This window comes from Candidatus Hydrogenedentota bacterium, from assembly GCA_018005585.1.
In the GTDB taxonomy this organism is placed as follows: Bacteria; Hydrogenedentota; Hydrogenedentia; order Hydrogenedentales; family JAGMZX01; genus JAGMZX01.
In genome coordinates, this window is sequence record JAGMZX010000010.1 from 1 (window position 1) to 57,671 (window position 57,671).

Consider the following 57,671-nt stretch of genomic DNA (forward strand, 5'->3'; position numbering starts at 1 on the left):
CGTGGCCATCCTGATGGCGCGAACGGGCATCGACGCGCGGGACGCGGCGCGCCGCCTCGACGCGGCGGGGGGAAACCTGTCGGACGCGCTCAAGGGATGAATGCTGAACGGTCTCCGCAGGCGCTCCGCGCGGTCTCCGGAGCCGTATTCTCCGCGGAAACCACGCGCATATTCCGCAAGTCTATTTTACAATCAGGCCGCAGGCAAGGTAGAGTGTGCGTGCCATGGCACGGCGCACGCGACAGACGCTGGATTCCCCGGAAGCGGCCCGCCTCAATTCCATGTGGACATTCGAGGCGGAAGCGCATGCGAACGGTTTCTTGCGCGTAGCGGGCGTGGACGAGGCCGGGCGCGGGCCGCTCGCCGGGCCGCTCGTGGCGGCAGCAGTCATTCTGGCGGAGCCGGTGCCTGGCGTGGACGATTCGAAGCGCCTGACGCCGCAGCGGCGCGAAACACTTTACGAGACCTTGCGCGCGGGCCCGCACGCAATCGGCGTGGCGATTGTCGCGCCGGAAACGATTGACCGCATCGGCATTCAGCAGGCCAACTACATGGCCATGGCGCAGGCGGCGCAGGCGTTGGAAACGTCCCCGGATTTTCTGCTGGTAGACGGGTTCGCGATTCCGGGCACGATATGGCCGCACAAGCGGATCGTGAAAGGCGACCAGCGTTCGCTCTCTATCGCGGCGGCCAGCATCGTGGCGAAAGTCACGCGAGATCGGATCATGATGGAACTGGATATGCGATATCCGGTCTACGGATTCGCCAGGCACAAAGGTTACGGCACGCGGGAACACCTCGAGGCGCTGGGCGCGTTTGGGCCGTGCCCGGCGCATCGCAGGAGTTTCGCGCCGTTAAACAACGCCGCCGCAACCGCGGCGCTGGCGGGCATGGGCGACGAGGTGCAGCGTAGATGAAATTGATCCTTCCGATTACCCTGCTCCATCTGAGCGTGACGGTCGGCTGTTGTTCGTTGACCGGGCTGCATACGAATGAAACCGCTTTCCAGTCCGCGCCGCTCAAACCGAACGACCAGGCGCGGGCCTACGCGCATTACCTCACCGCGCTGTACGAAGAACGCCGGGGCAACGCAGACGAAGCGCTGGAAGAGATGAGCCAGGCGGCAATGCTCGATCCGGAAGCGCCCGCGCCAACGCTGCGCCTTATCCGCGCGTATCTGCAGCGCCAGGATTACCAGAATGCGCTGAAATTCACGGAACACATGTCGCGGCTGACGCCGGACAACGCCAAGCTGTGGATCCTGCTCGGAGAGATCTATCATCAATTGCACCAGGACAACGACGCCGCGGGCGCGTTCTCGAAGGCCATCGAACTCGACCCGGAGAACGTGCAGAACTACGGTGCCCTCGCCAAGCTTCTCGAAGACATGAATGACCTTGTGGCGACCGTCGAGATTTACGAACGCTTGGTCACACTGGACCCGGATTCGGTGCTATTCCACTTCGAATTAGGCGTCAACCTCGCCCGGATGAACGATTTGCCAGCGGCGCGCGCAGCGCTGGAGCGGGCGGTCGAGGTCAAACCCGATTTTGTCCGTGCGCGGCTCGTGCTGGCCTTGGTCTGCCTCGATGAAAACCGCCTGGACGAAGCGGTCGCGCACCTGCGCCGCTACCTGATCCGCCGCCCGGGAGACCCGGACGCGCTGGAGCAGTTGGCGTACGGCTTGACGAGGCTGGGCAAGTATGAAGAAGCAATTGAAATACTCCGGGGTATTGTTGAGGGCGCCGGCGCGGAGGCGGAGCATCACCTCGCGCTGATGTACGTGTTGCTGCGTTCCGGTCAGCCGCGCGAAGCCGAACGGTACATGCCGGCCGAGGATGCGCCGTTCCTGACGTCGTTTCTGCGCGCGGTCGCCCGGCGCGATCGCGGCGAACCGGTGATTCCGCTGCTGGAAACGCTGGACCAGATCGAAGGCAGCCTCGATGGCGACTGTGATTTGTATCTGGCCGAGTTGCTGCGTCATCTCGGCCGGGAAGAGTGCGCCGCTTATCTCCTGCAGGTCTTGGACGATTTCAGCGCCACGGGTGTGCGCTCGCGCACGCTCCTGGCGCTGCGCGCGCGTATCCTGATGGTCCTGGAACGCTATGCGGAGGCCCAGGACATACTGAGCGGCGTGCTCAATGAATTCGGCGCGGACAAGGACCTGCATTACTCGCTTGCCGTCACCTGCGAAGAACTCGACGACTTTGACGGCACGGAGCGGCATCTCAAGGCTTATCTCGAAAGCGCGCCCAATGATGCCGAGGTCCTTAACTTCCTCGGATACCTGTATGCCGAACATGGGGTGAAGATTAACGAAGCCGAGACCTTGGTCCGGCGCGCTCTCGAACAGGAACCCGAAAGCCCCTATTACCTGGACAGCCTGGGATGGGTTTTCTACCGGCAGGGCAAGGCACAAGAAGCCGTCGAGCATATTCAACGCGCCATCGCCTTCATGGAGGGCGACGACGCCATACTGCGCGACCATCTCGGCGACGCCTATTTGCTCAATGGAGACGTGGACCGCGCGGTTACGGAATGGCGCAAGGCACGGCGGCTGGACCCCGAACTCGCGGGGGTACAGGAGAAGTTGGACCAATACGGGGGCCAGACCCCTCCCGGGAATTGAGGCACTTGCGCGCCGTCCCCGGACCGCACGGGCGGTAGCAGCGCTTCCGGCATGGCCGCGACTGCCGCACATGAATGCGAAGATTACTCGTGTAAAGGAAGGGGCGTATGAAGACGTGGGTGGACCTGCTCTTCTCTTGCGCGGTGGCGGTCTTGTTGTGCGCCTGCGCACGGACAGCGCTTGCCCAGGCGCCGGAAACGCCCGAGCCGCCCGCGGAATTCACCCGCTTCGAGTTCGCCGGACACGAAGAGCAAGCCGAATTATTGAGCCGGTTTCTGTGGTATCACTTCTATCACCGGCTCGGCAATGGTCCCACCCTGTTCAACAAGGAATACCTGCTTGTCGCAGACGCATGGCTGGACGGAGCGATACCGCGGGGCACGGACCAGACGATCCAGGCAACACATCGCGGCCACCTGCTCGCAATCGAGATGGACGCCGACGGCTACGTGGACACGCACCAGCACTTCTCCCATGCGCATGACCGAGGCTGGCCTTTTCCCATGTGGACGTTGAGCGGAAACGGGCCGGAAGGGGTGCGAGGGCTCACGTTCGGCTGGCATTTTCAGCCCCTCGAACGGGTGCCCGGCTGGGTGGGCGACACGCTGCGGCACTGGCAGGACGCGACCTACTGCGGCGACAACGCCGTAAGAGCGTGGGAGCTGCACGAACTCCAGTCCGAGGGCATCGTGGACAACACGTGGCGGCTCGTATCGGCAGGACCCGCCGCTACGCTCACGTCCCCGGCCGGATTCCCCCTCGACGCGTTTAATGCGCCTTTCCTGCAATTGCGCTGGAGCCGTTCGGGCACGCCGCCCTTCCTCGCGACGCCGTACATCGAGTGGTTGCGCGATGGGGACACCTCGTTCGGCGAAGACCGCCGCGTGTATTTCTACCCGGAACGCACGCCCTTGTCCGGCGAAGGGCGTTTCCACTCGATTCTCGCCATGCACGAGCATCCGTTGTGGGACGGGAGGATCTCCCGCGTGCGGATTGCGCCCGCGCCGGGCGAGACCGGCGTCACGCTTGATATCGATTCCTTCTTTACCGCGTATGACACGCGCCACACGATCAACAATCCGATATTTGTCATCGCCAGCGCCTGTTATTTCGGGTGGACGGGCGATCTCGACTTTCTACGGCGCAACGTCGGGCGGATGCGCACCGCGCTCCGGTATCAGCAAACCGTCATGGGCGGCATCGAGCATAGCCTCATCCGCAATCCTTGGCCCGGACACGACGGGCTGCCCGGTTGGACCAAGGACGCGGAGGGCAAGCTCACGCTGCATCCCGGGCACGGCATCGGCAACAACTACTGGGACATCCTCCCCTTCGGCGGCGAAGACTTCTACGCCACATACCAGTATTACGCCGCGACGTTGCGCCTGGCGGAACTTGAGGAGGCCATCCGCAACAATCCGGGCTGGGGCATCCCTGCCGGCGCGGACGCGATGGACCCCGCGTTCCTGCGGCAACACGCCGCCGAAGTGAGAGCGAAGGCAAACGCGGTGTTCTGGAATCCCGGCACGAACCGGTTCGCCGCATGCGTGGATGCCGAGGGGAACCGTTACGACTTCGGGTTCACATTCCTGAACCTCGACGCCATCTGGTATGACCTCGCCACCGAAGAGCACGCCGCCGCGATCATGGACTGGCTCAGCGGACGCCGCGTTGTCCCGGGCGACACCAGCACCGGCGACGACATCTACCACTGGCGCTTTGGCCCCCGCGCCACAACGCGGCGCAATCTCGAATGGTACGGACAAGGCTGGACAGCCCCTGAGTCTATCCCGTGGGGCGGCCAGGTTCAGGACGGCGGCGCCGTACTCGGGTTTACGTTTTACGACCTCTGGGCGCGCCTGCGCGTTCTAGGGCCCGACGACGCTTGGCAGCGCCTCGCCGCGATTCTCGCCTGGGAGAAGGAGGTCCGGGCAGCGGGCGGTTATCGCGCTTTCTACGCGGACGGGAAGCAAGGCGCCACACTCCAAGGCGGCGGCACTGCGGGCGGCATCGGCGTCGATTGCGAGTTCTACGAGAGCAGCCTGCTGCCCGCCATCATCGTCTATGGTTTCGCAGGACTGCGACCCGGACCGGATGCCCTGGAAGTCCGGCCCCGGATGCCGCAGGCCTTGCCTGAATTGACCGTGCGGCGTCTTCGTTATCGAGGCGTGCCGATGGACCTGACCGTGCGTCCCGGAAGCGTGACGATAACGGTCCACGAGCGCCCCGTTGTCCCGCTGCGGATACGCTTCCTTGAATCCTGCCGTTTGGACCGTACCGGCAAGACAGGTACGGCATTTGTGCTTGACGATCCCGGTTTATGGCTGTTTTCATTTATTAACAATTAAATTCATTTATTTACGCCCAATCAGTTGAGGTCCAAGATGTACGGTGTCGCCTTGAAATCTCCCCTGTTCAACAATATTAAGAAACAAATACCGACAATAAAAGGAACAAATGGCATAAAACACGTGCGCCTTGAAGGGCTCGGACTGTTGACCGCTGTCTTGCTGGTGGGCACTGCTGCCGCCACGCCCATCACGGAAGATGTCCAGGTCGAAGGCCATTATCTGCGGCTGGGCATCCCGCCCGCGGGCGGCGTTCTGAAAGACTTTGGCCTGCTGGCGAACCCTGTTAACCATGCGGGGCCAAATGGTCTGCTGCTGGAGGGTTTTGGGGTCGGCAGTTACTACGTGCCGAACCGCCGCCTGAATGAAAAGACGGAATTGCTCACCCAGCCGGACGGCGTCCCCGCGATCCTGTTCGCTTACGACTGTGACGGTCCGAACATCCGGGGCCTGCATGTCGAGCGCCTGATCGAAGCGTTCCCGAACGAGACGTCCTTGCGCATTACATGGACGATTGAAAACCGCGGCGCCGAGCAGCAATGGGTGGCGCCGTGGGTACGCAACGACACGGCCGTCGGAGGAACGGTATCGAAGACGGACCTGCTCATTGCGCCGACGCTGGAGGGCGTTCGGCGCATCGAGCGCGTGGGGTATTTCCCCATGGCGCGGAACTGGGTGTCCGTGACGGACCCCGCGACGAAAGAAACGCTCTACGCGGTTTTCGACGCGGACCACCTGCACTCGGTCCTCGGCGTCTGGGGCCCGGACCAGAACCTGTGCGGTTTCCAGGCCGCGTTTGTGCCGCGTCTGCTCAAGCCGGGCGAGACCTGGACCACCAAGTGCCGGCTGAACTTCGTCCGGGGACTCGACCACGTTGATTTCGCCACGGACGAGTTCGCCGCGCAGGTCGACTACGCTTCGGGCAAGCTGGTGATGCTCTTGGCCGCCGTCAAGACGCTGGACCAGACGGAAATCCACGCGCGGCTCGTGGCCGCGAACGGGCGGGTCTGGAAACCGGCTACGAAGCGGTTCAGTGCCAGCCCCGACCGTGTCATTCGCTGCACCTACTCGTGGACCGCGCCCGCGGATGGCGCCTATGAATTGCTGGCGCAGTTGCGCCGCGGTGACGAGCCTGTGATGCTCGGGCAGGATACAGCATCGCCTCATGGGGGGATTGACACGCAATTCGCAGCAGGGCCTCGCCGTCCCGTTGCGTTCGAGGCGTGGACCGACGCCCCGTACGCGCTGGAGCGGGGCGCGCGCACGCTCGACCGCACGCTTGCCGCAGACGGCGCGGTGGCGGCGTGGTTCGAGCCGTCGCTGGAAAAGGTCTTCCGTGACGATGTGCCGCGGCCGCAAGGCAAGATCGACCCGACCGCGCGGCTGAGCCTCGCGCGCAACGAATACGAATCGTTTCAGATAGTCTTTCGCCCCGCGGAAGGCCGCGACCTGTTCGACGTATCCATTCACTTTCAGGACCTGGTCAAGGAGGACGGCGGCGCAAGAATCCCGGCGGAGTGTCTGACGGCCTCGCTCGTCGGTTATGTACCGGTGCGGGTCCCCTCCAACTTCGAGGGGCCCACTGGCGAATGGCCCGACCCGTTGCCGCGACTACCGGAGCGCTTCCCTGCGCCCGGGGGCCGGTGCACGCCCGTGTGGGTCACCTTGTATGCGTCCCCTGATACGCCGCCGGGCACGTACCGCAGCATGTTTGAAGTGCAGAACGCCGGGCCGGAACCGCTGGAGTTTGGCCTCGAGGTACGCGTGTACGACTTCACGCTGCCGCTTTCGGCGCGGCTCAAGACGGATTTCGGGATCAGCCTGGACAAGCTGGACAGGGGCGGCGGGGATGCGCTCAGACGCGCGTATCTCGAGAACGCATTGGAGCATCGCGTCACGCTGCGCGAGTTGACCCAGTTGCCGGAGCCTTCGCCGAATTTTCCGGCGGGGTTGCAGGCATATCAGACGCGGTTGCAGTCGCTGCGCCAGCACGGCGCCACAACGTTCTGCGTGCCCGCGTCCCTGGCCAACGCGCCGGACCAGCTGGGGCAAGCCAATGCCTTCGTCGCGCGCAACAACCTGCGCGGCGGCGCCTTCGTCCACCTCGCGCAGCAGCCGTCAAACGCGGACTGGCCCGCGCTGCTTCAGTCCATGGAGCGATGGAAGGCAAACGCGCCCGATATCCCGGTCATGGTGACCACGCATGGTATCGACCCGTTCCTGCCGGAAACGCTCGACCGCTGGGCTGTACATCTGCCCGTCATCGACACGGTGAACAGCGGGCTGATCGTGAAACGAATCCTCGACGGCGGCGAAGTCTGGACGTACGTGAACCACGCGCCGCCCCGGCCCTACGGCAATTTCTTCGTCGATTTCGCGGGCATCGAGCATCGCATCCTGTTCTGGCAGTGCGCCGTGCTCGGCATTCGCGGGATGCACTACTGGAACGTCAATTACACCGAGCCCGGTCAGGACCCGTGGAAATCGCTGCTCGACGCCACGCCCGTGAACGGCGACGGATTCCTCGTCTATCCCGGCGCGGATGGACCGGTCAACTCGATACGCTGGGAGATCATCCGCGACGGCATCGAGGACTACGACTACCTGATGTTGTTCCAGGACCTTCGCAAGCGTCTTGAAAAAACGGGCGGGCATGCGGCGCTGCTTCAGCGCGCGGCGCAAGTCTACAACTTCGACGAACTCGTGCCTAGTCTCGTAGGGTTCTCCCGCGATCCGCAGGTGCTCCTGCGGAAACGCGCGCTCGTCGCCGAACTCATTGAAGAAATGCGCAGGGCGCTGCAATAACATTGCTGCAATGGGCAGAAGACACTTGAATCAGATATCTATTATTGTTGCGCGCGCAAGCACGGTTCGCACAAGCACACTCGCTTGCCCGGTCCAGGGAATCACGTGCTCCTTTGTAAATGCGCTGAAGTCGGCATAGTCGCCCTGGTGCCTCCGTTCAAACAAGTCGTTGAATATCGCCGCAACGTCTTTGGAAATGACACCCGGCATCACGAAATGTTGATTGAAAAGAGACCGTACCCCTGTGTGCCTCGGGGAACTGAGTCCTTTGCGTATCAACACCGCGGAAACCGCGTAGAAACAAGCGTAATAGAGCCTGTTCACGCAAGCGCGGAATCCCCCTGCTTCCGCCAAGACGCGAGCATCCCGGATTGCCTCCTCCGCGCAGGCAGCCCGATACGCGATGAGCGCATCCAAGGCTTCCGTCACAGCACCGCGCCTTCCCGTTGCACGCTCTGGTAGAAGGGGGTAACGCGAAAGCGGGGCGCGTTCCAATCCGCTGTGCTCATCACGACCGATGAGAGCACAGAACCTGTCTCCCATTCGATCTCGTAGAGGGCATGCCGGACCAGATCGGTCCTTGAGTCATCCACCGCGCCCTCCAGCAACACGAGAATATCCCAATCGGAGTCTTCCGCCGCCGCCTCGCGGACCCGAGAGCCATAGAGGATCACCTGCGCCGCCGGTTCAAGGGCCAGCACGACTTCCTTAACCCGCCTCAAGAGCTGCGTCTGCGCATCCGTCAAGACTAGATACTCCCGTAGAGTTGCATCTTGCCGCAAAGTCTCGTGTATTCAGTATACCTGTTTCCCTGCGCGGTTTTCGCGCGATTCCGGGGCGACCTGCCATCCCGCCATGCGTTCGTCATGCCAGCAGTTTCGAGATACGGCCCTGCACTTCGTCCGTGAAACGCTGGACGTATTGCTGGAGGAACGCGCCGGGATGCTGGTCCGCATGGGTTGTAATCAAGGGCGTCAGGTCCATGGCGAAGTTCAGGCCCGCCGCCTCGTCAACGCCGTGAGAGGCATAGTACGTGGCGTGGGCCTTGCGCCGGCCCATCGTTGCGAGGTCGTAGCGTTTGCCGCCGCAGATTTGCGAATCGAACACGCCCAGCAACGCCGCTTGCAGGTTTTCGTGCGCGGACACGTCCAGCGGCACCTTGTCCGCATCGCAGAGCCAGTCCAGGTCGCGCCAGACCTCGCAGCCCAAGAGCTTGGACGGCCGATCGGCTGGCGCGAGCGCGCGGATCGCCTCGATGAGACGCAGCGTAACCGCGACATGCGTGTCGTGCTTGTCCGCGAGGTTGTGCGTAAAAACGACGCCGGGGCGCGCATGGCGGATCAGTTCCGTCATGTCTTCGACCGGGCCCTTGTTCGCCGGGTCCTTCAGCGCGCTGCTGGGGTGGTCGAGCAAGACCTGCGCCGCGTACTCCCCGACGACCGCGGCCTTCTTCTGCTCCTGCATGCGCACGGCGCGCATGTCCGCGTCCGTATAGTCCTTGTACAGGTCGTCACGCGGCGAGCCACTGCCGTTGGTAACCACGACGCCTGTGTACCACAAGTCGTTCTGCTGAAAACACTCGAGAATCCCCGAGAAAGACATGATCTCGAGGTCGTCCTGATGTGCGCCAAACGCCATGTGCGTCGTGCGCACCAGCGCCGTGTCCGCGGGCAAACCATCGGGCACGAAAATCTCGGCTGAGTCAAGATGCAGCTTCATCCGCGTCTCCTTCTGTCGTCCAGTACGGCGAAGTTTCTTTATAGCATGCGTGCGCATTGCGTTGAAAGCATTTGGCCGGTCGTGTACCTTGGACCGCAACAGGAGCGAGCGGATGTTCTTCATCGTAGGCGTTGACGACAAGACGGAAAAGAAGGAGCGCGGCCGGTTCCACTGCCCCATTTGCGGCAGCGAGCAGAATTACACACGGCGCGTGGTCCAGCGGGCCTTCACGTTCTTCTTCATCCCCGTGTTCAACCTCGGCAAGAAGGGCGAATTCATCGAGTGCGACCGCTGCAAGTCGCGCCTGAACCCCGGCGCGCTCAAGCCTTGATGCGCCTCGCCCAAGCCGGTGCGCAGGTTGCCGGGCCACGGGACGAAAGGAACCGGAAGAATGGTGGTCACCCTCGAAATTGAGGAAGAAGGCCGAGTTGCGGGTCGTTCTATGGCGTGCTGAGAATCCGAACGAGTGAGGACACACCTATGGCGATGCTCGACAGGCGCGCTTTCCTCGAACTTGCCGCATGGGGTCTCGCCGCAGCGGGATTGCCGCCGGCCGCGCGCGCTGAGACTGCCAAGAAACCCAACATCGTTGTCATCCTCGCCGACGACATGGGCTACGGAGACCTCGGATGTCAGAATCCGGATTCAAAGATCCCGACGCCGAATCTGGACCGCCTGGCGACGGAAGGCGTCCGGTTCACGGACGCCCACGCGCCCGCGTCGGTGTGTTCGCCAACGCGGTACGGCATCCTGACGGGGCGCTACTGCTGGCGCAGCCGCCTCCAGTCGAGCGTGCTCTGGGAATGGGACCCTCCGCTCATCGAGCCGGACCGCCTGACGCTTCCCGCGCTGCTCAAGCAGCACGGTTACGCCACCGCCTGCATTGGCAAATGGCACCTTGGTTGGGACTGGCCCTTCATCGGCGGTATCCCGGAATCGAAAGAGGCGATTGCCTGTGCGTCCCTTGACTGGTCGAAGCCGGTCGCGGGCGGACCGCTCGCCGCCGGGTTCGACTACTATTTCGGCGACGACGTGCCCAATTTCCCGCCGTATGTCTTCATTGAGAACGACCGCGCGCTGAGCATACCCAGCGAAATGAAACCCGAGGGGATGTTCGGACGGCCCGGGCCCATGCAGCCCGGCTGGGAACTGGAAGCCGTCATGCCCGCGATCACGCGTAAGGCCGCCGAATGGATCGACCGCGCGGACAGCGTGCCGGGGCGGCCGTTCTTCCTCTATTTCCCGCTGACGGCCCCGCACACGCCCATCGCGCCCGCTGCCGCGTTCAAGGGCAGAAGCCGGGCCGGCGACTACGGCGACTATGTCGTCGAGGTGGACTGGGCGGTCGGGCAGGTGCTCGACGCGCTCGAACGTAATCTCCGCGCTGAGAACACGCTGGTCGTCTTCACCAGCGATAACGGCCCCGAAAACTCGGCCTATAAGCGCATCCAGGAGTACGGGCATTGCAGCATGGACGGGCTCCGGGGACTCAAACGCGACACCTGGGAAGGCGGGCACCGCGTGCCGTTTCTTGCGCGCTGGCCCGGGCGCATAGTCCCCGGCGCGACGAGCGCCGAGACCATTTGCCTCACCGACATCATGGCCACCATGGCCGCACTGCTCGGCGCGCAACTGCACGACGATGCCGCCGAGGACAGCTATAATGTCCTCCCCGCGCTCCTGGGCGAAACGCGGGACGCACCCATCCGCGAGGCGACGGTCCACCACAGTTGTAGTGGCCGCTTCGCCATCCGAAAGGGCCCCTGGGTACTAATCGACGCGCGCACCGGCGACGACAACAAGGAACCGGACTGGTTCCAGCAGGAGCGGCGCTATCAGCCCCACGACCAGCCCGGCGAACTGTACGACCTTTCAGCCGATCTCGCGGAGCGCCGGAATCTGTATGCGGACCATCCGGAAATTGTGGCGGAACTCAAGAACCTTCTGGAGAAATACAAGCGCGAAGGCCGAAGCGTTCCCCGGAGTAGACGCAACGGAACGGCGCAAGAAAGGTCTATAATATGAAAGCAGGTTTTTGTCTGCAATGGATTTGCGTGGCGTGTCTGCCGGCCGGCGCGATGGCGGAGGAAATTTCGAGTGTGCGCCTTCCCGACGAGGTGCGGGCGCAACAGGTGCGGGACTTGCGGTTCGGCATGTTCATTTGCTGGTCGTTCAGCACTTTCTCAGGCGAGGAGTGGACGCGCGGCGTCACGGACGTCAGCTTCTTCCATCCCACGGGCTGCGACACCGACCCGTGGTGCGCGGCGGCAAAAGCGGCGGAAATGGGGTACATCCTGTTCCTTGCGAAACATCACGACGGCTTCTGCCTCTGGGACACGCAGACTACGGACTGGAAGGTCACGAAGAGTCCGCTGGGCATCGACGTGCTGGCGCAATTGCGCCAATCATGCGACAAGCACGGGCTCAAGCTCGCGCTTTATTTCTCGGAAGGCGACTGGACCTGGCCGGGAAACAAGAACCCCGAGCTGAAGAAGGCGCAACTGCGCGAACTCTGCACGCAATATGGTCCCATCGAGTTTTTCTGGATGGACCACGCCCAGGAAGACGGCGGGCTCGACCACGAGGCCACGGCGGCATGGGTCGAGCAGTTCCAGCCCAATTGCCTCGTCGGTTTCAATCACGGCGCGCCCGCAGGGCGCTTATGCCTGCGCGAGCGGGGCCGGCCCGGCCCTATCGGCGACGCCGCCGCTTCCGAATACAACAAAGAGGCGGAGCAGTCTTACAAAGGCTACCTGCTCGCCGAATTCACCTATCCGATTCTGCCGGAACACGAAGGCGGGGCGCAGTGGTTCTATTCGCTTCCCAGGCACGACCGGCTCTGCCTGCCGCCCGACAAGATCTTCCAGGACTATCTGGGCGCAGTCGAATACGGCAACATCTTCTCGCTCGACGCGGGGCCGGACTATGCGGGGCGCCTGCGCGACATCGACGTGGAAACGCTGACCGCGGTCGGACAGATGATCCGCGACTGGCGCGAGAGACCGTCCAAGCCGGGCGCGGAGAGACCGTGACGGATTCGATGCCGTTTTCTCAGCGGCGGGGTGGGCGCGGCGGCTCGAGTCTCTTATTGAGGCGGTATACGAACGCCAGGACTTCCGCCACCGCCCGGTACAGCGTCTCGGGGATCGGCGCGTCAATGTCCAGTTTGGCGAGCAGCCCAACCAGCGCGGGGTCTTCGTGCACGTGCACGTCGTGCTCGCGCGCAAGCTCGAGAATACGTTCCGCAATGAGGCCCGTGCCCTTCGCGACCACGCGAGGCGCGGCGTCTTGCGCCGCGTCATAGCGCAGGGCCACCGCCTTCCGCCGCCGCTCCGGTTCCTTTTCCCTTGCTTTCATCCGCGCAAGTCCAATCCGCCGAAGCGCCGCATGATCGCGGCGGTTTCACGCAAGCGGTCACCGTCCCACAAAGCAGCGTCGACCGTGACGCGCCGATAACCCGCCGCGCACAGCGCCTCCGCAAGTTCGGGGGCATGCGCTCGGATGGCCTCGACCGCGTCGGGGTCCGTGGCGCGAAAACCGCAGCGGCAGGTGCCGCTGGCGACGCCGAGCGTAACCCAGAGGTCACCCATGCGCTCTGTGGAAACGTCAATGACAATGAAGACGTTGTCCTTGTCGAAGCCACGGCCACGTCCCGCGCCGATGAAATGCACCTGTGCGTGGCGCAGTCCGGCGTCCGGCGGCAGCGGCAGCTCGAGAAAAACGTAGGGATGTTCGAGTCCGCGCAGGTTTTGCAGGGCGGCGCCGTCGAGACGTTCCTGCACGCGTTGCACCGCCGCGTCAAAGGAGCGCAATGCCCCCTGTGACCGAAGGAACCGGCGGAGCGGCTCGTGTCCCGCCAGCCGGGCAAGATACGTGGAGAGCAGTCCATCCAGCCCCTCCGGCCCGGCGTCCCCCGTCGCCGCCGTGAACTGCACAAGCCGCGCCTCCGGACTGCGCGCCCGCGCCAGTTGCTCAAGCGCGGCCGCGAACGCGCGCGCGTCTCCCGAGGCAAGGGCGGCCAGCAACCCCAGCACCCCCTCCGTGCCCGGTGGCGGCGCCGCGCCTGCGGCCGTGGCCTGCGCGATCCAGGATTGAATCCGCGTCAAGTCCGCGCCGGCCGTGCCGCGACCGAAAAACAGCGCCAGCAACTGGCGCAACGCCGGCGCGGACGGCGGAAGCATGCGCGGCGCAATGGCCTCGGCGGCGCCGGCGTGTCTGGTCATGCCCAGCGCGCGCAGCGCTTCCGTCAGGGCGGCGCGCAGCGCGGCGTCCGCCGCGCCCGGCGGCGCCTCCTGCGCGGCGGCGGCATGAGGCGTCACGCGCAGGGCAAGGCCCGCGCCGCTCTCGACAACCTCCACCTCCACGGCCTGCCCGGGCACGATACGCGCTGCGTTTTCGAGCGGGATGCGTGCGCCCGCGAGCAAGAGGACCGGCTCGGCGCTGGTCCCGTGCACGGTTGCGTGGAAGGTCTGACCGGGCCGCAACGCGGAGGCCAGCACGTGCTGTCGCGCGATGGGAACAACCGGCGGGAGGGGGAACATTTCGGCTGCGCGCGTTACACGCGCTTCTGCCGGGCCAGACTCAGCATCAGCCGCACCTCGCCCTTGCCGATACCAAGTTCCCGCGCGATTTGCGCGACGGACATGCCCGCCGCGTCGTACTCGACGACCCGTTGCCGGAGCGGGGCGAGCACGTGCGCCCCGTTGTCGCCTGGCCGCGGCAGCGGCGCATCGCTGCGCACGGCAGGTGCAGCCGCGGGTTCGATGTTCAACAGCGCCTGGAAGGCGCGGCGCGAGGCGTCGCGATCCTCAGGCGACGAGGGCGGCGCTGTTTCCTGTTCCGCCGCTGTTTCGCCCTCCAGGTCGTCGCCAACCCATTTCTCGAAGGAGCGTTGCTCTTTCGCCGCATCGGCATCGGTGGATGCGCGCAATTGCGCAATGACGGCAGACAGAGCAGCGGCGGCGTTCATGGTTTCGGGCTCGTGGGGCGGGACGTCCGCGTGACCAGCACCGAGAGCGCGCTCCGGTTGCGGGGACGGCGCCGGGGCCGCTCCCGTCTGCTGCTTCCGGGCATATTCTTCCACGACGATATCCTGCTGTGGCTGCGGCGGGGCTGAAGCGGCGCGCGAAGCCTGATGGATCTGCGCCAATTGCTGCTGTACGGCGCGCAGCGCCGCCTTCGCTCTCTCGATTTCGTCGGCAAGTGTCTGCGTCGTCTCATAGAGACGCACATTCTTTTCAAGGCTCTGCGCGAGGACCTGCTTGACCCCGGCGATCTTGTTTTCCAGGTCCGTATTGAATTGGCGGGCCAGGTCTTTCTGCTGCCGCACCACGTCGCGCATGGTCTGGAAGAGTATCGTGATTTCGGCCTTGTCGGTTTCGGTCTGGCGGCGGCGCTGCTGTTGGCGGCGTTCGTTCGCCGCATACGCGACAACAAGCACCGCGAAACTGGCGCACCCGATGATGCCAACGCCGAAAGAGGCCCACATCAACAGCGTTTGCAGCATCTCCTCCCGTCCTTCCTCATCGCGCCGGCCGCCCGCGGCGCACTCAAACCGTCACGTCGAGTTGGTGCTCATCCATGTCCGCCGGCGGCTGTTTGTGTTCATTTTTCGGGGCATTCTCGCCCTCCCGCTGCTCCCGCTTGCGCCGCCGCCGGCCCACATAGGGATTCGCCCGGCGCAGTTCGCGGTCCACCTGCTCGCTTTTCTGCTCGGTCTGCTGAACCGTCGTCTCCGCGTTGGCGTGCTGCTGCTGCTGGGCCGCGTGAGCGCGCTGCTGGGCCGCGAGCGACGCCCGGTCCGCGACCTGCTGGATGCGTTCCGCGGCATGCACGCGCGCAATCTCGGTAAAGGGGTCGATCGGCTGGGGCATCACGATTCTCCGCGCATGACCTCGCGCAGCCGTTTCACCGCGGCGCTGTGTATCTGGCACACGCGCGATTCGGTAACTTCCAGCACAACGCCGATTTCCTTCAGCGTCAATTCCCGGTAGTAATACAAGTTTAGCACTTTTTGCTGCTGTTCCGGTAGCTCCAGAATCGCGTCCGCGAGCCGTTGCTGCCGTTCCTTGGCTTCCAGCAACTGGCTCGGCGTCGGCGATGCGGCGTCGCCCGTAACGTGCACCTTGCGGATTTCCTCCGCATCGGCGGCGGGCAGATACTCGTCAAGCGAGAGCACCTGCGCCGTCTGCAACTGGGCCACCGTCTCTTCGACGTGCTGCACCGTCGTTCCCAACGCTTCCGCAAGGTCCTCCGCGGACGGATCCCGCCCCTGCTGGTGCCGGAGCTTCTCGCGGGCCGCCCCGATTTTGCGCGCCATGTTTCGCAGGGAGCGCGGCGCCCAGTCCAGCGAGCGAATCTGGTCAATGATCGCGCCGCGAATGCGAATGGACGCATAGGTGGAAAACTTGATGTCCTGCGTGTGGTCGTAACGCTGGACGGCGTCGATCAGGCCCATTACCCCCCACCCCACCAAGTCGTCCATTTCAACATTCGACGGCACGTGGATCGCCATGCGCCCCGCGATGAACCGGACCACGCGCATATAGTGCATGATGAGCCACTCGCGGGCAGCGTCGTCGCCCTGCTCCTTGTAGCGCACCCATAATTCCCGTTCATCCATATTGGGTAACGTCGTGGTCAACGTAAGCTTTGGATCCTCTCCTTGGGACTGATGATTTCCGTGATGCGCAGGCCGAACTTCTCATCCACGACGACCACGTCGCCCCGGGCAATCAGCCGGTCGTTGATCAACAGCTCGACCGGTTCTTCGATGAGATGGCCGACTTCGACGATCGAGCCCGGGCCAAGCCCAAGGATATCGCCAACGGCCATCTCTATCCGTCCGAGCCGGGCAGTCGCGACAAGCTTGATATCCAACACCATGTCTATATTCGGCGGGGTAACCGGCGCGGCCGCGGCCTGTCCCGGGGGCTGCAGCGCGGCTTCGCCGAATCCGCTGAGGATATCGGACATTTCCTCCGCGCTTAGCGTGGGCTCCGGCTTGGGCGCGGCGGCGCCGGCCAACATCTTCGGAGGCACCGCCTGCTCAAACGTATCACTGAAGAGCAGCACGCCCGAGCCGCTGGTCCCCTCCGCGGAGAACGAAAACGGCGCGGCCGTTACGGCGCGGCCCAAATGGTCGAGCAGCGCGGCCGCGTCCTCGGCCACATGCTCCTCGATGCGGGTCTCCTCCATTCGCTCAATGGTTCGGCCCGCCGCTTCCAGCAGGCAGGTGACCGCGCCCCCCAAGGCGGATTCCGCCACTTCCCTGAGCACGGCGCGTTGCCCATCGTCCAGCGCGCTCATGACAACCGGCGCCTCTCCTTGCACCTGCGCGGCAATCTGCACCGCGTCCGCCACACGAAACAACAGAGCGACGCTTCCGCCGTCCTGGGCGACCCGAGAACTCATGCAGACGCCGAAATCGGCCAGATAGCCCGCTGCGCCCGCTGTATCCAGGGCGTCCGCTCCCATCACGTCGAAGCGGAACGTCTTGGCCAGCAACGCGTCGAGCACGTCGAACGCGCCCTTCAACAGGTGTTCCGCCACCACCTTTGCCACGGCAGACTGCATCACGGGCACCTCACATCCGCACCAAAGACACGAGTTGCACGGCGCTCTGTTCGCCCCGCCGGCCCGGGCGGGCCTGAAAGGCGGGGCAGCCGCCGACTTCCAACACGATAGCCTCCTTGGGCGAAGTGTGCAATTGCACCACGTCGCCCACTTGGAGACGGGCGATATCGCTCAGGCTTAGCTGTGCCTGACCCAATATTGCGTCGACCGGCACCACCGCCCGGCTCAGTATTTGTTCCACAATGGCGCGCGTAGCGGAAGACAGCTCCGGCGACAGGCGGCGCGTGAAGTGGGCCTGCTGCGAAATCTGGTCCAGGACCGGGTTGATGACCATGAGCGGGATGCACATATTCATGGTGCCGACGGCTTCGCCGACGTGCATCTCGTACCCCACGAGCACCACCATCTCGCTGCCGGCGACAATCTGCACGATCAGCGGGTCGCTCTCCGTCTGGAGAATGGAGAGGTCGAATTCGATAAGCTGCTCCCAGGACCGTTTCAGGCAATCGAGCATCATCATGACTATCCGCTGCCCAATCCGGTCCTCGATCTCGGTGAGTTCACGCGGCTCGGCCAGCGTCGCGCCTTTCCCGCCCAGCACCCGGTCGACAATGGGAAAGACCATGGACGGGCTCATCTCGATCACCGCCGTGCCGTCCAGCGGCGCCATGCTGATCACCGTGAGGGATGTGGGCCGGGAAACGGACAGAATGAATTCGTCGTAGGTCAATTGGTCCAGGGAGGTCAGGTCAAGCCGCACGACCGTACGCAGGAACGGAGGAAAGAGGATGTTCACTTCCCGCGCAAAGGCGTCGAAGAGGCTCTGCAGCCCCTTCAATTGCTCCTTGGACACGCGCTCGGGACGCCGGAAATCATAGGCCGTCAACTGCATGTCGGCCGGGACCGGCACAGCGGGCGCCGTCTCGACTTCACTGTCAGAGACAGCGCTCAACAAAAGGTCGACTTCGTCCTGACTCAGTATGTCGGCCATAGAGGCTCCCTGGCGGCGTCTGCCGCAGGCTTCTCCCCGAGCGACGCGAGTATAGCACAGGCCCTATGGGGAAGCAAGGCCGGAACGTGCGATAACGTCTTTAGGCATAGCCAGATACACATGATCCAACCCCTGGAATTCAATAGAACTCAGCTATCTTCTTTATTAGAATTAATAGCTTTCTTCGACGCGAAGTACCCCTCGCCTGGCTCCGCCGTCAACCGCTGCGCCGTGGCTCCCGTTAGCTTTCTGAGAGCAGACGGGACATGTGACTTAACCCCAAACAGTCTCTCTCCCCCATGGCGCGGACCGGTTCCCTAGCAGACCGGTCCGCATTTTTGTTTGTGTAGCCCTTGCCGGAGACGTCTTCGGCGTGTGCGGGCGTATCCGCGTCGTGCCGGGACGGCCCCGCCCAGACCACCGAGGAAGCCTCTTCTGTCGGACGGCACACGAAACTCTTGAACGCCTCTTTCCGGGATTCTATGATGCGTCTCTTACAGGGGACGTTCCGGAATCATTGCGAGAAGGAGCAAGACGATGGGAATGCGCTTGTCGCGCCGAGGCTTCATCGGGGCGTCTGCCGCCGCACTCGCGGCCGCAGGCGCCATTTCCGCGCAGGACGCGCCCGCGAGGCAGCCCGTGGTTTGCGTGTTTTCGAAACACCTACAAGGCCTGTCGGCGTACGGTGCGCTTGCGGCGCAAGCGCGCGGCCTCGGTTTTGACGGAATCGACCTGACCGTGCGCGAGGGCGGCCATGTGCTGCCAGGGCGCGCCGCGGAGGACCTGCCGCGGGCGGTTGCGGCGATCCGCGCGGAGGGGCTTGAGGTCCCCATGATCACCACGCGGATTGCCGACGGAGACGACCCGGACGCACGGCCCGTTCTGGAAGCGGCCGCGCGGGCGGGAATCCGGCATGTGCGCGTAGGGGGGCACAGGTATCCCTTCGCGGGAGACCCGATTGCGTTCCTGGACAGCCTGACGGCGAAACTGCGCTCGCTGGCCTCATTGCTGGAGGAATACGGCCTGGAGGCGGGCTACCACAACCACAGCGGCATGCTGAACGTGGGCGCGCCCGTCTGGGACCTGCATTATCTGCTGGAGAGGGTGGGGTCGGAGCATCTGGGCTCGAATTTCGACCTGGGTCATGCCATGGTTGAGGGGTCCTACGGCGATTGGCAGGTCACGACGCGCCTCATCGCGCCTCGCACGAAGATGGTCTCCGTCAAGGATTTTCGCTGGGCAGGGAACAAGCCCGAATGGACGCCCCTCGGCGACGGGATTGTGCCTATCACCGATATGCTTCGTCTCCTGCGCGCGGCGCGCTTCCGCGGCCCCGTCTCCATCCATTTCGAGTACGACCTTGGCGATGAAACGGCCGCCCTCGAACACATGCGCCGCGACGTGCAGACCCTGAAGTCCCACCTGAGCGAGGCGGGGTTCGCGTGACGCCCATCGCGGGGCCCGGCCAAACGCCCGGGGCGCGACGGCAGAATCAGGAAAAGCAGGAAACATCATGCGTATCTTGTGGGTGCATGCGGGCGGCGTCGGAGACTTCATCCTGTCTTGCCCCGCCCTCGAATGCCTCGCCGCCGAACACACGGTCGAGGTAGCAGGCCTGCTCGAACGGGCGAGCCTCGCCGTGGCCGGAGGTCTGGCGGCGCGGGCGCATTCGCTGGACGCGACCGGCTTCGGCAGCTTGTGGGGCACGGCGAGCGCCAGACTGCGGGGCTTTGTGTCCGGCTTTGACCGAGCCGTGGTCTGGATGCGCGATGACGACGGCATGATCGCTTCGGGTCTCCGGGACTGCGGCGTGAAAGAGGCGACGTGCTTCCCCGGATTGCCGCCAGGCAATTGGCCGCGCCATGCTTCCGAGTATTACCTCGAGCGCCTGGGGCACGCGCGCCACGCCCCCTTCCGGTTGCGGGTCCCTCCCGCGCCGGGCCAGGATGTGGTCATTCACCCGGGCAGCGGCAGCCCGAACAAGAACTGGCCACGGGAGCGGTTTCAACAACTCTCGGAAAGCCTGACCGCCCAAGGCCGGCGGGTGGCATGGTGCCTGGGACCGGCGGAAGAAGCGCTCGCCCCGCCGGAGCAGTGTCCGTCTCTCCGCGGCCTCCCGCTCGTCGAATTGGCGCGTGTATTAGCGGGCGCGCGCCTGTATGTGGGCAACGACAGCGGCATCACGCATCTCGCCGCCGCGGCCGGCTGCCCCACTATCGCCATTTTCGGCCCGACCGACCCGAGAGTATGGGCGCCCCGCGGAGAACACGTGCGCGTTCTGCAGGGACCGCCGTGGCCCGACACAGAGGAAGTGCTTCAAGAGTCATCCGCGGTGTTGGCGGCAATTCCATTCATGGGCGCATAAGGGATGCCCATATGGTCGCGAGTCTCTTCGAGGTCAACTTCTAACCAGGTACCACCAGCAGGATGGCAGCCAGCACGCCTGCTGGTCTGGACGGGCAGATTCGATAATGGACACCATGTCGGCGCGCGACAGAAGACTCGCGTATTCGAGCGGCGTTCGCCCTTCGTCATCTTGAACATACAAGCAGGCGCCCTTTCTTATCTGCGCCCTTACCGCGGCGACATCATTGTTGAGTATCGACCTGAAAAGGCTGTGTCCCCTGGCTTTGTGTTTCAGCTCCCGTTGACTGTCCTCCAACGACGGCTTCAGGTGCGCCTTGACCAAGGCTGTTCTCAGCAGACCGCACCTGGAGGATTCTGTGATTGCATGCTTCAGTATGTCCGGATACTGCATGATTTCTATGCCCAGAACGTAGATTAGTGATTCCACAAGCGAGGTGTTCTGCGTGCGGCGCGCCAGTTCAATACAAGTGTCAAGCCAATTATTGCGCGTTTCCCGGCGGCAAGGAACACGCCGGACGAGGTGATAGAAGACGAGGTCCGCGAAACGAACATGAGTCCGCGCAAACGAAAGCCATAGCGAAAGTATGCTGTCCCAATCCAGCGCCTGCCCGCAGTGAATAGCCCCGGTGCGCACCGCGTCCGAGAAGCCTCGCGAGCGGCTATTCGAATTCGAGCGCTGCCGGCGGTCAATAGCCGCGATGCGCACCGCGTTGCACCATCGCCCGTGGGAAGTCAGTTCATGGAGGTCCATAGTCTCGAAGGCAGCCTGCAGGTCATTGATGCTTTCGACCGCGCTGCGAAATCGCGGCGCATAACAGCCGCAGAAAGGCGTGAAGCACCATCGTCTCTCTTCGGCCTCAGCAAGCACTTCAAGGAAGCTGTTACTCATTTGGAATGGCCCTCTTCCAACGAACCGGCCGTGCATCGCCAAGCCTGGTTGGACCTGAACGGTAACTCCAGGCACGGGGACGCCGTCCCTGCAGGTGAACCAGGTCTTATCTCTGGCTCCTTCACATTCACCGGCGTATTCGGGATGGTCCTTTCAATACAAGGCGCCCAAAACTATCCGATGGCATCTGTGTGCCTGCTCGTCGGCTCTTTACTCGCGGATAAGCTGTCGCAGCTTTTTCCACACAACCGCGGAAGGCATTCCGCCCTCGCGGATACGACGGACCAGGCGCTGCCAGTCCCGGCGGTGTCCCGCCGACACTTCGCGCCGACGCAGCACGGCGGCAAGAAGACCGTTCTGCTCCGCGTCAAGCGCGGTGGCATCTACCCGGCGCAGGAAGTCCAGCAGCCGGCGCACGTGCGCGGCGAAGGGGCCGCACTGCTCCGTGTTGCCTTCCTGGAGGAGCGCCATCAACAGCGCCAGGGACGCAGCCACGCGCGCCGCGGGCGAATCGCCCGGCATGCCGCCGTCCGGTTCAAGCAGGCCCGCTAACGCGACCATGTCGTCCATATGGGCCTGCGCATCTCCCCCGCTGTCGCGTTTGCTCTTCCTCACAAAGCCGCCACGGGGCGCGCTGACAGGTGCTGGCTCCGCGCACACTGCAAAAAACCCGCTATCTACTCTTTGAAATAGTACATCCTCCCTATAGTCAGGACTACATAAAAGTAGGGGACTCGGCGCAAAATAAGACTCGAACTGAACGCCCTCCGGCATGCCGACGGGCACGACGCGCGTTTCCGGCATTTCGCCCGCCGCGTCGCCCGCGCGCGCGGCCACGGCCACAAGCGTCATGACGCGGCTGCTCAGTTCGTATTCGCGGCTGACCTGCTCGAGTGCCTCCCTCCACGTGCCGTCAGGCGTCTCCCACGCGCTTTGAGCGCGAGTGATCAGGCGCGCGCCCTGCAGCTGCCGCAGGGTCTCGCCAAGCCCGTCCGCCTTTGCATCGATGAGAATCCGGTGCGACCGTGTTTCCCGGGCATGGTTCCACGTCAAGACCAGCGCGCCGGGCCCGTCCGCCGCGCACGACCCGAACAAGAGCAGTGGATTGTCCTGGAACACGACATCGCGCGGCTGCGGTTCGAGCACGGGTTCCTGTAGCCCTTCGAAAACGCAACGCAGTTCTCGTGCGACCGGCTGCGCCACGGATGAAAAGAGGCGCAGCGTCTCCATGTCCACCCGTTCGCGCGGAGTGGCAAACCGGCTCACCCCGCCGGTCTCTTGCGCCAGCAGCGCGAGGAACCGGTCCTGGCTTGCGCTGCCGATGCCGAGGCAATGCAGCCGCGCGTTGCATCGCCTGACCCGCGCTATGATGTCCTCGGTCCCGAAGACCTGGCCGTCCGTAACGAGAAAGAGGTCGCCGCCCTGGTCTCCGAGGAGCAGCACCGCGGCGTCCAGACCCTGAGCCAGCTCCGTGCCGCCGCGCGCATGCACCGTATCCAGGAAGCGCGCTGCCGCATCGCGGTTTTCCATGGTCCCGTTGAGCAGCGACGGACGAAACTGCTCGCTCGTCGAGTCGAATGCGACGATGCCGAACGTGTCCTGCTCGGACAGGGCGCCGAGGCAGGCCTTGACGGCATTGCGCGCCTGCTGCATGGGCGCGCCGCTCATCGAACCGGAGCGGTCCAGCACGAACACGACGCGCCTGTGCGCTTCCAGGGGTTCGCCAAAAACCGTTGACGGAACCAGCACCGCGAAGCGGCCCCTGCCGCGCGCGTCCGTCCCGGCGTACGAGAGTACCGCGGCGGCGTCTCGCCGGGCCTCGAGGACCAAGTCCCGATTCGGCACATCGCCTTCGGTCGCCAGTTGCACGCGCACATCCCCGTCCCGGGTCAGGCACCGGATGGCGTGGGACGGCGAACTGACCTCGACGGCTGCGCCGCCGAGGCGGACGTCGAGGTCGAATCCGACGCGGTGCAGCGATGACGCATCCTGCTTCCAGACAGGCAATACCAGGTCGTCAAACGGCGCATTGGGCAGTTCGAGTTCTCCCGTGGCAGTGTCGTCAAAGAAGGCGCGGGTCTGCGCGTGATAGGCGGGCGCAAGCGCGAAGGGAAACCGGAACCGCAGACCATCGTCGCGGGCTTCCACGCCCGCGAGCAGCTCGATCATGACCTGCACGTCTTCGCCCGGCTTCAGATTGCCCACCGTCAGATTCACGATGCCGTCGCGGTACGTGCGCGCCATGGTCGCAAGATGGCCCGCCTCGAGCCCGGCCTCGTACGCCTCCTGCGCTTCCGCCACGGGCCGCAGTTCCGAATGGACGTCAAAACCCGCGCCCACGACGCGAAACCGCTTCAGCGCGGCGTCGCGCGGCAGCATGAACGCATAGACCACCTCGAGCGGATGGTCTTCGGCCGAGCGGAAACCGTGGCGCACCACGAGGTGCGCGCCCACGGGCAGGATCGTGCCGGTCAGCCACAACTCCTGCATCGCCAGCCGGGCGTCCCGTCCGTCCGCCGCGCTGCATACGGAAAAAGAGCCCCCTTCAAGTGTTGTCGTACTCATTCTGTGTCTCCCGTTCCTTTCTCAGATGTTCCGTCAAAGCGGCAATTCCCCGAATCACCCGCTTCATGCGCCATCCTTCAAGGTCACCGCGCACCTCGACTGTCACGTCCGGCGTCACTTGGAAGCGCCAAACCGGGACCGGCCGCGGCATCCGGCCTGGTTCAGGGTCCCCGGACTGGCGCAGCCGGATTTCCGCCAAGGTCAGACCCTCCGCCTGCAATTCCTGGATGCGCCGGATACCCGCAAGATGGTCCCGCGTGTACGCCGCCGCGCGCCCGGCCCGCACGGGGCCCGGCAAGACCCCTATTGCGATATACAAACGCACCGTCCGCGGCGAAACCCCGGCCGCGTCGGCGAGTTCTCCCAGTTTGAATTCCTTGGTCGAATCGGCACTCATGACCACCGTGACCTTCCTGTGTTACGCGTCCATTATATCGCCAATATTCGACAGTGTCAAGTTTATGCAAAAAAAGATACGGGGGCGCCGCGCTTGTGGATGTGACGGTGGAGAAGACGAACGAGATGCATGCACGGGCGCGGCGCTCGCAGTGCCCGTGGATGTAACGCTTCTTCGTCTCTTTACTGGAGTTGGAGCTGGTTCAGGATTTCCGGGTCTTCTTCGTCCCAGGCGAGGACGGTATGACAGAGTTCGCAGTCGCCGCTGATGGCCTGTCCGTCTTTCGATTCATGGGAGTCATCATGGCAACGGAAACAGCCCGGGAAGGGATCCTGGTGGCCGAGGTTGTTGGGATACGTGTTCCAGGTCACGTTCATTTCCGGGAATACGTTGCGGCCGTAAATGCCCTGCAATTCCCGGATCGCGGCTTCAATAGCATCGCCTTGCTGCGCGGCAACATCGGGATAGTCCTTGGCGTAGAAATCGCGCACATGGGCGGCAATCAGATCGAGGTCGCCCGCGGCGCCTTGGATAGACTCGAGGGCTTCGACGCCGACACGCTTGATATAGGGCAGCGAGGCATCGATCGCGCCCGCGGCCAAGGACTGATCCACGGCCTTGGCGGGCGCGTGGAAGACGTGCGTGGGCCGGTTGTGACAGTCGATGCAATCCATCGTTCGGAATTCGGCGCGCGCGATTTCGTCTTCCGGCATCTGCAGGTCCGAGGCGCGGAACTCCGTAACCGTTCCGTCCGTCCCGGTGACCCGGACGATGCCAATCTTCTGCCGTTGTTCGTCCAGGGGCAGGTAGGTGGTGGTCTTGGCCGGGTCGATATGCCAGCTGTGGATGCCATGGCCACCGCCGTGGCCGCCGCCGATGTGCATGAGCAATACCGAATGCACGAGGGAGTTCGTCTCGTCATCCATATACTTCGGCACGACCCGGATGCGGTCGCCCGCGAATTTTTCGGGCCAGTGGCATTCCTCGCAGGTTTCCTTGGACGGGCGCAGTTCGTGCACGGGGCTCGGAATGGGGCGCGAATAGGTATTCAACGTGACCGCGAAGACCTGGCGTACGCCGGAGAGTTTCGACTTGGCGAACCAGTCCGCGCCGGGGCCGATATGGCACTCGACACAGGCGACCTTGGAGTGAGGCGAGTTGAGATACGCCGTATACTCCGGCGCCATCACGGTGTGGCAGACGCGGCCGCAAAACTCGACCGACTCGGTATATACCACGCCCTTGTAGCTGATGATGCCGATGATGAGCATATTGACTACGGAGAGCAGCGCCACGACGACGGCGATGCTGCGCACCCGCGGATTGTTGAAGTCCAGGACGGGGAAAGGCAGCGGCGGACCTGCGGCGGTCTCCGGCGTCTGTTTGCGCAACCGGAACCGCTGCCACAACGCACCCGCCGGGACAATCAGCAATCCCAAGACAAAGAACCCGGGCAGGACCAGGAACGTCACAATGCCAAGGTAGGGCGAATCGACCCTTCCCAGGATGCCCAAAGCCATCGTCACGGCAATCAGGATCGTGCTAGCCGTTACCAGGGTCGCCCCCAGCATCGTGACCCAGTTGGCCGTGAAGATGGCGGCAAACCCGCTCAGGATTCGGAAGATCACGCTGAACATCAAGCCTCCTTCTTTGGGGCGCATGCTCCGCCAGGCGCCGACAATTCCGTGCATTATGCGGTATCGGGCAAGTCTACTGCACACGCCCGGCCATTGCATCCGGAAAAAGGACCACGTGCCGCGGGTTACTCCGGGAAAACTACCCACTATTCGGCATACTGCGATTGCGTCTCAGGAGAGTGTCCGGCAAGGACGCCACAAGAGCCGGGGGGACGTGCAGGAATTTTGGGTACTTGTTACGTGCTGCAGTGGCGCGTGTCTGCCCCGTGTTTTTCACGGATGTATTGGCAAAAACTAATGATGTATGCTTCCTTCACCTTAGCGAAGGCCGATGGGGAGAGCTATTTTGGAAGTTCGTCGCATGCAACGCCGGAATTTGCCGGTTTCGTTTTCACCGCGCCGTCGCTCCCTTGTGTCCCTGGTTCGCGCATGGGGCGTCTGTCTCCTGGCGGCGGCTCTGTTCGGGCTAAGCGGCTGCCCCGGCAAACCTGGCGAGGTCGGGACACAGGTCTGTCTGCAGTGCCACAATGGCGTCCTGGCGCCGGACCGTTCCGAATTCCCGGAGAGCGCGCATGCCGTGGTCGCCTGTGAGACCTGCCACGGTCCGGGCTACCTGCACGTGCGTAACGGCGGCCGCGGGGGCCTGCTCATTCAGACGCCGGAAAACAGCGATGCCCAGTACGGTCTCTGCGGGCGCTGCCATGAGACGGAGACGGCGGACCATCTGGAGAGCCGCCACGGTTCCAGCGGCGCGTTGAACTGCGCCGATTGCCATGACGTACACGGCGCGGCGCGCACGGCGCCCGCATTCGCCAACAACAGTCTCTGCCTGACATGCCACCGGCACGCCGGTTTCGCGACGAACGCCGAAATCGAGGCCCACACCTTTCATTCGGTCGACCCCGCGGGGACTGGCGCCAGCCGCTGCTCGGGCTGCCATATGGTTCCGCTGCAGCGGTTCGACCAGGCGGAGGGCGTCTACAGCCATACGATGGTCCCTGTCCCGCCGGTCGCGTCCAACGAGGCGGCGGAGGCGGGTGTCACCCCGACGCCGCCAAACTCGTGTTCGGGCATCGAGGGGTGTCATGACGGGACCGTGCGGACGGCGCCGGTATTCGATGTGGACACTCCGGAGCATAATGAGTGGCTCCAGATTGTCTACGACGCACGATATGGGGAGTAAGAGTCTGTGCGGAACCCGGGCCATCCAGGAATACAGGACCGCAATGCGGACGCGAAAGGGCGTCCGCACCGGGGAGGAATCCTTGTGAAAAGAGCGGGTCGGGGACGTTGGCTGGTTTGGGGTATTGGCCTGTTCGCGGCGAGTATCGCCGCCGTCCCCCATGCCCAGGAAACGGAAGCCGCGGCGCCGGGCGATACGGCCGTCGCGGCCGAAGACGCGGCAGGCGGCGCTGCCGCCGAAGAACCCGCCCCGGCGGGGCGCGACTGGGTCAGCGGCAGTTTCCGCACCGAATTGGATACGGCATGGACGGATGAAGACACGGACGTGGACCTGAACCAGACGCTGCGCTTGAACCTGGACCCCGCCAACCATCCGCGGCTGCATATGCGCGGGCTCGTGGGCCTGCACGAAGACCTGGACTCGAGCGAGGCGCAGTCGAGCGTGCTGCGCGACATCAACGACGGGTCGGGCGAGTCCGTGCGGGCGCGCCTCTACTTGCTGTATCTCGACGTGGACGATGTCTGGGGCGACTCCACGCTGCGCATCGGCCGCCAGCGCATCGAGGGCGGCGCGGCGTACAACCGCATCGACGGCGTTTCATTCTCTCAGCGGGCCGGGCGTTGGGATTGGTATGTGTTCGGCGGCGCGCGCGCGTCCGTGTACGACTCCACTTCCGGCGACCTGGCGGCCGGGGGCGGCGTCGCGTTCCGGCCCGACGGCCGCACGCGGCTCAGCCTGGACACGTATTGGGGCGAAAAGCACCGCGAAAATGATGATGAGGTGTATCTGAGCCCGCTCGCCGCACTGCTGGGTCTGGAGTATCCCCGGCGCATCAAGTCAGATATCGGCGATAACCTGGTCGCGCTCAGCCTGTGGCGCCAGCTGACGCCGAACACGAGCCTCTTCGGCCGCCTGCGGCTGCACGACGGCGAATTGGACGAAATCAGCGCGCAACTCGCCGGGTATTGGCCGGGGGCGGACCTGAGCTACGAGGTCTCGTACCGCGGGCGCTTCGCCACGGCATCGGACCGCGTGGACGACCTGACCTCGTTCTACGAAGTGTTGGGAAGCTATGAGGAATTTCACAATTTCCTCGCGGCGCTGCACAAGCCGATTACGGAACGCATTGAACTCTCGCTGGAAGCCGAGTTTCACAACGCGGACGACGACTGGCAGACGGCCAACCGCGATTTCAACCGGTACGCGGCGATCTTGACGGTCGCCCCGCTCTTCAAGGCGACGGACATTACCGTGGCGCTAGAAAAATGGGATATCAGCGGCGGGGACGGCACGTGGACGTTCACCGGCGAACTCACTCATCATTGGGGGGACACGCTGGCCTTGACGTTTGGGGCGGATTATGAGCGGTACGAGGACCGCATTACGCAGTACTACGCGCCGCTGGGCATTGTGGATAAGCTGCTTGTGGCGTTCGTACCAGGATACTACGCGGGCTACAATCCGCTGGTTTTCCTGTTTGACCAATACGCCGTGACCACCTACGAAAACGTTTACTCCCTCTACACGCGGCTGAAATGGGCCGTACGCAAGAATCAGGACGTCTCCCTCGAGGTTACCTACGAAGAGGACGACGGGCCCGATTCGCCATACTGGCGCGTGCAGGCGGGCTACACGATTCGGTTCTGAATCTTCAGGAGAAGGACGCATGCTGCGACGCAACGCGGGACGCTATGGAGTGCTCGGGGCTCTGCTGCTTTGCCTCGCCGTCGCCTGCTCCACACTGACGCAGCAAAGCGGGGCGCGACGGGACCGCGGACTCCGCTTTCCGCATGAAAAGCACACGGAAGACATGGCGTGCACGGATTGCCACGACATGACCGACCCCGAGGCCGTCATTCCAGACCATGACCTGTGCTCGACCTGCCACGACATCGACACGGACAACCCCGCGCCGGAGCAGTGCGGCCTTTGTCATACGCGCGAGGATTATTCGCTCGATGCGCGGGCGCGCGCGCTGACGGATGAGGTCAAGTTCAGCCACGACCCGCACGCGGCCGCGGAACTGGAATGCGTGGCGTGCCACGAAAAGCCCGATGAGCGGCTTCTGCCGGACAAACCGATGAAGCCTTTCTGCATGGACTGCCACGCGCAGAAGAACCCGCGATTGAACGCGTGCGAAGTCTGCCATGCAACCTGGAACAAGGACGTCGTGCCGCAGTACCGGTCGGGAAGCCGGATCCAGCACGACGCGCCGCAAATCTGGGCGCATTTGCACGGCAAGGAGGCGCGCATCGACCCTGCGTACTGCAAGCTCTGCCACGATACGGAGACGTCGTGCGAAGAGTGCCACCGCACCACGCCGCCGCGAGACCACACGGTCTCCTGGCGCCGCCAGGGGCATGGCTTCCACGCGACCATCGACCGCGGCAAATGCGTCGTGTGCCACGAAGAAGACTCCTGCATCGAATGCCATGAGAACACGCAGCCCTCGTCGCATCGCGGTTCCTGGGGGCATCCGATGAACGGCCACTGCATATCGTGCCACTATCCGCCGGAGCGGACCAATTGCACGGTGTGTCATGAATCGGTGGAACACGACGGCGCCATGCCTTCGCCGCACGATTTCGGCCTGTATCCCGGAGCGTGCGGATTATGCCATCCGGGCGGCGTGCCCTATCGCGCGCCACACCTGCTGAACTCGACCGTGAGCTGCAAGACCTGCCATTGACGCGTGGCCGCGCCAGGCGCGACAGAATCTCGCACAGGGGCGCGGGGTATCCGTGCGACACCGTTCAAGGACGCAGGAGGCGCAGCAGGTCGCGCAGGAAATAGCCCAAGGTCGTGGCGCCCAACCCGTAGAAGATCAGGAAGAGAAGCCAGAGTATGGAGAAGCCGCGGCGCCGCAGGAAAGCGCGCAGGCGCAGGTAGACCATCCGGAAGAAGTTGGGGCTCACATTCACGACAATAACGGTAATATTGTCCTTGCCGCCGTTTTCGTTCGCAAGAGCCACGAGGCGTTGCGCCACTTCAGCCGCGGTGCGGTGAGACCGGAATTCCGCGACTATATCGGTGTCTTTCACCATGTTGACCAGCCCGTCGCTGCACAGCAGCAATACGTCCCCCGGTACAATGTGCCAGCGGTAGGTGTCCACGGTGATATCGGGATGGGTGCCCACGCATCGCGTTACGATGTTCTTCCGGCGGTCCAGCTCGGCTTCCGCCTTGGACATGAGCCCCTGCTTGACCTGCTCGTCCACCCAGGAATGGTCTTCCGTTCGGGCAATGAGCTCGCCGTCGCGGATGTGATAGCAGCGGGAATCACCGACGTTTGCGATGTAGACCTTGCGGGGCTGGACCAGCGCAGCCAGCACCGTGGTGCCCATGGGCCGTCCTTGCGAAACAAGGTCCAGGTTTGTCTGATAGATGCTTTCGTTGGCCTTCTCGATGGACGCGCGCATCACGGGCAGGGGCCCTTCGTCCCGTTCGTCGACATCATCGGTTTCTTTAGGCAAACGAGGCGGCTTCTCTTTGAGCATATCCTTGATCAGAGACACGGCGAGTTTGCTGGCAATGTCGCCGGCCGTGTGCCCCCCAAGGCCGTCGGCAATGCACAGCAAAGCCCCCTCTCGAAACAGGCGGATTCCAGGCATGCCCTCGCGAAAGACGCCATGAGCGTCCTCGTTCCTGGTCTTGCGACGGCCCTTATCGGTTTGGGCAGCAATATCGAGTCGCATACTTCTTGCCTTGTTCCCCGGTAACGGTATCAGAAGCATTGCACGATGGGCAAGCATCGAACGCGGGTGAGCCGGGAACAGCGACGCCCTCACGCCTGAATGCACGGAAGCGGGCGAATGTATTACTCTGACAGAGGACAAGACCAACGCTTCTTGCGACACGGGAGGAACGGAAATGGCCGGACTGTGGTTGGCCGGAATGGAAGCGCGCATGAGCGAGGCGAGCGCGGCGCGCGGCGCATCTCAACGGGCGGCCGAAATGGCCAATGAGGCCCGAACCGCGATTCGGGAACTGCAGGATGAAGTGGACAGGCTGGCGCTGCTGAATCAGGCGCTGTGGGAGCTGATTCGCGCGCGGCTCGGCGTAACCGACGCGGACCTTGAGCGGATGGCCTACGATATCGACATGCGCGACGGGAGACCGGACGGCAAGATCACGGCGCATGCCGTGCGGTGCCCCGCCTGCGGACGGGTCTCGAATTCAAAGCGCGCAAAATGCCTGTATTGCGGCCAACTGTTCGAGAAACCGGTTTTCGGCTGATGTGCCGCGCACGGGCCCGCAGACGCTGACCGCGGGACGTGTTTTGCTGCCCGCCGCTACAATACCCCTGGAATACCCAAGTTTGGCGAGGGAAAAAGGGGGATACGCCGCATACCCTTTTGTGTTAGACTGAGAGGTGAAGGGGTCTGGCCAAAAGGGGGCCCAAGGTGACTATGAGTTCGCGTGCCAAGACACGGGACCGCCGGGAACACGGTAGCCTTGATATCGTGCGCGAAGAAGCTATGGCTTTTGCGAAGATCGGGCTGTACCGGTACCGGTTCGACGGCACGGTGGTCTTCATGGACCAGGGGGCGTTGCGCATTTTTGAACTGGAAGACCGTTTCCCCAGCCCTGCGGACGCGGCGGGTCAATCTCTCGGCGAACTCTTCGTCTACACGACACCCGTCGAGGCGATGCGGCGCGAAATACAGCAGAAAGGAGCGCTGCACGACCGGGAGTGGTCGTTCCAGACGCTCAAGGGAACGCTGAAGTGGGTGATGGAAGACGCCTATCTCGTCCGGGAGGAAGAATCCGGAGAGCAGGTCATCCAGGTGGTCTGCCGGGACATCACGGAGGAGAAATCCGCGCGCTGGGCGCTGCTGGAAAGCGAGCGTAGGTGCTGCGAACTCGTGGACACGTTTCCCTTCTCGCTGGCGATTTTTCAGGACGGCAAGATCGTGTACGCCAATCCGGCGACGGCCCGCATGCTCGGCAACGAGAGTCCGGCCGAAATCATCGGGCGGGACATTCACGCCGGCGTGGCGGAATCCGAGAAGGAACGTTTGCGCACGTACGCCCGGAGACGACTGGACGGCGCCCCGGACGTGCCCACGCATTACGAGAGCGTGTTGCGCCGCGAAAACGGCACGGAATTCCCGGCCGAGATATACATGGAGCGCATCCTTTTCGAGGGCCGGCCGGCGCTGCAGGCGCTCGTTATCGACATTACCAAGCGGCAGAAGGCGCAACAGGACCTGCGCGCCAGCGAGGAGCGGTACCGGGACATTCTCGAGAGCATCCAGGAGGGATACTACGAGGTGGACCTGAAGGGCAACCTCACCTTTTTCAACCCCGCGTTGTGCGCGGTCTTGGGCTATACCGCGGAAGAACTGCGCGGCCTGAATTACCGTCACTATTATCCCGATGCGGCGGCGGCCCGCCGCGCTTACGTCACCTTTCAGCAAGTCTACGAGACGGGCCAAGCCGCACAGCTTGTAGACTGGCGGGTCAGGCGCAAAGACGGGACGGAAGCCTCCCTCGAGGTCTCTATCTCGCCCATGCATGACGCTGAGGGGAAACCGGCCGGTTTCCACGGGATTGCGCGCGACGTCACGAGGCGCAAGCTGGCCGAGCAAAAGAGGGAGGAAGCAGAGGCGCGGTACCGCGAGATCTTCGAGAACGCGAACGATATGCTGTATACGCACGACCTCTCGGGCAAAGTGACGTCTGTCAACAGGGTCGCGCTGGAATTGACCGGGTATACCAGCGAGGAAGTGCTGGGCCGAAACGTCATGGAACTGCTCGCACCGGAGTGCCGCGCCAAAGCCGCGCAGATGATCGCCCGGAAGCTTCAGAGGGAGGAGTCCGCGAGCCGGTATGAGAGCGTCCTCCTGCAGAAGCAAGGCGCCCGCGTACCCGTCGAGGTCAGCACGCGTCTCATCTACGAGAACGGAACGCCGGTGGGCATCCAAGGCAGCGCGCGGGACATTACAGAGCGCAAGCGGGCCGAGGAAGAGCGCCGGCATCTGGAAGCGCAGGTGATACACACCCAGAAGCTGGAAAGCCTGGGCGTGCTCGCGGGCGGCATCGCGCACGATTTCAACAACCTGCTCGTCGGCATTCTGGGCAATGCGGGCCTTGCGCTCACCCGTCTTGAGCAGGGGACGCCCGCGCACGCCTACGTGCACAAGATCGAGCTGGCCGCGCAACGAGCCGCCCAATTGACCAACCAGATGCTGGCGTACGCCGGCAAGGGCACCTTCGTGATTCGGCCCGTGCACCTCCCCATGCTCGCCCGGGAAATGAGCCCGCTTCTCACGGCGTCTATCGCAAAAACCGCCTCGCTCCGTTATGACTTTGAAGCAGACCTTCCCCTCATCCGGGGGGACATCGCGCAACTGCACCAGGTCATCATGAATCTGGTCACGAATGCGTCGGACGCCATCGGCGACCAGCCTGGAACAATTACGATCCGCGCGTATACTGCCGAGTTGGACGAGGAAAGTCTCGCCGAAACCTACCTGCACGACCGGCTCGAACCGGGCCAGTTTGTCTGTCTGGAAGTCCAGGACTCCGGCTGCGGCATGAACCAGGAGACGCTGTCTCGTATTTTCGACCCGTTTTTCAGCACGAAGTTCGCGGGGCGCGGGCTGGGTCTTGCTTCCGTGCTGGGCATTGTCCGGGCGCACAAGGGCGCCATTGGTCTCGAGAGTTCGCCGGGCAAGGGCGCCACATTCAGAGTGTACTTCCCGGCCGTTGCGCATATCGCCGCGGCCGAAGCCGCCGCGGAATCAGTCACGGCCGACGATGTGGGCGACTGGCGCGCGTCCGGCCTGATACTCATCGTGGATGACGAGAAACCGGTGCGTGAGGTGGCGCGGGCGATCCTCGAGCATCGCGGTTTTCGCACGCTGCTCGCCACCGATGGCCGTGAAGCCATCCGCCTCTTCGAAGAACACTGTGGCGAAATCACTCTCGTGCTGCTGGACCTGACCATGCCCGAACTGGATGGCATCGAGGTACTGAGACAACTACACGGGATGCGCAGCAACGTCCCCGTCATCTTGTCCAGCGGCTACACCAGACAGGACGCCATCGGGCAGAATGGTGACGAAGGCGCCGCGGCATTCATCCAGAAGCCCTATCTTCCTCACGAACTCGTGAGAACCGTGCGCGACGTGCTCGCCGCGAAGGTTGGGACGTAACGCGTCCCCGCTGGCAACGGGCCGCGGAACAGCGCCCTTTCCCTGACGCCGCCACCAGTCCTCACGCTCAGTCGAATTCCCAATAGGGCAGGTTGTACAGGAACCAGAGCGTGAGTTCCAGGATATCGGCGATAAAGTAGTAGACAGCGTCCAGCACGGCATACAGAGAGTTCACATTCATGGCGGTACGCTCCTGCGAAGAGCCTTGGTTGCGCAGGGCCGCGGGCTTCCCTGCTCTTCAACATGGACGCGCGGCGCAGGCGGTTTATTCATCGGCCCGCCGGCAGACGTTTTCGCCCCCTTCAAGCCGCCCGGCCGCAATACGAAAACGCGGGCATTCTTATTCTGCTTGCGCGGATGCGGAGGATCGCCGCAGATAGCGCATCTTCTTGTATACAAGCACGACCACGCCGGCCGACAGGGCCAGGAGCAGGACGGTAGTGGCGAGCAGCAAGTAGCTGTGCTCGGTCCAGTACTTGTTGAACAACAGCAACAGCGAAGCGGTGGTGGTCACCATCATGAATAGGGCGGGGGCAAGAGCGAAGATGTATTGAGACCCCCGGAGAATCAGCCACATCGTGACGGTGATCAAACCCAGCGCCGCCAACAACTGGTTGGCCGCCCCGAAAATGGGCCAGAGCGCATCGAATGCGTTGGTGATCGCAAACAGCCACATCAGGACCACGGCCAGACCGGAATTGAACCAGTAGTTCTTCATCAGGGCGGGCGTCCGGGGCAGCAGCGTGGACCAAAGCTCCTCGAAGAGGTACCGGTTCAGGCGCACGGCGGCATCCAGCGTGGTGATAACGAAGCCCTCGACCAGCAGGATGCCGAAAACCGTGCCCAAATCCACCGGGATGCCCAGATGATTATCGACCAGATGTCCGACTGAAAGACTGAACGCGAGGATGGGATTGGATTTCACGCCCAGCTCTTTGACCGGGAACACGATGCTCTTATAGTCGACAAAATTCATGCCGACGCCGATCGCCAAGAGCACGCACACGGCCAGCAGCGATTCGAGGAGCATGGCGTTGAAGCCGATACGCCGCGCATCGCGCTCGGTATCCAGTTGCTTGCCCGTCGTGCCGCCCGCGACGAGCGAGTGAAATCCCGAGATGGCGCCGCAGGCGATGGTGATGAACATCATCGGATACATCAGGCCGAGGTTGGCCGTACCCTCGGCCATATTCATGGCCGGCATCGAAAACGGCGCGTTGCGGAACCCCGCGACGAGCAGTCCCGCGGCCAACAGCCCGATCCCGGCATACAACACCTGGACATTGATGAAGTCGCGCGGCTGGAGAATGACCCACACCGGAACGCCCGCTGCGAAGAAGACGTAGACGGTAATGAGGATCAACCAGGCATTGCGGGACAGCACAAACGGGAAATAGATGCCAACCAAGATCGACCCGATACAGATGACCGAGGCAAGCAGATAGGCGGGAACGCTGCGGAGATTCCGCTTATAGAGGAGCCAGCCGAGCAGCGGCGAGAGGCAGGTGATGATGACCACGGAAGAAGAGGCGATGCCGCCGATACGGCCCACAACCACGCCGTCCCGCACCACCGTCCTGAGCAGCGTCTGCCCTTCAGACAAGCCCATTTTGGCCAAGGGCCACATCGAGGTCAACGATGCCGCCACGGCGTTCAGGAAAGAGGACGTGACCAGCACCAGCATCAGGATAGTGAACATGATGAACAGCAGAAATCCGCTCTTGCCGAGGGTCTTCTTGGCGATCTCGGCCATGGAACGTCCGCCTTCGCGCATACTTATGAATAATGCGGTGAAATCATGGACCGCTCCAATGAATACCGCGCCGAGCACTACCCAAAGCCACGCGGGCAGGAATCCGTAGAGAATGGCCATGGTCGGGCCGATGATCGGTCCCGCACCGGCAATGGCGGAGAAATGATGCGCAAAGAGCACATGCGTCTTGGTCGGCACGAAATCTCGTCCGTCTTCGCAAGTGTGCGCGGGCGTCGGACGGCCCGGGTCCTCGCCCAGCGTGCGCGCGAGATAGGCGCCGTACCAACGGATAGCCAGCAGATAGGCGGCAATCGCGAACCCAAGAAAACCCAAGACTATCATGACGCTGATTCCTCCGTATCCGGCAAGCGCCCATCATAAACGGGCGCGCCGGGCCGGGACAATCGCCCTGCCTGCTCTAAAAACCCGTGAGACTTCAGCGCATTCTGCCTTGGTCTACAGCAAGCAGCTCCGGCGTAAGCGCCCAGAGCAGCCGCCACCGCGCGTCGGCTTCGTTTCGTTCCAGGCACACGACACCGGCATTCTGGAACGCCACGACTTCGCGGTCCGCGTCGCCCGTGAGCAGCAGCGAAGCCGCGCGCGATAGAAACGGAAGATGCCCCACGACCATCAAATCCGCGTCCCGGCGGCGCAATGCCTCGGCCAACGGGTCAATACTGTCCTTGGGATTCAGGCCGTCGCGCTCCCGCGGGTTCGGCGCCCGCAGCGCGCCGGCCAGCGCCATGGCGGTCTGGCGCGCCCGTGTCTTGCCGCTATGCCATAGTTCATTCACGGAGAGATGCCTTCGCGCGAAAAAGGCGACCATCTCCCCCACTTCGCGCGCGCCTTCCGGCGACAACGGCCGGTCGGGGTCGGCTTCCTTGCTGAGCGCGGTGCCATGCTGCACGAGGTAAAGCCTCATACTGCCATGTCCTCCTGCGCCCCGTCTCCGGGCTTCCCTGAACCAGTATACACCGCTTTTCATCCGTGTGCCGCCCCGTGCAGAATAGGCGGTCCTGGGAACAACGGCTGAAAGAAGGGACCACGCCATGAAATTCACGACGGAATATCTGGAGTTCCACACGCGCAAGCACCGCGAGTACATCAACATCACCGACAAGGTAGAGGCCGCGGTGGGCAAGAGCGGCGTGCGGGAAGGCATGGTGCTCGTGTCGGCGATGCATATCACCGCGGGCGTCTACGTGAATGACGCCGAATCGGGGCTCATCCAGGACATAGACGACTGGCTGGAAGGCTTGGCCCCGTACCGCGACGATTACCGGCATCACCGGACCGGCGAGACGAATGGAGACTCGCACTTGAAGAGCCTGCTTGTCCACCACGAGGTGATTGTGCCCATTACGAACGGCAGACTCGACCTCGGCCCGTGGCAGCAGGTGTACTACGCCGAGTTCGACGGACAGCGCCGGAAACGGCTGATCATCAAGGTCATGGGGGAATAGCAGAGCAATGGCGCGCGCCGCCCGCGGCCCCGCAGCGGCGTTCATCGCCCCGTTATGGCGTTCCACGTCTCGAAAACCTGGCGGACATTTTCGGGTTTGGCGCCGGGGCCGAACTCGCACTGGGCGATGCAGCCGCCGTTGTGCCACAGCCGGCGATGGACTTCGCGCACCGCGGCGTCGATCTCATCCGTAGTGGCCTCGGGCAGCAAGTGTTGCCGGTCGATCTCGCCCCAGAACGTGATCTTCCCCTTGAACGGCGCGAGATTCTCGACGCCCATGCAGAACAATTGCGAATTGACGGCGTCTATGCCAATCTCGACCAGGTGCGGGTAGATGGGCAGGATATAGCCGTCGGAGTGCATGAAAATCTTCTTGCCTGCGCCGTGCGCGATCTGGGCGTAGTCTCGGTAACGTGGCTTGAAATGCCGCTCCCAGAGGTCCGGGCTGATCAAGAGGTTGCTCTGCGCGCCCCAGTCGTCCATGAATTGCAGCGAGTCCACGTCGGTCGCCGCCCACCGCTCAAAGACCTCGCAATAGAACTGATGCAGCGTGTCCATGAAACGCAGGAACCCCGGCGGCTCGATCATGAGGTCTACGTAGAGGTCCGCCGTGCCCCGGAGAAACTGGAGCCGCTCGAAAGGCCGCGCACAGAACCCCGCCGTCACGAAGCAGTCCGTTTTCGCGCAGAACCTGTTGACCTGATCGCGTTCCATGGTCAGCCACTCGCGCGGGATGTGGACCTTGCCGATGTCGTCGTCCCAATCCCGCACGAGCGGCCGCTTTACCTCCCCGATAACGCCTTCCTGGATATTGTCGAAGACGCAGCCCCACTCATCGACGTACTCGCCGATCTTGTGGGCATCGCCCCGCGTGGGCGGCGTCTCCCGCGGGAAACTGGGCGCGCCCACGATGTCCGGCGGAAAGTCGCGCTGCAACGCGTGCAAGACGTCGCCGTGGTGCATCTCGGCCCACGGCAGCGACCACAATTGACGCGGCGCGCGCGGCGGCCCCTCGAATTGCAGTGCCAGATACATAATCTCGCGCGGCGTGAACGCCATAAACTTGTCTCCTGGTGGAACAACCGGCGACAAATGCCGGACAGGGCTCAGACGCGCCCGGGCAGCGTGCCTCCTTCGGCTGTATCACAACCGATCCATGGGCGCGCTGAAAGCCTTTCCCAATGGTTCGAATTCCCCCGTATCCTCCGCCGCCAGCTTCGACCGAACTTCCTCAAACCGCCTGACAACCTCGACCGCGTACAGGGTTTCACCACATCGCAGGCAGACTTCGGCGGGCGCGGTCATAACCGCGGTGTTTCTGCCGCCGCGCAAGAGCTTTTCCGTCGTCTGCGCCTTCATCTCACCGCCGCACACCGGGCACTTTGGAAAGGGCTTCATTGCTTTCTCCTGAACTTCCAATCGATCCACTTCTCCGGGTCAGGCCGGTATACCGTCACGAGCACTGCCCAAGCACTGGCTGCATTATACGCCCAAACGCTATGCACCGGCTCCCTGTCTCCGGTAAGACCGAGGACAAGACAACTCGGATACGGCCAATCCGAAGGATATTCTTCGATAATCTCGCCGACCAATACACTTTCAAGAATAGCATCCAGCAATAAATGGTCCGCGTTTGCCTCTTCATCGGCATGATCAGACACACGAAACCTCCCATCCCGTATTGCTTGCTTTAGCGCGGTGATTTCCAAACGCAGGACTCCTTACCCGCGAAATCAGGCGGCTTTCACGTGAGCTTCTTGCCGGTGGAACTTATCGAGAGCGCGGCGTGGAGCACTCCCTTGTGCCGGCGCAGGAGGGCCGCCAGTTCCTTGAGGCGCGACGCGCGGCCCCGGACAATCACGATCTCGGCGCACAACGCGTGGTCGAGGTGGATGTGCGTGGACGCCAGGATATCGTGGTGGAAGCCGTGCTGCACCTCGGTCAGTTTCTCGGAGAGGCCGCGCCGATGGTGATCGTACAACATCGTGATCGTGCCCACGGCCTCTTTGTCGTGTTCCCATTCCTGCTCGACCAGCCGCCCCCGAATCAGGTCCCGAATAAACTCCGAACGATTCTCATAGCGCCCCTCCTTGACCAGCTTTTCGAGTCGGTCCAGGAGCGACTTCTCGATAGAGAAACTCAAGCGCGCGACGCCGGACATGGTCTCGTCTCCTACCCGAAGGTTCGGCGGCAGTATACAGGCGCGCTGGCGGCGTATTCACGGCGTCCGTTCCGCCCCGCCACCACGCGCTTGCATTTCCATAGGCGGCGCTGGTATTATTTTCTTCGTATTCGTAATACCAACGACCACCGGAGAAAGGAAGAACCCATGAACCGCAAGTCGGGCTTCACGCTTATCGAACTGCTGGTCGTCATCGCCATCATCGGCATTCTCGCTGCGATCCTGCTGCCGGCGCTGGCCCGCGCGCGCGAGTCGGCCCGGCGTGCGAGCTGCCAGAACAACCTGAAGGAGTTCGGTCTGGTCTACAAGATGTACAGTGGCGAGAGCGAAGGCGAGCGCTTCCCGCCGCTGGCGCCGTTTGCGAATCCGGGCGGCGTGCCCATCTTTGCGGCCGCGGACCCTGCCGCGCTTTATCCCGAATATCTGAACGACCTGAATATTTCGCGGTGCCCTTCGGACTCCGGCGCGGACGGCGCCGGGCAGATGGTGGCGGGCCGCCTACCGGATGGCACGATCGAGGAACATATCGCGGCCGCCGAGGCGGCGGGCGACCAGGTAAGCCTTCGTTATTTCCTCGCCGCGGCGCTCAGCCGTTCGTACTGGTACCACGGCTTTGCCATGAGCAACATAGAGGAATTCTACGGCGTCTGGAACGGCACGGGCACGAGGCCGGTAACGGGCAACGCGGCGCCGGTGGGCGCGGGGCCGGTGATGATGCCCATCACACTGAAGGACTGGGACCCGGACATCACGCTTTCCACGAAACTGGCGTGGACAGCCATCCTTGGGACCGGCTCCGCGGGCGGCGATCAAGTGCTGCGCCTGCGCGAGGGCATCGAGCGGTTCTTCATCACGGACATCAACAACCCGGCGGCAAGCGCGCAGGCACAGAGCACCCTGGTGATCATGTTCGACACCTTCGGGAGTTTCGGCGATGTGGCCAACGCTGCGGGCGGCGTCGTCTTCAATCATATTCCCGGCGGCTGCAACGTGCTGTACATGGACGGCCACGTGGACTTCATCCGCTACAATACGGCGTTTCCGGTGATTGACGACAAGGAAAACAACTACGGTATCCCGCGGCAGGTCGGCCACTACGGTCTGATGTAGCACTGTCGCGTCCGTTCGTATTCAATCGCGCGGCGTCTTGAAACAAGGACTTGGCCCATTTCAAGGAAGAGAACATGAAAACGATACGGCTTCCTGTCTTGTTTGCGCTTGGATGGCTGCTCGGCATCGCGGCGGCGGCACATGAGACCCCGGACGGCGTCCCGCACGAGCACGCCGAGGACGCGGGCGGGCCCACGTCCGTGTTTGCCCATTTCCCGACGGCCCCCGATTTCTACCGCGAGCCCGTAGCCGCGCTTATCCGCGAAGGTCTTGTCGAGCGCTTCGGTGAAGACGAGTTTGCGGCAGTGGTGCTCAGCCACGAAATCCATCAGCATATCGGCATCTACACCATCATAGGCGCCAAGATGGGTGTGCGCGCGCGCGAATTGCTCGAAGCGCCTCGTCGCGCCGTCGAAGTAGTCGTGGAAACGCAGCCGGACACGCCCCCGGCCTGCGCGGTGGACGGGTTGCAGGCATCCCTGGGCAGCACCTACGGCCAGGACCTGATCCGGATTCAGCCGGTCGTCGAACGGGGCTTGACCGTCACCTTCACGCACGGGGATAGACGGCTGCGCGTGGCGCTTAAAGACGGGTTCAGGGCGGAGATTCAGCGGATCGTCGAGACGAACACTGCGCAGCACGGCAATCTCTCACCCGCTTACTTCGAGGCCATCCGTGCAGCCAGCTACCGCATCTGGGCGGAATGGGACCGGGCGCAAATCTTCGAGGAGGACTGGCTGGATGCGGGAACGCAGTAGAAGTGAGCGCCTGTAATCATAGAGGCTGAAATGCCGGGCACCCTGCCGCGTGTTCCGGTTCTGGGACAGGCGGGAGACCCCGGAATATGCCAAAAACCGAGACACTACCCCGGCGTTATGAAGCATTCCGCAAGGACATCGCCATCGAACGGGTGGAAATGTTCCCGGTGCGGTATCCGACGGTGATGCGCTTCAAGTTCTTCGAGGGCCCGACGTCCGGGTCGGGTCGCGCGGCCATTCTCATCAAGATCACGGCCAGCGACGGGACCGTGGGCTGGGGCGAGAGCGTGCCCGTGCCGCGCTGGGGTTGCGAAACGTTCGAGAGCGCGCAGTGCACGTTGGAGCAATACCTTATCCCGATTATCACGGGGATGAATCCCTTTGACATCGAAGAAATCCACCAGGCGATGAACGTCGAGGTGGCGAATTGTTTCTCGACCTGCGCGCCCATTACGAAGGCGGGTATCGACCTTGCGTTGCACGACCTCATTGGCCGCTCCGCGGGCAAGAACGTGGCAGCATTGTGGGGCCGGACACTGCCGGACGAGTTGACGTTAAGCTGGACGTTGAACCCGCGCGACTTGAACGAGATCGCGCCGCTCATTGACAAAGGAAAGGCGCGCGGTTACCGGCATTTCAACGTCAAGGTCGCTCCCGACCCGGAGTTCGACCTCCTGATGTGCCGCATGGTGAAGGAACTGGTTCCTGATGGTTTTCTCTGGGCGGATGCGAACGGCGGCTATGAATTGGGGGTGGCGCTGGAGGTGGCGCCGAAGCTGGCGGATGCGGGCGTGGCGGTGCTCGAACAGCCGATCAAGCCGAACCGGCTTACCGGTTACCAAAAACTGAAACGGCAGGGCGCGCTGCCGACCATCATGGACGAAGGCGTCGTGTCCCCCGCGGACCTGCTCGAATTCGTCGAACTGGGCTGCTGCGACGGCGTGGCCATGAAACCAGCGCGCTGCGGCGGGTTGTGCTCGGCGCGCGGCCAGGTCGAGATACTGCTGGACCGCGACATGTGGTTTCTGGGCAGCGGGCTCACCGACCCCGATGTGTCCCTTGCGGCTTCGCTCATCCCCTACGGCGCGTACGGGCTGCGCTACCCGGCGGCGCTGAACGGGCCGCAGTTCCTGGGAACGAGCGTGACCACCGAGCCGTTCCGGCCCGTCGAGGGCAAGGTGCGCGTGCCGAAGGGGCCGGGTCTCGGCATCGAGGTGGACGAAGAGGAGCTGGCGGCCCTGGTTGACGCCTCACAAGAGGCCCGCCGTGCGGGCGAGCCTTGAAAAAAGCGGCTGCTTCCTTTGCCTGGCACTTGCAGCAAACAGCATCTCAGGATATGCTTAGTATAGAAGCACGACAATCGGAGTCACGAAACGGCAGGAACAGGTTCTAAGGCGGTACGCTCCCGACTCCGAGGCCAGTCCGCCACAGACAGGGTTTCAGGCGTAATGGGTTTCATGAGGCTCTGACCTCGCAGGAGAAGTACAACATGATAGACTTTACCAGCGTTCCCGTCATCGGCGGCGTCATCGGCGGCCTGATCGGCATCATCATCTTCGTGGTCTTCTTCATCATCGGATTCTTCAGCAATCTTTCCGCCTCGGTGGGTCTATTGGGACTGTAAGCACCGGATACTGCGGTTGTAGGCGCGTCATCGGACAGGCAGAATCGGCGCAGGCTGAGTGCTTCCGTCCGGCGATCTGTATCTCTGCAAAAAGATACAAAACATTGCAAGGAAACGTTATATTGCGTCCGATAATACTCCTCGCCCTTATTCTAGCCCTGCCCGCAACCGCCGAGTTCTCGTTTCAGGATGATGGGCAGGCCCTCACGGTCCTCGAAAACAACCAGCCGGCGCTGGTATACCGTTACGGAATCGTTGCTCCTCCCGAGCGGGTCGATGCGAAGTTCCGGCGCGCCTGCTACATCCATCCGCTTTATGGATTGGACGCCGAGGTGATGACCCAGGATTTCCCAATAGACCACCGGCACCATCGCGGGATATTCTGGGCCTGGCCAAAATCCACCGTGGGCGGCAAGCCTGCCGATGTGTGGACATTGGAGGGCATCCGCCAAGTCCACGATGCCTTCCTGGAACGCACCGCGGACGTGGCCAGTGCGGTCGTGTCGGTGCAGAACCGCTGGGCCTACGATGATGCGCCTGACCAAGCCACGGTGCGCGAGACCGTGCGGTTCGTGGTGCATCCGGCGGACAACAAGGGCCGCGCCATCGATTTCGAACTCACCTTCGAGAATATGAGTAGCGAGGAGACCGTCATATCGGGGTCCGAGGCCGAAGACAAGGGCGTGACGAAGGGTTACGGCGGCTTCTGCTTTCGGCCCGACGCCACGCGTTCGCCCATGACCTTCACCGCCCTGAACGGAGTCGAGGAAAAGGACGCACTTTCCCTGGAGACGCCTTGGTGCGACGTGTCGTTCCCGATCAAGAAAGGCAGCGAGAAGATGTCCGGCGTGGCCATCTTCCAGCATCCCAGGAACCCCGGATACCCGCATCCTGGCTGGATACTGCGTCATTACGGATTCTTGGGCGCATCGTGGCCGCATACGGAGCCCTATGCGCTGGCGCCCGGCGCCTCAGTCACATTGCGGTACCGGATGTGGGTGCATCGCGGCAACGCAACGGAGGCCGGCGTGCCCGCGGCTTTCGAAGCCTACTCGGCCGCTGCTCCCTGAGGCGGTGTCAGGGCAGGCGCACGGGAGGAGCAATGATGGCCTGGAAAGCGCGCGTATCCTGCCTGGTGTGCGTGTTGCTCACCCTCGCCGCGTCCGGCGGCGCGGTCGAAGTCAAGGCAGGCGCGGCGAAGGCGGTGATCACGCCGGAACTCGATTCGCCGCTCATCGGCGTGATGGGCAAGCCGCTCGAAGGGGTCAACCACGATATCTACGCGCGGGTGCTGACGCTTTTCGACGGCGAAACGCGGCTCGTTATCGTCGCCTACGACCTCAACTGCCTGGACGTCGCGACGCCCATCCTGCGCGAACACTGCCGCGATGAACTCGGCCTCGACCCCGCGTGCCTTATCCTGCTCGGGACACACAACCACGCCGCGCCCATCCAGATCGTGCCGGGCAATTTCCAGTATGGACGGCGGCTTGCCGAGGTCATCTTCGGCGCGATCCGGGAAGCCATCGCGGGCGAGGCGGGCCCGGCGCAGGTTCGGTTCGGTTTCGGGTACGGCTATTTTCTCACCGGCATGGGCAACGCGCCGCTCGATTACGAGGTGCAGGCGCTCGAAGTGCGCAGGAACGAGGCGCCGTTCGTGCTGCTGTTCAACCATCCCACGCACCCGCTGCAAATCTCGGAGACCCGGATCGACGCGGGCCACGCGGGTTTCGCCGTCGAGGAATTGGAGCGGCGCGTGCCCGGTCTGATGGCGATGTACGCCGACGCCTGCGGCGGCAACCAGTTTACCCGTAAAGGCATGTTCCGCCCGCGCGAGGACGTCGAGGCGCTGGGCCGGGAACTCGCCGATGTCGCGCATGCGATCATGACGGGGACCATGCAGGATGTGACCGGGCCGCTGCGCGCGGCGCTCGAGGTCATTCCGCTGCCGCTGGAGAAGCCGATTCCTTACGAAGCGGCAAAGAAACTCGCGTCCCATTTCCCGACAGGCATCGGTTTCGTGCCCTACCCGCACGCGCACCGCGAATCCAACTGGGTCCGCTCGCTGCTGCACCACTACGAAGAAGGACTCCCCTTCCCCGCCAAGACCACGGATATGGCCTGCACGGACGACGGCTTTCTGGTGCACGAACTCGACGAGCCGCGCGCGTTCCCATGCCGCTACGAAGAGACCATCGTCGCGACGATCGGGCCGCTGGTGTTCGTGGCGATGCAGGGCGAGGTCTGCGCGCCCATCGGCATGCGCATCAAGGACTCCTTCCGCTGTGAGCGCCCGATCATGGTGTTCGCCTACATGGGCGAACACAACCTCTACATCCCGACCCGCGAACTGGTCCGCATGCAGGTCTACCAGGCCAAGGTGCTCCAGATACAGTACGCCTGCCCCGTCGCCTGGTCGCCGAACGTCGAAGACGCCATGGTAACCGCGGTAAGGAGCATGATCCGAAAGATGACCGCGGGGCTGTAGGCTTGTGTTCACGAAACATCCCTTCAAAGGACGCCTCTGCCTCAGGCGCAAGACGCGTTCTCTATCGCGCTGACTCCGTAGCGCCTGTCTTGCTGTGCTTGCCGCATCAACGCATGGAAAGGCGGGCAGCGTATGAGCACGACAGAGCCCGAAGCAGCCTCGATGTGTTCCGAGGGGGACGTCAGTCTCTGGCCGCGGCGGGCCGCATGGGCCGATGCGCACTTGGACGGGGAGACGCGGCGCGGGAGGAGCACCTTTTGTTTTGCGGCGGGCGCCACGATTGATATGATGGGTCGGGACGAGAGGGCACTTCCGATGTCGCGTGAAAACGGGAATCCGGTGGTCGCGGTGAAGGCCGAGGGGCCGGCCGCGTGGGCGGTCCGCCTGGCCGCGCGTGTGCTGGCCGGCGTGTTGCTGGCAATGGTCGCGTTCTTCGCCGTATATGAGGGAATACCAAATCCTTTCCGGATGACGCCCGGCGAGTGGGCCTGGGACGGCGCTTTCCTGGTCATGACGACGGGCCTGCTGGTTGGCTTGCACTATGCCCGCATCGGCGGCGCGCTTGTCCTGGCGGGCTACGCCGCATTCATTGCCGCCGCCTATGCCGTTGTGGGCCATTTTTGGCTGGGGCATAGCGTCGCGTTCGCGATCGCGGGCGCGCTCTTCGTGCTCACGCCGCGCCGGAAACGCCTTTCCGCCCCGAAACCGTGAGCGGGCGACAACCTGGACGAGGTAGACGCATGCAGATCGAAGTAATGGAACGGAGCCGCTGGCGCACCGCGCCGGACGCGGCCTGTCTTGTCCTGTTCATGCCGGAGAAAGGGCGAGCGCCCGACAGCCCGCTGCTCAGCAGATCCGCACGCAAGGATTTGCACACGCTCGCCGCGCTCGGCGTGATTACGGGCAAACCGGGCGAGGCCTACTTCCTCCCCACGCCCGGAGGCGGACAGCGCGGCGTTTTGATTGCGGGCGCGGGCAAAGAACGCAGCGTTCCTGCGGAAACGCTTCGCCGCTGCGGCGGCAGCGCGTGGCCTCTCTTGAAAGGAAACCGCGTCGCGCAGGTTGTCGTGGACCCGGCCGGGTATCGCGGCTTGCCCGTCGATGCGTTCGTCGAGGGGCTCATTCTGGGCAGTTATGACTTTGACGCGTACAGGAAGAAGGACGAGAGAGCCCCGTCCAGGCACGTTCTCCGCGGTATCACGGTGCTTGTCGAGAAAAAGAGCGAGATTGGCCGTGTGCGCGGCCGCTGTGAATATGCGGCACTGTCGAGTTTGAGCGCGAACGCGGCGCGCAACCTGGCGAACACGCCCGCGAACGACATGACGCCGGCGGCGCTCGCGGCTTTCGCGCTGGCGATTGGGAAGGAACCGCACTGCCGCTGCGAAATCCTCGACGAAGACGACTTGCGGAAGCTGCGCATGAACGCCCTGCTCGGCGTGGCGCGCGGCAGCGACGCGCCGCCTCAGCTTGTCGTGCTTCAATACACGCACCCGAAAGCAAAGGAGACCATCGCGCTCGTGGGCAAGGGGGTCACATTTGATACGGGCGGCATCTCGCTCAAGCCGCCGGAAAACATGCACGAGATGAAGTTTGACATGTGCGGCGCGGCGGCGGTGCTGTGCACGATGCTGGCCGCAGCGCAACTGCGCCCGCGATTGAAGATCATATGCGTCGTTCCGGCGGTCGAGAACAAGCCCGGCCCGAGCGCGCAGACGCCGGGCGACATCGTCACCGCCTGCAACGGAACCTCGATCGAGGTGCACAACACCGATGCTGAAGGCCGTCTCATTCTCGCCGATGCGCTGGCGTATACGGTCAAGCGGTTCCGGCCCAAGGCCATCATCGACGTGGCAACGCTGACGGGCGCGTGCGTCGTTGCGCTCGGGCACTACGCCGCGGGCCTGATCGGCAACAACGACGCGCTGTGTGACGTACTCGAACGCGCCGCCGGCGCTACCGGTGAGCGCGTGTGGCGGCTGCCGCTCTGGGATGACTACCGCGAACTCGTGAAGGGCACGCACGCCGACCTGTGCAACATCGGCCCGCCCAAGGAAGCCGGGACAATCGCCGGCGCCGCATTCCTCGAAACATTCATCGGCAAGACGCCATGGGTCCATCTGGATATCGCCGGGACCGCGTACGGCGTGAAAAACATCCCCTATCTCGACCCGAAACACGCGACGGGCTATGGCGTGCGTCTTTTGACGCAGTGGATCATGGACCGCGCGCGTTCCTGACCGCGAATATGCGCTACGGGACCCGCGATGCGACGAACACAGGAGTGTTGCCTTCGTTTTCGCACAGGCACGTGTGTGTTGCGCGCCGCCGCGTGCCGGCCGGGTTTATGGCAATCCCAACGGCTATGATAGACTGCCACCCCGGTGTCCAAACGAGACGGGTTCAGCCAGGAGTACGAAGTCATTGGCTCTGACCACGTTTGCGAAAAACCCAAAGGCTTCTTAAGAAGAAAGGCGCGGTTGTGACTGTCTGGACGAAGATACGATTGGCGCGCCGCAGTCTGGCGGCCGTTTTCATCCTCTTGACGTCTCCCACCTTCAGCGATGACTGGCCCATGTACCGGCACGACGCGTTGCGCAGCGGCGTGACCGAAGAGCAGTTGCAGCCCCCTCTCCAGGAGGCGTGGGCGTTTGAAACGCGTATCCCGCCGGCGCCGGCGTGGCCCGCCCCGGCCAAACAGGATTTCTGGAACGAAGTGCGCGAGTTGCGCCCGGTCACGACCTATGACCGCGCGTTTCATGCCGCCGTGGCGGATGGCCGGCTCTTTTTCGGTTCTTCCGGCGATGACCAGGTCTACTGCCTCGATGCCGCAAACGGGGGCGTACTCTGGACATTCTTCGCGGAGGCGCCAGTACGGCTTGCGCCGGCAATCGCGGACGGGAAGGCGTACGCCGGGTCGGATGACGGTTGGGTCTACTGCCTGGACGCACGCGACGGCTCGCTCTTATGGAAACACCGTCCCCCTCACGCCGATCGCTGGCTGCCGGGCAACGGACGCGTGATTTCGGCGGTGCCTGTTCGCACGGGCGTGCTGGTGGACAACGGCACGGCCTACTACTGCGCGGGGCTGTTCCCGGACCGCGCGGTCTATCGCTGCGCCCTCGACGCGGCGACCGGCCGCGAACTGTGGTGCCTGCCCGCGGACAATGTCTCGCCGCAGGGGTATCTCATTGCTTCGCCCACGCGCCTCTTCGTGCCGACGGGCCGCACGAACCCGGGCATCTTCGCCCGCGACACCGGCGCACCGCTGGGCAGCCTCGCCAGCGGCGGCGGGCCCTTTGCCGTGCTGACTGACGACGTGCTGACCGTGGGGCCGGGCACGCGCGAAGTCGACACCATCCGGTTCGCGGATGCGCAAAGCGCGGAGACCATCGCCACCGCGGAGGGACTGCGCCTCGTCGTGCGCGGGCCGCGCGGGTACATCCAAACCGCAACGGTCCTGCGGGCGCTGGACCGGCCCCGATTCCTGGAACTTGGCCGCGAATACACGAAGGAAACGCAGCGGTCGAAAGACCTCGAGAAACAGGTCAAGGCGGCGGGCGGCAATGCGCCCGAATTGCGGCAAGAATATACGCAGGTGGAACAGCGGCGCGCGGAATTGGCGGACGCGATGCGCGCGTGTTACCTGTGGGAGACGCCGCACGAGGCACCGTACGAGCTGGTCCTGGCGGGGAACTTGCTCTTCGCGGGCGGGGACGGTCACGTGGCCGCTTTCAACAGGGACGACGGCAGCCTGGTCTGGCAGGGGCCGGTGCGAGGCCGCGCCTACGGGCTCGCGGTATCGAACGGCCGCTTGTATGTCAGCACAGACGAGGGTGTTATCCATTGCTTCAGCGCGGACACCACGGCGGCTCCGGCGGATACCGCCGCACTGCCCGACGCATCGTTCTTTGAGAACGGCGCCGAGGCGCTCCTGTATGCCGAGGCAGCAAATCATATACTCGCAAAGACCGGGATTCGGCGCGGTTATTGCGTCGTGCTGGACTGCGGCGAGGGCCACCTCGCCTATGCGCTGGCGAAACAGCCGGACCTCAAGGTCGTCGGATTGGAGCGCGACGCGGACAAGGTCGCGCGCGCGCGGCTGGCGCTGAACGCGGCGGGGCTCTACGGCCCGCGCGTGACCGTGCGCCATTGGACGGACGAGACGCTGCCATACACGACCTATATGGCGAATCTGGTTGTCTCCGACGCGGCGTTGACGGGAGCCGCGCCATCCATCGCGGCGGCCGAAGTGCTACGCGTCCTGCGGCCGTACGGCGGTGTCGCCTGCATCGGCGCACCGGCGCCGGTAACGGCATCGCCGGACCCAAGCGCGCTGGCCGCTTGGGGGGTTGGTATTTCCGGACTGCGCATCGACACTGTGGACGGCGTCTGGGCGGTAATCGAGCGCGGCCCGGTGGCGGGCGCGGGTGAATGGACGCAGCTCTATGCCGATTCCGCGCACACCGCATGCAGCCGCGATCCCGTGCGCGGGCCCATGGATATCCTCTGGTTCGGCGAACCGGGCCCGCGCGACATGGTCGACCGCCACCACCGGCCCATGTCGTCGTTATTCAAGGACGGGCGGCTTTTCATTCCGGGGGACAACCTGGTAATTGCGGTGGACGCCTACAATGGCACGCAACTCTGGCGCCGGGAGGTGCCGGATTCGCGGCGCGTGGGCAGCCTCAAGAACAGCGGCCACATGGTGCTCGCCGGCGACGCGCTGTACGTGGCGCGCAAGAATGAATGCTGGGTGTTCGACCCGGTTACGGGCGAGCAGCGGGCAATGTTCCGGCTCCCGGCGCAGGAAGCCGCCGCCGAGGACTGGGGCTACCTCGACTGCGTGGACGACATCCTCCTGGGCACGAGCCAGGCCGAAGGCGCTTCCTTCGACCAGCTTTCTAAAATGCAGGTCAACATCATCGAAGGCGATTTCCGGCCCGTCATCATGAGCCGAGCCCTGTTCGGCATGGACCGGAACAACGGCAACGTGTTGTGGCGTTATCAGGATGGCGTCATCATGAATGACGCGGTCTGCGCCGCGGAGCATCGTGTCTACTTCATCGAAAGCCGAAATGAGACCGCGCGCGCGAACAAGAACGGGCGGCTCGGCATCAAGCAGTTCTGCGAAAGCGATACATACCTGATCGCCCTCGATCTGCGAGACGGGCGAAAGCTCTGGGAGCGGCCGGTTACTCTGCCGTTCCACCATATCATGTATTTGAACGGCGCCAACGGTCTCCTGCTCGCATCCGGGTCGTATAACGAGCAGGAGAAGGTCATGTACGGACTCTTCACGTTCGAAATGGCGAGCGGCGCAGACGCGTGGCAGACCTCGTTCCGCGCCATGGACGCGCGCTGTACCGATTTCGCCGGCACGGGCGGCTCGCATGGCGAGCAGTGGCAGCATCCGGTGATCATCGACGGCGTCATTTACGCACGGCCCTACGCGTTCGACTTGCGCACCGGCGAAAAGAAAGAGTACGTGCTGTATCGCGGTGGGCACGGCTGCGGCGGACTGACCGGTTCGGCTTATTACCTGTACGGACGGGGCAGCAACCCGCGCATGTACCCGACGGAAGCGACTCAGACCGAGGGCATTCCGCTGACGACGGTGTCCCGCCCGGGCTGCTGGCTGAACATTATCCCCGCGGGCGGCATCATCATGATCCCCGAGTCGAGTTCCGGGTGTACCTGCGCTTATCCTTTGCAGACCTCGATTGCGTTCATCCCCAAAGCGGACCTGTAACCCGCGTCACGCCGCCGTACAATTGGGAAAGACCGCCGCACCAGCGCCGGCAGCGCCTCCAGGAACGCCGCCGCCCGTTCCTTCGCCGAGTGCGTGTCAGCTCCCGAAACCGGGGGCTCACTCGGGCAATGGCTTTCCCTTGGTCTCCGGCGCAAAGGGCAACACCAACAGGCCCAGCACGAAGACCGACGACAACAGCAGGATGCTGGTCGCGTAGCCGAACGCATCCAGGAGGCCCGCGGAAAAGAACACGGCGAACGCGGTCAGATACCGGGCGACGTTATAGCAGAATCCCGTTCCGGTGGAGCGCAGGCGCGTGGGGAACAGTTCCGGAAAATAGACCGCGAAACCGCCGAGCAACATGAGCAGCGCGAAACCAACGCCGAAAAACAGGAGCAGCGCCTGCGCATAGGTGCTGGTCACTGCAAACGCGGTCGGGATGATAATCAGGCACGCGAGCAGCGAGATAGCGAATGACCAGCGCCGCCCGATGCGCAGGGCAAGCCACGCGAAAAGCAAGGAGCCGAAGAAGGAACCGAAGTTCTGGCACATGCCGACGGACACGACCATGATCTCCTTGACCTGCTTGTCTTGCAGCGAAGGGAACCACTCTCTGTATCCTTCGGGCTGTAGGATAGCGCGATTGAGTTCAGGGGAGAGCACGCCCATGCCCCAAAAACCGATGACGCCAACCGTGGCCAGCGCCACGCCAATCAGCGTGTTGCGGCGCACCTGCGGCTCTCGAAACAGTCCGAAGATGGAACCCATGGCAGCCTTGCCCTGGCGGGCGTCCTCCCGCGCCTGATGCCACTTCTCCGGCTCACGAACAAAGAGAAAAATGATCACCACCAGCAACGCGGGGACAATGCCGACGCCGAATACCCAACGCCAGGCGTGGGCCGGGTCCATCAGCGTGACAACGGCAATCGTGACGAAGCCCGCGGTGATATTGCCGAGAGCGGAAGTCGCCTGCACCAGGCTCAAAGCCGTGGCGCGCGCGTGAGCGGGAAAAGTCTCGGCGACGAGCGCCGCACCCGCGGCAAACTCGCCTCCAACGCCGAGGCCGGTCAGGAAGCGCAACGCGGCGAACTGCTGCCAGGTCTGTGCAAGGCCGCTCAAGCCGGTGAACACTGCATAGACCAGGATGGTAACCGCCATCGTGCGGGTGCGGCCAAGCCGGTCGCCGACCATACCGAATAGAAGGCCGCCCGTCGCCCATCCGATCATCAGGCAGGCCGTGACTACATTGATGAAATAGCGGACATCTCCGTCCGAAGCGCCGGGACCGAGCAATTCCTTGAGCGCGTACTCCTTTGAATAGACGAACAGCCACTGGTCCAAGGTATCGAACGACCAGCCCAAGCACGCGACCACGAGCACAAGATAGTGGTAGCCCGTGAGTCCTTCGGTCCAACGTCTTCTTTCTTCCGGCACAGCACGTCCTCCCGCTTCTCTGGCACAGAATTCCATGGTTCCCCGGTCAGGTCATACCATAACGGACACAGACCGTGTTTGCAAGCGGAAATGCCTTCCCCGAGCGCGTTCCAGCGCATTTCGTCCGCGCAGGCTCACTCCGTGATGCGCTCGTAAGTGAAGAAAGCCGACCCCGGACGTTCCGATATCCCCACGGGCAGGCCGCGGTCCGCCAATTCGACCCCTGTAAGCACGACCGGGTTATCGGGCGCGTCCATATTGGTGACGCGGTAGCGGGCTTCGGGCCGCAGCGCTTTCAGGGGCAGCTGCGCCGTTTCATAGATGCTCGCATCGCGCCGGAATACCTGGATCATCCCCGCGCCCGCTTCGGGCCGGTCGAATTGCCAGCCGATCCACTGGTCATTCGACAGCGTGTACGGCGTGAGCGGGTAGTAATCGCCGAAATAGTTGGCGCCGAAATCGCGCCATTGCCGGACCAGTCGGGCCAGCGTCGGGTAGTCCAGGTTTGCCTCGCGCTGGTCCCAGCACGCGGTGAAATGAGGGCACAAGACGCTGCGCACAAGATAGGGGTCGGTCTTGGACGTGCCGGTGCCGTAAAAGGGGAACCACAGCGACAACGCCCAGGTGTGGCACTGGTTGCCGACGGGTTCCATGATGTAATCGCTGCGCAGCAGCGGAACGGCGCGACGGAGCGTTTCCAGGTCGTTCCGTCGTCCGCCGGATGCGCACGAGTCAATGAGCATGTTCGGATGACGCCGCCGCAACTCGTCCCAATAGGCGAAATAACCCTCGACGTGCCGGATTTCCGTTATGCCCTGCCGGTCGGGCGCATCGGCGCGACGCCAGTAGTCCAGCGGGTCCATGTTGAAGTCCTGACGGTAGAGGTCGATGCCCTCTCGCGTAAGCAGCGCGTCCACATGGTCCGTGAGCCAGCGGCGCGCTTCAGGGTTGCCTAGGTCGAGCAGGCCGCCGCCGGCGCCGCCATGAATCCACTCGGGGTGATTCTCGGTGAGCCAAGTGCCCGCCGTAACGCGCTCCGGCTCGAACCAGACGATAATATCGACGTCCTTAGCGTGCGCGTGGTCGGTGATGGGCCGAAAACCGCCGGGAAAGCGCCCTTGGTCCACCTCCCACGTTCCTGTATTGGGCCAACCAGTCTTGTTGTAGTACCAGCCGGCGTCCATCCACCAGTAATCCAGTTTGATGTCGCGTTCCAGATACTTGTCAACGAAAAAGATCTGACTCTCGGTGTCGGCGTTGATCATCTCGCCGTATTGGTGCGAACTGCACGCGGCCAATTGCGGCAACGGCGGTAGTTTGCCGCCGGGCCGCGGCACATTGTGCGCGATCATCCACGCGCGCCAGACGTTCTGCGCATGGAGCCGGCCTTCTTTCCAGAACTGCAGGACAATCATCGGCGTCCGCGCCTCTTCGCCGGGATGCAGCGTGAAATGGGTGCGTTCCTGACCCGCGCGCAGGCAGATGCCGTATCCGCCGTCGCGGGTGAACTGCGCCGCCCATTGGCCTGCCCAGCTGACAACGAAGATGAGCCCTTCCGTGCCCGCGCCTTCCTCCTCGCCGAAAGCCAGATTGAAATAGGGAAACGCCATCTGAGTAGGTCTGCCGCCCGTGTTGGCAATCCGCAAGTCCTCATCCGGCTCCAGCGGCTCTCGGACAGGCTCGAAGCTGTCTGCCGTGCAATTGTCGCCTTTATGCCGGTTCAACGTGAATTCCCGCTCCGAGGCGCGTTCGAACCGCGTATCGATGGCCAGAATATCGCTGAGGATGGGCGTGTCCTGCCCGCCGTTGTTGCGGAAGTGGAGCGTCCACTCGACTACGGGGAAATCGCGATAGGCAACGCCAACGCAACGGACCTCCAGCCCGGTCTTGGGGTCGGTATAGGTGATCACGTGTTCCATACGCTGCTCATCGAGCGGTTTGGCATCCTGTGCGCGCGCCCAGCCGGGTAGCAGCTCGCGCGAGTGCTGCCCGCCGTAAACGAAAGAGAAAAACGGTTCGGTGTCGTACGGCTCACGATGGTGTGATTCAATGGGCAGGTCGCCAAGCCAGATGACGCTGCCGTCCTCCAACGTAACCCGCGCATCCGCCCAGTCCGCCTGGTCGCAGGCGATACCATCGCCGCCATCGTCCACATGCAGGCCGAGGCGCGTGGCGCCGTTGAGCACGACGTTCACCGGCACGCCGGCCGCGCCCTCGCGCATCAGGTCAGACTGCCATGCCTTGCGCGCGCCGGCGCGCACCGAGAACACAACACTGCCGCGGCCCCCGCTGGTCTGCTCATTCGAGTCCACGCCAACAACGGCCTCGAATGCCGCGGCGGGGCCGGGCAGGTATGCCACGACCCGGCTGACCGCATGGCAGTAGAGGCCGCGGGTGTATTCACGGTCGGCGATGCGCATGGGCTTGCCGCCGCGCGCGTTCAACTGAACGGGATCGTTATTCGCGATGACCTCGATGTGCGGGCGCGCTCCGGCGGTGGCGACGATGCCTTCAAACTTGGCGGCGGCCCACTGCTGCGCCTCGGCCAGTTCGGCTTCGGTTGCGGCGGCGCCGGTGATGATGTGAGCAAGACAGGCGATAATGGCAGCAGCGGTCATGAACCGTTTTTCCTTTCGCATTACACGCGGTCAGCGGCACACGCACCCTGGTCCAGGCAAAAGACCGTGGTACACCCCCGGCTTCCGCCGCGACGGACGGCGGACACATTCTCCCCCGGCCGGTCGCGAGCATAGACCAGACGCGCCGCTGGCGTCTATTCCGGCAAGACAGATTGGTCAGCGACCCAGTTCGACGGCCTGCGGCAGTGCAGGTGGATACGCTTCGTGCATGCTTCTTCGCGCAAATGCGCCGCAGCCCGATAGGCCGGGTCGCGCACGAAGCGGTGAAAATGCTCGATGCTCGGCCATTCGGTGATGTACACGTAATCCGGGCGAAAATCCCCCTGAATCACGTCGACCGGAATCAGCGCTTCGATGCGCCGTGCGCCGTACTTGCGCGCAACCACCGAGGCAGCCTCGAGGTATTCGGCGTAGCGTTGCGCGCCATGGGGCCGGGCAAACCACACGGCATGCAGGATGTACGCCCGTTGGTCCTCGGGCTGGTTTCCAGAGCCAGGCATACGCGAACCCTTTCACTCGCCCCTATCGGCACTAGACTGGCTCACCCGCCGCACATGCACGCCCCGCTCGGGGCGCACGTTTGACCTGTTCAGATACTACGGCAGCAGGCGCGCTTGTGTCAATCATTTCGAGGCAATACGGCCAGCACACGGTGAAAATACTTATCCTTGCGGGGCTGTTCCGCGAACGCCGCGCACCTCATGGCAGCATACGCGCGCGGCAGATGAGCTACCAAATTGTCACTAATTATATGAAATATGTGCATAGTGCTCACAAAGAACGCACTTGATGGGAAGAAAATCTGCCGTTCAGGTAGTTTCTAACAAGAAAGGACTTGACTTGTGGCAACCGGTTTCAGTAGGATACGGGTCCAACGCCTATCGGTGCGGGCACCGAATCTTAGACCTGAGTACCGGTCTCGTTTGCAGACTCCATCGTTCAAACAGAAAGGCGGCGGTAGTGTATATGCGCACGACATGGCAACGAGGGATGTATGAGCCGAGCACGGAGCATGACGCGTGCGGCATTGGTTTCCTGGTGAATATTCGGGGAACGAAGAGCCACGGAATTATCGACGACGGCGTGCGCGTATTGGTGAACCTGACGCACCGCGGCGCTTGCGGTTGCGACCCGGAAACGGGCGACGGCTGCGGCATGCTGCTCCAATTGCCGCACCGGTTCTTTGCGCAGGAGGCATCTGCGCTGGGATTCGACCTGCCGGAACCGGGGGCCTACGGCGTGGGCATGGTGTTTCTGCCGCGGGCTGCGTCGGCGCGCGCGCAGGCCGAGGCCCTGTTTGCCAAGACGATTGCGGAGAATGGGCAAGAGCTGCTGGGCTGGCGCGATGTCCCACTCGATTCCTCGAAACTCGGGTGGCTGGCTCGGGAGAACGAGCCCGTGATCCGGCAGGTATTCGTGAAAGGGGCGCGCGGGATTACGCCGGACGCACTCGAGCGCAAGCTGTTTGTCATTCGCAAGGTCGTTTCTCGGGACATGCGCGGTTCGGGCCTGGACGGCGCGGAGCAATTCTACGTGCCAAGCATGTCGACGCGGACGATAGTCTACAAAGGGCTGATGCTGCCCGAAGCATTCCAGGTGTTCTATCTCGACCTGAACAATCCCCTGTTTGAGAGCGCGTTGTGCCTGGTGCACCAGCGCTACAGCACGAACACGCTTCCTTCGTGGTCGCTGTGCCATCCGTTCCGGTTTCTGTGCCACAACGGGGAAATCAACACGTTGCGCGGGAACATCAACATGATGCGGTCGCGCGAGATGGCTTTTAGCAGCCCGCTCTTCGGCGAGGACATCAGCAAGATACGCCCGGTTCTGACGGAGGGGGCGAGCGATTCGGCCATATTCGACAACGCATTCGAGGTGCTCGTGCATGGCGGACGTTCGGTCGAGCACGCGATGATGATGATGATCCCGGAGCCTTGGAGCGGCCATGAATCGATGCCGGACCACAAGAAGGCGTTCTGCGAGTATCACGCGTGCAAGATGGAGCCGTGGGACGGACCGGCGTCGATCGCGTTTACGGACGGAGTGAAGGTGGGCGCGGTGCTCGACCGCAACGGACTGCGTCCTTCGCGGTATTGGGTCACCAACGACGACCGCGTGATCATGGCGTCCGAAGTGGGTGTGCTGGACCTGCCCCAGAGCCGGATCGTGAAGAAAGGGCGTCTCGAGCCCGGGCGCATGTTTCTGAT

At 63.5% G+C, this 57,671-nt stretch carries 47 protein-coding genes and 1 pseudogene (1 of these 48 running past the window's edge); 24 read left to right on the forward strand and 24 right to left on the reverse strand.

Going from position 1 to position 57,671, the window contains the following annotated elements; genetic code table 11:
• Nucleotides 1-224: 224 nt before the first annotated feature.
• From KA184_03070 to KA184_03085, 4 genes are all read left to right on the forward strand, one after another.
• Nucleotides 225-917: a ribonuclease HII gene (locus KA184_03070; protein MBP8128535.1), complete on the forward strand. Its 693-nt coding sequence runs from the start codon at nucleotides 225-227 to the stop codon at nucleotides 915-917.
• Nucleotides 914-2,629 (forward strand): tetratricopeptide repeat protein, encoded by a 1,716-nt coding sequence (locus KA184_03075; protein ID MBP8128536.1) that lies wholly within the window; start codon nucleotides 914-916, stop codon nucleotides 2,627-2,629. The genes KA184_03070 and KA184_03075 overlap by 4 nt, the downstream gene beginning before the upstream one ends.
• Nucleotides 2,630-2,736: 107 nt before the next feature.
• Entirely contained in the window at nucleotides 2,737-4,977 is a 2,241-nt protein-coding gene (locus KA184_03080) for a hypothetical protein (protein ID MBP8128537.1), read from the forward strand.
• Between the two features lie 123 nt (nucleotides 4,978-5,100).
• Nucleotides 5,101-7,782, forward strand: a complete 2,682-nt coding sequence (locus KA184_03085; GenBank protein ID MBP8128538.1) for a DUF4091 domain-containing protein — start codon at nucleotides 5,101-5,103, stop codon at nucleotides 7,780-7,782.
• Nucleotides 7,783-7,812: 30 nt separating this feature from the next.
• On the opposite strand, the gene KA184_03090 is transcribed toward KA184_03085, so the two are convergent.
• The 3 genes from KA184_03090 to KA184_03100 form a co-directional block, all read right to left on the reverse strand.
• The gene (locus KA184_03090) at nucleotides 7,813-8,325 is read right to left on the reverse strand and encodes a HEPN domain-containing protein (protein ID MBP8128539.1); all 513 of its coding nucleotides are present in this window, start codon (nucleotides 8,323-8,325) and stop codon (nucleotides 7,813-7,815) included.
• Nucleotides 8,208-8,528 carry a nucleotidyltransferase domain-containing protein gene (locus KA184_03095; GenBank protein MBP8128540.1) on the reverse strand — a complete coding sequence of 107 codons (321 nt, stop codon included), beginning with the start codon at nucleotides 8,526-8,528 and terminating at the stop codon, nucleotides 8,208-8,210. The genes KA184_03090 and KA184_03095 overlap by 118 nt, the downstream gene beginning before the upstream one ends.
• 118 nt (nucleotides 8,529-8,646) lie before the next feature.
• A complete protein-coding gene (locus KA184_03100; GenBank protein ID MBP8128541.1) occupies nucleotides 8,647-9,501 on the reverse strand; it encodes a PIG-L family deacetylase in 855 nt (284 codons plus the stop codon).
• 112 nt (nucleotides 9,502-9,613) lie between these two features.
• Here KA184_03100 and KA184_03105 point away from each other — a divergent pair, with 112 nt between their 5' ends.
• From KA184_03105 to KA184_03115, 3 genes are all read left to right on the forward strand, one after another.
• A complete protein-coding gene (locus KA184_03105) occupies nucleotides 9,614-9,832 on the forward strand; it encodes a zinc-ribbon domain-containing protein (GenBank protein ID MBP8128542.1) in 219 nt (72 codons plus the stop codon).
• 155 nt (nucleotides 9,833-9,987) lie between these two features.
• Entirely contained in the window at nucleotides 9,988-11,526 is a 1,539-nt protein-coding gene (locus KA184_03110; GenBank protein ID MBP8128543.1) for an arylsulfatase, read from the forward strand.
• The gene (locus tag KA184_03115) at nucleotides 11,523-12,533 is read left to right on the forward strand and encodes an alpha-L-fucosidase (protein MBP8128544.1); all 1,011 of its coding nucleotides are present in this window, start codon (nucleotides 11,523-11,525) and stop codon (nucleotides 12,531-12,533) included. Before KA184_03110 ends, KA184_03115 begins: the two co-directional genes overlap by 4 nt.
• Before the next feature lie 19 nt (nucleotides 12,534-12,552).
• Here the strand turns inward: KA184_03115 and KA184_03120 are convergent, their stop codons facing one another.
• The 7 genes from KA184_03120 to fliM are packed head-to-tail and all read right to left on the reverse strand — an operon-like array spanning nucleotide 12,553 to nucleotide 18,067.
• On the reverse strand, nucleotides 12,553-12,858 hold the full coding sequence (locus tag KA184_03120) for an EscU/YscU/HrcU family type III secretion system export apparatus switch protein (protein MBP8128545.1): 306 nt from the start codon (nucleotides 12,856-12,858) through the stop codon (nucleotides 12,553-12,555).
• Entirely contained in the window at nucleotides 12,855-14,042 is a 1,188-nt protein-coding gene (locus KA184_03125; GenBank protein ID MBP8128546.1) for a flagellar hook-length control protein FliK, read from the reverse strand. The genes KA184_03120 and KA184_03125 overlap by 4 nt, the downstream gene beginning before the upstream one ends.
• A 14-nt stretch (nucleotides 14,043-14,056) precedes the next feature.
• Nucleotides 14,057-15,007 carry a hypothetical protein gene (locus tag KA184_03130; protein MBP8128547.1) on the reverse strand — a complete coding sequence of 317 codons (951 nt, stop codon included), beginning with the start codon at nucleotides 15,005-15,007 and terminating at the stop codon, nucleotides 14,057-14,059.
• Between the two features lie 43 nt (nucleotides 15,008-15,050).
• Complete coding sequence (locus KA184_03135) at nucleotides 15,051-15,374, reverse strand: hypothetical protein (GenBank protein MBP8128548.1); 324 nt, start codon at nucleotides 15,372-15,374, stop codon at nucleotides 15,051-15,053.
• Nucleotides 15,374-16,123, reverse strand: a complete 750-nt coding sequence (locus KA184_03140; GenBank protein ID MBP8128549.1) for a FliA/WhiG family RNA polymerase sigma factor — start codon at nucleotides 16,121-16,123, stop codon at nucleotides 15,374-15,376. Before KA184_03140 ends, KA184_03135 begins: the two co-directional genes overlap by 1 nt.
• A 17-nt stretch (nucleotides 16,124-16,140) precedes the next feature.
• On the reverse strand, nucleotides 16,141-17,079 hold the full coding sequence (locus KA184_03145; protein MBP8128550.1) for a FliM/FliN family flagellar motor switch protein: 939 nt from the start codon (nucleotides 17,077-17,079) through the stop codon (nucleotides 16,141-16,143).
• A 7-nt stretch (nucleotides 17,080-17,086) separates the two neighbouring features.
• Complete coding sequence (fliM, locus tag KA184_03150) at nucleotides 17,087-18,067, reverse strand: flagellar motor switch protein FliM (GenBank protein ID MBP8128551.1); 981 nt, start codon at nucleotides 18,065-18,067, stop codon at nucleotides 17,087-17,089.
• Between the two features lie 537 nt (nucleotides 18,068-18,604).
• Between fliM and KA184_03155 the strand changes: the two genes are divergently transcribed.
• Nucleotides 18,605-19,513 carry a sugar phosphate isomerase/epimerase gene (locus KA184_03155; GenBank protein MBP8128552.1) on the forward strand — a complete coding sequence of 303 codons (909 nt, stop codon included), beginning with the start codon at nucleotides 18,605-18,607 and terminating at the stop codon, nucleotides 19,511-19,513.
• Between the two features lie 67 nt (nucleotides 19,514-19,580).
• Nucleotides 19,581-20,432, forward strand: a complete 852-nt coding sequence (locus KA184_03160; protein MBP8128553.1) for a glycosyltransferase family 9 protein — start codon at nucleotides 19,581-19,583, stop codon at nucleotides 20,430-20,432.
• Between the two features lie 33 nt (nucleotides 20,433-20,465).
• Here the strand turns inward: KA184_03160 and KA184_03165 are convergent, their stop codons facing one another.
• The 4 genes from KA184_03165 to KA184_03180 all read right to left on the reverse strand — a co-directional run bounded on the left by KA184_03165 (nucleotide 20,466) and on the right by KA184_03180 (nucleotide 25,922).
• The gene (locus KA184_03165; protein ID MBP8128554.1) at nucleotides 20,466-21,323 is read right to left on the reverse strand and encodes a hypothetical protein; all 858 of its coding nucleotides are present in this window, start codon (nucleotides 21,321-21,323) and stop codon (nucleotides 20,466-20,468) included.
• Between the two features lie 210 nt (nucleotides 21,324-21,533).
• Nucleotides 21,534-23,888 carry a VWA domain-containing protein gene (locus KA184_03170; protein MBP8128555.1) on the reverse strand — a complete coding sequence of 785 codons (2,355 nt, stop codon included), beginning with the start codon at nucleotides 23,886-23,888 and terminating at the stop codon, nucleotides 21,534-21,536.
• A complete protein-coding gene (locus tag KA184_03175) occupies nucleotides 23,869-24,285 on the reverse strand; it encodes a MerR family transcriptional regulator (GenBank protein ID MBP8128556.1) in 417 nt (138 codons plus the stop codon). The genes KA184_03170 and KA184_03175 overlap by 20 nt, the downstream gene beginning before the upstream one ends.
• A 182-nt stretch (nucleotides 24,286-24,467) precedes the next feature.
• The gene (locus KA184_03180; protein MBP8128557.1) at nucleotides 24,468-25,922 is read right to left on the reverse strand and encodes a NapC/NirT family cytochrome c; all 1,455 of its coding nucleotides are present in this window, start codon (nucleotides 25,920-25,922) and stop codon (nucleotides 24,468-24,470) included.
• Between the two features lie 361 nt (nucleotides 25,923-26,283).
• Here KA184_03180 and KA184_03185 point away from each other — a divergent pair, with 361 nt between their 5' ends.
• The 3 genes from KA184_03185 (at nucleotide 26,284) to KA184_03195 (ending at nucleotide 29,794) form a co-directional block, all read left to right on the forward strand.
• Complete coding sequence (locus KA184_03185; GenBank protein MBP8128558.1) at nucleotides 26,284-27,105, forward strand: hypothetical protein; 822 nt, start codon at nucleotides 26,284-26,286, stop codon at nucleotides 27,103-27,105.
• Nucleotides 27,106-27,189: 84 nt separating this feature from the next.
• A complete protein-coding gene (locus tag KA184_03190) occupies nucleotides 27,190-28,752 on the forward strand; it encodes a TonB-dependent receptor (GenBank protein MBP8128559.1) in 1,563 nt (520 codons plus the stop codon).
• A gap of 19 nt (nucleotides 28,753-28,771) precedes the next feature.
• Nucleotides 28,772-29,794, forward strand: a complete 1,023-nt coding sequence (locus KA184_03195; GenBank protein MBP8128560.1) for a hypothetical protein — start codon at nucleotides 28,772-28,774, stop codon at nucleotides 29,792-29,794.
• A 64-nt stretch (nucleotides 29,795-29,858) separates the two neighbouring features.
• Here the strand turns inward: KA184_03195 and KA184_03200 are convergent, their stop codons facing one another.
• Nucleotides 29,859-30,800: a Stp1/IreP family PP2C-type Ser/Thr phosphatase gene (locus KA184_03200; GenBank protein ID MBP8128561.1), complete on the reverse strand. Its 942-nt coding sequence runs from the start codon at nucleotides 30,798-30,800 to the stop codon at nucleotides 29,859-29,861.
• A gap of 175 nt (nucleotides 30,801-30,975) precedes the next feature.
• Here KA184_03200 and KA184_03205 point away from each other — a divergent pair, with 175 nt between their 5' ends.
• Both KA184_03205 and KA184_03210 read left to right on the forward strand, forming a co-directional pair.
• The gene (locus KA184_03205; GenBank protein MBP8128562.1) at nucleotides 30,976-31,341 is read left to right on the forward strand and encodes a hypothetical protein; all 366 of its coding nucleotides are present in this window, start codon (nucleotides 30,976-30,978) and stop codon (nucleotides 31,339-31,341) included.
• 242 nt (nucleotides 31,342-31,583) lie between these two features.
• Entirely contained in the window at nucleotides 31,584-34,265 is a 2,682-nt protein-coding gene (locus KA184_03210) for a PAS domain S-box protein (protein MBP8128563.1), read from the forward strand.
• Between the two features lie 340 nt (nucleotides 34,266-34,605).
• Here KA184_03210 and KA184_03215 read toward each other — a convergent pair whose 3' ends face one another.
• Both KA184_03215 and sixA read right to left on the reverse strand, forming a co-directional pair.
• A complete protein-coding gene (locus KA184_03215; GenBank protein ID MBP8128564.1) occupies nucleotides 34,606-36,360 on the reverse strand; it encodes a carbon starvation protein A in 1,755 nt (584 codons plus the stop codon).
• A 94-nt stretch (nucleotides 36,361-36,454) separates the two neighbouring features.
• On the reverse strand, nucleotides 36,455-36,940 hold the full coding sequence (sixA, locus tag KA184_03220) for a phosphohistidine phosphatase SixA (protein MBP8128565.1): 486 nt from the start codon (nucleotides 36,938-36,940) through the stop codon (nucleotides 36,455-36,457).
• A gap of 127 nt (nucleotides 36,941-37,067) precedes the next feature.
• On the opposite strand from sixA, the gene KA184_03225 reads away from it, so the two are divergent.
• Nucleotides 37,068-37,481 (forward strand): secondary thiamine-phosphate synthase enzyme YjbQ, encoded by a 414-nt coding sequence (locus KA184_03225; protein MBP8128566.1) that lies wholly within the window; start codon nucleotides 37,068-37,070, stop codon nucleotides 37,479-37,481.
• Between the two features lie 41 nt (nucleotides 37,482-37,522).
• On the opposite strand, the gene KA184_03230 is transcribed toward KA184_03225, so the two are convergent.
• The 4 genes from KA184_03230 to nikR all read right to left on the reverse strand — a co-directional run bounded on the left by KA184_03230 (nucleotide 37,523) and on the right by nikR (nucleotide 39,641).
• Complete coding sequence (locus tag KA184_03230; protein ID MBP8128567.1) at nucleotides 37,523-38,539, reverse strand: methyltransferase; 1,017 nt, start codon at nucleotides 38,537-38,539, stop codon at nucleotides 37,523-37,525.
• Between the two features lie 84 nt (nucleotides 38,540-38,623).
• Nucleotides 38,624-38,878, reverse strand: coding sequence for a YgiT-type zinc finger protein (locus KA184_03235; GenBank protein ID MBP8128568.1), 255 nt, complete (start codon nucleotides 38,876-38,878; stop codon nucleotides 38,624-38,626).
• Nucleotides 38,875-39,189: a DUF4258 domain-containing protein gene (locus KA184_03240; protein ID MBP8128569.1), complete on the reverse strand. Its 315-nt coding sequence runs from the start codon at nucleotides 39,187-39,189 to the stop codon at nucleotides 38,875-38,877. The genes KA184_03235 and KA184_03240 overlap by 4 nt, the downstream gene beginning before the upstream one ends.
• 35 nt (nucleotides 39,190-39,224) lie before the next feature.
• Nucleotides 39,225-39,641, reverse strand: a complete 417-nt coding sequence (nikR, locus tag KA184_03245) for a nickel-responsive transcriptional regulator NikR (GenBank protein ID MBP8128570.1) — start codon at nucleotides 39,639-39,641, stop codon at nucleotides 39,225-39,227.
• Nucleotides 39,642-39,809: 168 nt separating this feature from the next.
• Here nikR and KA184_03250 point away from each other — a divergent pair.
• The 8 genes and pseudogenes from KA184_03250 (at nucleotide 39,810) to KA184_03285 (ending at nucleotide 51,391) form a co-directional block, all read left to right on the forward strand.
• Nucleotides 39,810-40,121: pseudogene (locus KA184_03250) on the forward strand (type II secretion system protein).
• Nucleotides 40,122-40,846: 725 nt separating this feature from the next.
• Nucleotides 40,847-41,530, forward strand: a complete 684-nt coding sequence (locus tag KA184_03255) for a formylmethanofuran dehydrogenase subunit E family protein (protein MBP8128571.1) — start codon at nucleotides 40,847-40,849, stop codon at nucleotides 41,528-41,530.
• 86 nt (nucleotides 41,531-41,616) lie between these two features.
• The gene (locus KA184_03260) at nucleotides 41,617-42,813 is read left to right on the forward strand and encodes a hypothetical protein (GenBank protein MBP8128572.1); all 1,197 of its coding nucleotides are present in this window, start codon (nucleotides 41,617-41,619) and stop codon (nucleotides 42,811-42,813) included.
• 463 nt (nucleotides 42,814-43,276) lie between these two features.
• Nucleotides 43,277-44,224, forward strand: coding sequence for a PmoA family protein (locus tag KA184_03265; GenBank protein ID MBP8128573.1), 948 nt, complete (start codon nucleotides 43,277-43,279; stop codon nucleotides 44,222-44,224).
• A gap of 32 nt (nucleotides 44,225-44,256) precedes the next feature.
• The gene (locus KA184_03270) at nucleotides 44,257-45,642 is read left to right on the forward strand and encodes a hypothetical protein (GenBank protein ID MBP8128574.1); all 1,386 of its coding nucleotides are present in this window, start codon (nucleotides 44,257-44,259) and stop codon (nucleotides 45,640-45,642) included.
• A gap of 132 nt (nucleotides 45,643-45,774) precedes the next feature.
• Nucleotides 45,775-46,353: a hypothetical protein gene (locus tag KA184_03275; GenBank protein ID MBP8128575.1), complete on the forward strand. Its 579-nt coding sequence runs from the start codon at nucleotides 45,775-45,777 to the stop codon at nucleotides 46,351-46,353.
• Nucleotides 46,354-46,382: 29 nt separating this feature from the next.
• Complete coding sequence (locus tag KA184_03280; protein MBP8128576.1) at nucleotides 46,383-47,879, forward strand: leucyl aminopeptidase; 1,497 nt, start codon at nucleotides 46,383-46,385, stop codon at nucleotides 47,877-47,879.
• A gap of 242 nt (nucleotides 47,880-48,121) precedes the next feature.
• Nucleotides 48,122-51,391 carry a PQQ-binding-like beta-propeller repeat protein gene (locus KA184_03285; GenBank protein MBP8128577.1) on the forward strand — a complete coding sequence of 1,090 codons (3,270 nt, stop codon included), beginning with the start codon at nucleotides 48,122-48,124 and terminating at the stop codon, nucleotides 51,389-51,391.
• Nucleotides 51,392-51,508: 117 nt separating this feature from the next.
• On the opposite strand, the gene KA184_03290 is transcribed toward KA184_03285, so the two are convergent.
• From KA184_03290 to KA184_03300, 3 genes are all read right to left on the reverse strand, one after another.
• Entirely contained in the window at nucleotides 51,509-52,825 is a 1,317-nt protein-coding gene (locus tag KA184_03290) for an MFS transporter (GenBank protein ID MBP8128578.1), read from the reverse strand.
• A 134-nt stretch (nucleotides 52,826-52,959) separates the two neighbouring features.
• On the reverse strand, nucleotides 52,960-55,443 hold the full coding sequence (locus KA184_03295; GenBank protein MBP8128579.1) for an NPCBM/NEW2 domain-containing protein: 2,484 nt from the start codon (nucleotides 55,441-55,443) through the stop codon (nucleotides 52,960-52,962).
• Nucleotides 55,444-55,598: 155 nt separating this feature from the next.
• Nucleotides 55,599-55,964, reverse strand: coding sequence for a DUF1330 domain-containing protein (locus KA184_03300; protein ID MBP8128580.1), 366 nt, complete (start codon nucleotides 55,962-55,964; stop codon nucleotides 55,599-55,601).
• 466 nt (nucleotides 55,965-56,430) lie between these two features.
• On the opposite strand from KA184_03300, the gene gltB reads away from it, so the two are divergent.
• A protein-coding gene (gltB, locus tag KA184_03305; protein MBP8128581.1) for a glutamate synthase large subunit crosses the window boundary here: on the forward strand, nucleotides 56,431-57,671 show its 5' portion. The gene runs 3,298 nt beyond the window's last position; the window shows 1,241 of its 4,539 coding nt (coding positions 1-1,241); the start codon lies at nucleotides 56,431-56,433; its stop codon lies beyond the right edge, outside the window.

Excerpts from the sequence above, each read along its gene's own strand:
- KA184_03070 (MBP8128535.1), top strand. The coding sequence starts at position 225 with ATGGCACGGCGCACGCGACAGACGCTGGATTCCCCGGAAGCGGCCCGC.
- KA184_03075 (MBP8128536.1), top strand. The coding sequence starts at position 914 with ATGAAATTGATCCTTCCGATTACCCTGCTCCATCTGAGCGTGACGGTC.
- KA184_03080 (MBP8128537.1), top strand. The coding sequence starts at position 2,737 with ATGAAGACGTGGGTGGACCTGCTCTTCTCTTGCGCGGTGGCGGTCTTG.
- KA184_03090 (MBP8128539.1), bottom strand. The coding sequence starts at position 8,325 with ATGGGAGACAGGTTCTGTGCTCTCATCGGTCGTGATGAGCACAGCGGA.
- KA184_03100 (MBP8128541.1), bottom strand. The coding sequence starts at position 9,501 with ATGAAGCTGCATCTTGACTCAGCCGAGATTTTCGTGCCCGATGGTTTG.
- KA184_03105 (MBP8128542.1), top strand. The coding sequence starts at position 9,614 with ATGTTCTTCATCGTAGGCGTTGACGACAAGACGGAAAAGAAGGAGCGC.
- KA184_03110 (MBP8128543.1), top strand. The coding sequence starts at position 9,988 with ATGCTCGACAGGCGCGCTTTCCTCGAACTTGCCGCATGGGGTCTCGCC.
- KA184_03115 (MBP8128544.1), top strand. The coding sequence starts at position 11,523 with ATGAAAGCAGGTTTTTGTCTGCAATGGATTTGCGTGGCGTGTCTGCCG.
- KA184_03120 (MBP8128545.1), bottom strand. The coding sequence starts at position 12,858 with ATGAAAGCAAGGGAAAAGGAACCGGAGCGGCGGCGGAAGGCGGTGGCC.
- KA184_03125 (MBP8128546.1), bottom strand. The coding sequence starts at position 14,042 with ATGTTCCCCCTCCCGCCGGTTGTTCCCATCGCGCGACAGCACGTGCTG.
- KA184_03130 (MBP8128547.1), bottom strand. The coding sequence starts at position 15,007 with ATGCTGCAAACGCTGTTGATGTGGGCCTCTTTCGGCGTTGGCATCATC.
- KA184_03135 (MBP8128548.1), bottom strand. The coding sequence starts at position 15,374 with ATGCCCCAGCCGATCGACCCCTTTACCGAGATTGCGCGCGTGCATGCC.
- KA184_03140 (MBP8128549.1), bottom strand. The coding sequence starts at position 16,123 with ATGGATGAACGGGAATTATGGGTGCGCTACAAGGAGCAGGGCGACGAC.
- fliM (MBP8128551.1), bottom strand. The coding sequence starts at position 18,067 with ATGGCCGACATACTGAGTCAGGACGAAGTCGACCTTTTGTTGAGCGCT.
- KA184_03155 (MBP8128552.1), top strand. The coding sequence starts at position 18,605 with ATGGGAATGCGCTTGTCGCGCCGAGGCTTCATCGGGGCGTCTGCCGCC.
- KA184_03160 (MBP8128553.1), top strand. The coding sequence starts at position 19,581 with ATGCGTATCTTGTGGGTGCATGCGGGCGGCGTCGGAGACTTCATCCTG.
- KA184_03165 (MBP8128554.1), bottom strand. The coding sequence starts at position 21,323 with ATGAGTAACAGCTTCCTTGAAGTGCTTGCTGAGGCCGAAGAGAGACGA.
- KA184_03170 (MBP8128555.1), bottom strand. The coding sequence starts at position 23,888 with ATGAGTACGACAACACTTGAAGGGGGCTCTTTTTCCGTATGCAGCGCG.
- KA184_03175 (MBP8128556.1), bottom strand. The coding sequence starts at position 24,285 with ATGAGTGCCGATTCGACCAAGGAATTCAAACTGGGAGAACTCGCCGAC.
- KA184_03180 (MBP8128557.1), bottom strand. The coding sequence starts at position 25,922 with ATGTTCAGCGTGATCTTCCGAATCCTGAGCGGGTTTGCCGCCATCTTC.
- KA184_03185 (MBP8128558.1), top strand. The coding sequence starts at position 26,284 with ATGCAACGCCGGAATTTGCCGGTTTCGTTTTCACCGCGCCGTCGCTCC.
- KA184_03195 (MBP8128560.1), top strand. The coding sequence starts at position 28,772 with ATGCTGCGACGCAACGCGGGACGCTATGGAGTGCTCGGGGCTCTGCTG.
- KA184_03200 (MBP8128561.1), bottom strand. The coding sequence starts at position 30,800 with ATGCGACTCGATATTGCTGCCCAAACCGATAAGGGCCGTCGCAAGACC.
- KA184_03205 (MBP8128562.1), top strand. The coding sequence starts at position 30,976 with ATGGCCGGACTGTGGTTGGCCGGAATGGAAGCGCGCATGAGCGAGGCG.
- KA184_03210 (MBP8128563.1), top strand. The coding sequence starts at position 31,584 with ATGGCTTTTGCGAAGATCGGGCTGTACCGGTACCGGTTCGACGGCACG.
- KA184_03215 (MBP8128564.1), bottom strand. The coding sequence starts at position 36,360 with ATGATAGTCTTGGGTTTTCTTGGGTTCGCGATTGCCGCCTATCTGCTG.
- sixA (MBP8128565.1), bottom strand. The coding sequence starts at position 36,940 with ATGAGGCTTTACCTCGTGCAGCATGGCACCGCGCTCAGCAAGGAAGCC.
- KA184_03225 (MBP8128566.1), top strand. The coding sequence starts at position 37,068 with ATGAAATTCACGACGGAATATCTGGAGTTCCACACGCGCAAGCACCGC.
- KA184_03230 (MBP8128567.1), bottom strand. The coding sequence starts at position 38,539 with ATGGCGTTCACGCCGCGCGAGATTATGTATCTGGCACTGCAATTCGAG.
- KA184_03235 (MBP8128568.1), bottom strand. The coding sequence starts at position 38,878 with ATGAAGCCCTTTCCAAAGTGCCCGGTGTGCGGCGGTGAGATGAAGGCG.
- nikR (MBP8128570.1), bottom strand. The coding sequence starts at position 39,641 with ATGTCCGGCGTCGCGCGCTTGAGTTTCTCTATCGAGAAGTCGCTCCTG.
- KA184_03255 (MBP8128571.1), top strand. The coding sequence starts at position 40,847 with ATGAAAACGATACGGCTTCCTGTCTTGTTTGCGCTTGGATGGCTGCTC.
- KA184_03260 (MBP8128572.1), top strand. The coding sequence starts at position 41,617 with ATGCCAAAAACCGAGACACTACCCCGGCGTTATGAAGCATTCCGCAAG.
- KA184_03270 (MBP8128574.1), top strand. The coding sequence starts at position 44,257 with ATGATGGCCTGGAAAGCGCGCGTATCCTGCCTGGTGTGCGTGTTGCTC.
- KA184_03275 (MBP8128575.1), top strand. The coding sequence starts at position 45,775 with ATGAGCACGACAGAGCCCGAAGCAGCCTCGATGTGTTCCGAGGGGGAC.
- KA184_03280 (MBP8128576.1), top strand. The coding sequence starts at position 46,383 with ATGCAGATCGAAGTAATGGAACGGAGCCGCTGGCGCACCGCGCCGGAC.
- KA184_03295 (MBP8128579.1), bottom strand. The coding sequence starts at position 55,443 with ATGACCGCTGCTGCCATTATCGCCTGTCTTGCTCACATCATCACCGGC.
- KA184_03300 (MBP8128580.1), bottom strand. The coding sequence starts at position 55,964 with ATGCCTGGCTCTGGAAACCAGCCCGAGGACCAACGGGCGTACATCCTG.